Genomic DNA, 55,272 nt, shown 5'->3' with positions numbered 1-55,272 from the left:
AGCCGGTCGCGCAACTGCGGAGTGGTGCTCATGTCCAGGTCGCCGACGACTTCGATCACCGGGCCGACACGCCCCTGCCTGCTCGTCGCCGAGAACTCCACCACTCCCCCTCAACCGCGTACCTCGCTACCCGACACCGTGCCAGAAACCGGCCCCTGCCGCCTCCCGTGGGGCGTACGTCGGCTCAGCGGTCTTCCCGGGAAGTGGTGGACGACACCTCGGTGCCGGTCCGCCGCACCGGAGCGGGAATCCGCACCTCGGCGGCGGCCCGGCGGCGCTCGGCGAGGCGTACCGCCGGACGCATGGCCAGGCCCGCGACCACGAACAGCCCGCCGAGCACCAGCCAGCCCGGCGTGCCCCAGCCGAGAAGCAGCGAGGTCAGCAGCACCGGGCCGAGCATCCGGGCGAGCTGCGGCGCCATGCCGAAGAAGCCCTGGTACTGCCCCTGCCGGTCGGGCCGGGCCAGGGTGAAGCCGACCTCCCAGCCGCTGGCCGCCTGCACCATCTCGCCGAACACCTGCACCAGGGCCGCGGCGAGCAGCACCGCCGAGGCCACCCACGCGCCGCCGACCATCCCGGACACCGCGTACGCGCCACAGGCGACCAGCAGCACCCAGCCGGCGTGCCCGCTGGCCCGGGCCGCCGAGCCCGGATCGGTCACCCGGCGGGCCACCCGGACCTGCCACAGCACCACGCACAGCATGTTGACGGTGAGCACGATCGCGCCCATCGGCGCCGGGGCGTCGGTCCGCTCCGCGATCCACAGTGGCAACGCCAGGCTGAGCAGCGGCATGTTCAGGCACATCACCGCGTTCAGCAGCGTGATCAGCGCGTACGGGCGGTCGCGCAGCACGGCCAGCCGTCCCGGCTCGGGTCCGGCCGGGACCGGCGCCGCCGCCTCGGGCAGCCGGCGCACCAGCAGGGCGGCGGCCAGGAAGCTCGCCGCGTCCAGCGCGAAGGCCGACAGGTACGCCGGGCGGGTGTCCGCCCAGAGCACGAGCGCGCCCAGCCCGGCCCCGGCGGCCAGGCCGGCGTTCGCGACCGACTGCAACCGCGCGCGTACCGCCGTGCGCCGCGCGGGCTCGATCAGCCCGACCAGCAGCGCCTGCCGGCTGGCGGTGAGCCCGGCCTGGCAGGCGGCGTAGCAACAGGCGAGCAGCACGAACAGCGGGAAGGAGCGGATCACGAGGAAGCCGCCGAGCGCGGCGGCGGTGGCGACCGCGAAGACGCCCGTCATCCGCCGTGCGCCGTAGCGGTCGGCCGACTGGCCGGCGGGCACCCCGGCGAGGATGCCCGCCGACCAGCCCACGGTGAGGGCGATCCCGACCTGCGCCGGGGACAACCCGACCACCCGGATGAAGAACAGCGCCGAGCAGGCGTAGAACGCGCCGTCACCCACCGAGTTGGCGAGCTGCGCCAGGCTCAGCACCCGGACCCGTCGGCCGGTGTCGACATCGGTCATTGCCCGTCCCCCGTTCGCCGATCTCCTTCCTCCATCCAAGACCTGCGAATTGGCCGCGAGAAGCGCCGATTCCCGGCGATCCGATTGGGCCAATGTAGGGTCGGCGCCGTGGACGTACACGTCAGCCTGGCCGGGCCCGGCGACCGCGCCACCCGGATCCACAGGCAGTTGCTGGAGGCGATCCTGGACGGCCGGCTGCGGCCCGGCGAACGGCTGCCACCGACCCGCGAACTCGCCCGGCGGCTCGACGTCTCCCGCAACACGGTCGCGGTCGCCTACGAGCGGCTGACCGCCGAGGGCCTGCTCACCGCCCGGGTCGGCGCGGGGACGTTCGTCGCCGACGAGCCGGTCGCCCGCGCCCGGCCCCGTCCGGCGCCGGCCGGCGGGGTACGCCCCCGCGCGTTCTGGGCATCCGCCGCACCGGCACCCACCGCCACGCCCCGGCCCGGCCACGACTTCCGGGCCGGCACCCCGGACACCGGGTTGTTCCCGCTGGCCACCTGGCGTCGGCTGGTCACCGGTGAACTGCGCACCTCGACGATCCGGGGCGGGTACGCCGACCCGGCCGGGCACCCGGGCCTGCGTGCCGCCGTCGCCCGGTACGTGGGGCTGGCCCGCGCGGTACGGGCCGGGCCGGAGGACGTCGTCGTCACCCAGGGCGCGCAGCAGGCGCTGGACCTGATCGCCCGGGTCGTGCTCGAACCGGGCGACCGGGTGGCCGTCGAGGATCCCGGCTATCCCCCTGCCCGGCGGCTGTTCGCCGGCCACGGCGCGCGGATCGTGCCGGTGCCCGTCGACGACGAGGGCATCGACGTACGCGCGCTGCCCGGCGACGCACGGCTGGTCTACGTCACCCCGTCCCACCAGTTCCCGCTGGGCGTCCGGATGTCGCCGGCCCGCCGGGCGGCGCTGCTGGACTGGGCGGCGGCACGGGACGCGGTGGTCGTCGAGGACGACTACGACACCGAGTTCCGCTTCTCGGCGCGGCCGCTGGACCCGTTGCAGACGCTGGACCGGGCCGGGAAGGTGGTCTACGTCGGCACGTTCTCCAAGACCCTGCTGCCCATGCTGCGCCTCGGGTTCCTGGTCGCCCCGGCGTCGCTGCGCCCCGCGCTGCTGGCCGCCCGGCAGCTCACCGACTGGCACGGCGACCACACCACGCAGGCCGCGCTGGCCCGGTTCATCGACTCCGGCGAGCTGCCCCGGCACATCCGCAAGGCGACCCGGGTCTACGCCCAGCGGCGCGAGCTCATCGACGCGGCGCTGCGCTCCGACCTCGCCGACTGGCTCGACCCGGTGCCGTCCACGGCGGGCCTGCACTTGTGTGCGCGGCAGCGCCCGGAGGCCGGCGTCGACCTGCCGGCGGTCGTCGCGCGGGCGGCCGACGTCGGCGTCACGGTACGCGAGATCGCCGGCTACCACGCGGGCCCGCCCGGCCCGGCCGGCCTGGTGCTCGGCTACGGCGCCGTCGCCACCGCCGACGTACCGGAGGGGCTCCGGTTGCTCGCCCGCAGCTTCCGCGGCTGACCGCGCCACGAATTCACTCCGCCCGCCGAGCAACCCCGGGAGCCACACCTGGCGTGACTATCCCGTATCCGATCGGAGGTCCGAATGAGTGATCGCGACACGGCGTTCGCGGAGTACTTCTCCGCGCGGCACCACGCCATGCGCGCCACCGCGTATCTGCTCTGCGGTGACTGGCACCGCGCGGAGGATCTGGTCCAGACCGGGTTCACCAAGCTGTACCTGGTCTGGAACCGGGTCGCTCGGCACGAGGTGCTCGACTCCTACCTGCGCCAGATCATCGTCCGGTCCTTCCTCGACGAACGGCGGCGGGGCTGGTGGCGGCGGGAACGGGTGGGCACGCCCGACACCGATCCGCCGGTGCCGGCGAGTCCGCCGGAGGACCGGCTCGTGGTGCTCCAGGCGCTCGCCGCCGTACCGCCCCGGCAACGGGCCGTTCTGGTCCTGCGCTACTGGGAGGACCTGCCGGTCGACGAGGTGGCGGCGCTGCTGGGCTGCTCGCCGGGCACGGTGAAGAGCCAGTCCGCCCGAGGTCTGGACACGTTGCGCGGCCTCCTGTCACCCATGCACTCATCGAGCGAGAAGGGGCAACGATGAACGGAGACCATCTGCGCGAGGCGCTTCGCGACGAGATGCTCAGCGTCACCGCGCCACCGCACCTGAGCGCCGACGGCATGCTGCGCTCCGCCCGGCGGGCCCGCACCAGGCGCCGAGCCGTCCGGGCCTGCGCCGGGTCCGCGACTGCGGTGCTCGCGCTCGCGGGCGTCGCGGGTGTCGTGGCGCTCTCCACCCCGGACGGCGGCGACCGGCGCCCGCCGGCCGCGCTGCCCCAGGCCGCCCCGCCGCCGTCGGCGGACGGCAGCGCCGAGCCGATGCCCACCGGGCCCGACGGCCTGCCGCAGGAGGACCGCACCGCGCGGGTGGGCACCCGGTACGACCAGGCCGCACTGCTGCTCGACCGGCTCGTCACAGTGGTGCCCGACGGGTACACCGCCGAGAAGACCGTCTCCACCGAAACCGGAAAGGAGACGCTGGGGACGCACGAGGCGAACTTCAGCGGACGGGCAGACGGCGTCGAGTTGTGGAGCTACATGGCCTCGGTCGACGTGACGAAGAGGACGTGGAAGGGACGCCTGCTCACCGAGGTGCACACACCGGGGAACCTGCTGCCGACCGAACCGTGCGACCTGGCGCGTGAGTTCTGGGGCATGGGGGGCGAGTGCCAGCCGATGACCGTCGGCGAGGCGACTGTGGGTGTGGTGGTCCGGCCCGGCTCGGACGACCGGTTCGACCAGTGGGCCGCCTACCGGCATCCCGACGGCGTGGTCGTCTTCGTCGCGCAGGGCGCGTACGACCGGCAGGCGCCCGCGTCCCCGCTGCCGTTCACCGCGCGCCAACTGGCGGCGCTCGCCGTCGACGAACGGCTGCACCTTCGGTAGCCCCGCCGCGGGCGCGCCTGAACTACCCTCGCCGCCGTGGACACTGTGGAGATCGATGCGCCGGTCGTCGGCGTGACCGTCTACCCGGACCGCGCCCGGGTCACCCGCCGCGGCGGCGTCCGGCTGGCCGCCGGCGACCACCGGGTACGCGTCGCCCCGCTCCCGCTGGGCCTGCGGCGGGACTCGATCCGGGTGGGTGGCCGGGGCGCGGTGACGGTGCTCGGGGTGGACGTGAGCGCGTGGCGGCAGGCCCGTAGCACCGACGCCCAGGTCGTCGAGCTGGAACGGCGGCGCCGCGAGCTGGCCGACGAGCTGGCCGAGGCCGGTGACACCGACGCGGTCGAGGAACAGCGCGGCGAGTTCCTCACCCGGCTGGCCGAGCGCGCCGGTGGCACGTACGCCCGGGCGCTGGCCGCCGGTGACGCGGCCCCGGCCGACGTCGCGGCCTTCACCGACTCGGTGTCCGGTCAGCTCGCCGAGTCCCGGGCCCGGCGGCGCGGGCTGGCCCGGCGGCGCACCGAGCTGGCCGAGGAACTGGCCGCTGTCGACCGGGAGCTGGACGCGGCGCGCGGCAAGCGGGAGCCGGACCGGCTGGCCGCCGAGGTGTCCGTCTCGGTGGACGCCGACGACACCGAGGTGGAGCTGGAGCTGACGTACCTGGTGGACGACGCCCGCTGGACGCCCTCCTACGACCTGCGGCTGGTCGAGGACACCGTGACCGTCACCTGGTTCGGGCTGGTCAGCCAGGGCACCGGGGAGGACTGGCCGGAGTGCGAACTCCAGCTCTCCACCGCCCGTCCGGCGGCGGCGAGCGGCGTACCCGAGTTGTCGCCCTGGTATCTCGACCGGTTCCGGCCGGAGCCGCCGACGGCCGTGTCGGCCGCGTCGTTCGGCGGCATGGTGCCGCCCCCGGCGCCCGGCGCGGCGCCGGCGGGCCGTCCCCGGGCGGCGCGGGCCGCGGCACCGGCGGTGCGGGAGAGCGTCGCCGAGGTGGAGCAGGGCGTGACGGCGGCTACCTACCGCCCCGCCCGGCCGGTGGCGGTGCCCGCCGACGGCAGCGCGCACCGGGTCACCATCGCGGTGCTGGAGCTGCCGGCCCGGCTGGACCACGTGAGCGTGCCGGTGCGCGCCGCCGAGGCGCACCTGCGGGCCACGGTCCGCAACACGTCGGACCACACACTGCTGCCCGGCCCGGCGTCGGTCTTCCACGGGGCCGACTTCGTGGCGGCGACGCGGCTGAAGACCTGGGCGCCGGGCGAGGAGACGGAGCTGGCGCTCGGGATCGACGACCGGGTCCGGGTGGAGCGGAAGCTGTCCCGGCGCACCGAGAGCAAGGCCGCGCTCGGGTCGACACGGCGGCGGGAGGTGGAGTACCGGATCACTGTCGCGAACCACACGCCCCGCCCGGCCACCGTCGAGGTGCGGGACCAGCTGCCGGTGTCCCGGGACGAGTCCGTGGTGGTACGCGAGACCGCGCTCACGCCGCCCCCGGCCGAGCGTACGGAACTGGGCGAGCTGACCTGGCGGTTGTCGCTGGCGCCGGGTGAGAGCGGCGAGATCGCGTTGGGCATCCGGGTGGAGCTGGCGAAGGGCGTCGAGCTGACCGGCTGGCGGGAGTGACACGACGGGGCCGCTTCCGCGACGTGCGGAAGCGGCCCCGGCGGGTGCCTCAGACGCGGCGGCGGCCGTAGAGGCCGGCGAAGACGGCGACACCGATGGCGGCGAAGCCGACCTGGAGCGCCAGCTCGATCCAGTCGATGCCGGGGGTGTCGTCGACGCCGAACGCGCCGGCCACCAGCGTGCCGACGAACGCGGCGACCACACCGATGAGCAGGGTCAGCCAGATCGGGATGTTCTGCTTGCCCGGCACCACCAGGCGCCCGAGCGCACCGATGACGAGGCCGATGATGAGCGCGGTGAAGAAGCCCGTGATCTCCACGAGAGGCGTCCCTTCCCTCGGATGTGTTGACGCCTCGCTGGTTGCCCCGATCAACCACACGGCCAAACCCGGGAACCGCTTTCGTCACGGAACTGTCATGACCGTCCCTGATCAGTGATCCGAGGGCTGCCGGCGGCGCGGCGCGCCGGGCGGCTCCTCCCTGTCGATGCGCAGTTCCCGCTCCAGCTCCGCGATCACCATGCGCAGGTCGTCCAGACGCTGGCTGATCGCGATCCGGTCCAACTCGTCCGGTATCCCGTCCCCGTCGGAGTCGTAGTCGGACGCCAGCCCCTCGGTCATCTCCAGCCGCCGCGCCTCCTCCATCGAGTTGACGATGACGGCGATGAGGATGTTCAGCAGGAGGTTCACCGCGATCATCACGAAGCTGACGTAGTAGAGCAGCGTCCAGGGCGACACCTCCAGCCCTTGCTCCAGCAGGTCCGGCAGCGTCTCCAGGGACAGCAGCACGAACAGCGTGACGAGCGAACGGCCGATGTCGCCGTACTGCTCGGGATAGCGGTCGCCGAAGATCAGCCAGCCCGCCATGCCGTACACGTAGAGCGTGACGGCGGCGAGCGCGAGGAAACCCGCGACGCCGGGCAGGCTGCGCCACAGCGCCGCGACGATGGTCCGCAGGCCGGGCGAGAAGCGGACCAGGCGCAGCACCCGGGCGACCCGGATGAACCGCAGCACCGCGGAGTCGCCGTGCAGGCCCGGGATGAATATGGCGGCGGTGACCAGCAGGTCGAAGACGTTCCAGCCGTGCCGGAAGAAGTCCTGCGGGCGGCGGCCGTACGCGAGCACCCGGATGGTGATCTCCACGACGAAGACCGCCCGGAACATCCACTCCGTCCACCGCAGCACCGGCCCGGCGGCGCCGAGATCCTGGTACGTCTCGATGCCCAGCACGACCCCGTTGGCCATGATGAGCACCACGATGGCCACCTCGAACGGCCGGGACGCGACGATCCGGGCACAGTGGCCGGCCAGCCCGCGCTTGCCGGTGGCGGTCCGGCGCCCGCCGCGCGGTGCCGGAACCGTGTCCCCGATCAGCGTTCCCCTCCGGAGCGCCGGAACCGGACGACGCGCGCACGACAGGGGGTAGCCACCCGGACACTTTAGTGGATCACCGACGGCGAACTGCTGCGGCCGAGGCGCGCCCGGCCCGGCTCACAGCCAGCCGCGGCGCTTGAACAGCAGGTAGAGCGCGCCGCAGACGGCAAGCATCAGGGCCACCGCGAACAGGTAGCCGTACCGCCAGTCCAGCTCCGGCATGTGGCTGAAGTTCATCCCGTAGACGGTGCCGATCAGGGTGGGCGCGAACAGGATCGCCGCCCACGCGGAGACCCGTTTGATCTCCTCGTTCTGCTCGAAGCTCGCCGCGGTCAGGCTGCGCATCTCCTCGTTCTGTGCCTGCGACACCAGCGTGGCGTTGACGGTGAGGATGTTCTGGAGCAGGTGCCGGAACCCGTCCACCCGCTCCACCACCTGGGTCAGGTGGTCGGCCACGTCGCGCAGCCGGCGGCGCAGTTCCTCGTCCGTGCCGTACCTGTCGAAGCCGTGTGTGAGCGCGTCGACCACCTTCAGCAGCGGCCGGGCGGCCCGCTGGAACTGGATCACCTCGCGGCTCAGCTCGTAGATGCGGCGGCTGGCGTTCGGGTCGCCGCCGAACACCTCGGTCTCGATCTCGTCGATGTCGTTCTCCAGCCCGGCGACCACCGGCGCGTAGCCGTCCACCACCCGGTCGAGCACGGCGTAGAGCACGGCTTCCGGGCCGAGCGCGAGCACCTCGGGTTCGGCCTCCAGCCGCCGCCGCACCCCGGCCAGGTCAGGTGTGCCGCCGTGCCGGACCGTGATCACGAAACCGGGGCCGAGGAACAGGTGCAGTTCGGCGAACTCGACCGCGTCCCGCTCGTCCAGGTAGCGGGCGGCCCGCAGCACCACGAACAGGGTGTCGCCGTAGCGTTCCAGCTTGGGGCGCTGGTGGGCGTTGATCGCGTCCTCGACGGCCAGGTCGGGGAGCTGGAACTCGGCCGCGAGCGAGGCGACCTCCTCCCGGCCCGGCCGGCGCAGCCCGATCCAGGCCATCGCGTCGTCGAGCTGTTGCAGGCAGCGGTACGTGTCGGCGAGGCTCATCGGCGACGCCCGGCGTACGCCGCCGACGTAGACGCCGCTGTCGACCAGACCGTCGGGTCGCTCCGGCTCGGCCGCGCCGGCGTCGATGGCGTGCTCGTCCAGGCGGCGGCCGAACCCCTCCGAGGACCGGTTGTCCGCCATGCCCCTCCCCCGCTGCTCGGCCGGCTCGCCGAGTCCCCCGCCGAGGCTCGCGCAAACGTCAGGGGCGGTAGCGGTAACCCATCCCCGGTTCGGTGATCAGGTGGCGGGGCCGGGCCGGGTCGTCCTCCAGCTTGCGCCGCAACTGGGCCATGTACTGCCGCAGGTAGTTCGTCTCGTGGTGGTACTCCGGCCCCCACACGTCGTGCAGCAACTGGCGCTGGCTGACCAGCTTGCCCGGGTTGCGCAGCAGCTTCTCCAGCATGGCCCACTGGGTGGGGGTGAGCTTGACCTCGACGCCGTCGTCCCGGGTGACGGTCCGGTCGGCCAGGTCGACGGTGTTGCGGCCGATCCGCAGCGCGGGCACGGCGGGCGAGGCGGGGGCGAGGCGCCGGGTCACCGCCCGGATGCGGGCGAGCAGTTCGTCGACCCCGAACGGCTTGGTCACGTAGTCGTCGGCGCCCGCGTCGAGCGCCGCCACCTTGTCCTCGCTGCCGGCCCGGCCGGAGAGCACGATGATCGGCACGGCGGTCCAGCCGCGCAGCCCCCGGATGACCTCGGTGCCGTCCAGGTCGGGCAGGCCGAGGTCGAGCACCACCAGGTCCGGCGGGTGACCGGCGGCGGCCTTGAGCGCGGCGGCGCCGCTGTCGGCCACCTCGACGTCGTAGCCCCGGGCCCGCAGGTTGATCCGCAGCGCGCGCAGGATCTGCGGCTCGTCGTCGACGACCAGGATCCGGGTCATTCCCGCGGCCCTTCCGGCTGGGTGGCGGCCGGCAGCCGCAGCACCATGGTGAGACCGCCACCGGGCGTGGTCTCCGGGGTGATGCTGCCACCCATCGCCTCGGCCAGTCCCCGGGACAGCGCCAGGCCCAGGCCGACACCGGTCTGGTTGTCCCGGTCGCCGAGGCGCTGGAACGGCAGGAAGACGTGCTCCCACTGGTCCGCCGGGATGCCCGGCCCGGTGTCGATCACCCGCAGCTCGACCTGCCCGGCGTGCGCACTGCCGGTGATCGTCGGCGGGTGTCCGGGCGGGCTGTGCCGCAGCGCGTTCGCCACGATGTTGACCAGCACCCGCTCCAGCAGGCCCGGGTCGGCCAGCGCCGCCGGCAGGTCGGCCGGGATGTCGGTGGTCACCTCGGCCGCCGCCGGGCCCAGCTCGTCCAGCGCCAGGGGTACGGCGTCCTCCAGCCCGATCGCGGTGGCGCTCACGCCCAGCGCCCCGGCCTGCAACCGGCTCATGTCGAGCAGGTTCGCCACCAGCCGGCCCAGCCGGTCCAGCGACTCGTCGGCGGTGGCGAGCAGTTCCTCCCGGTCGTCCGCGTCGAACTCGACGTCGTGACTGCGCAGGCTGCTCACCGCCGCCTTGGCGGACGCCAGCGGCGTACGCAGGTCGTGGCTGACCGCCGCGAGCAGCGCGGTCCGCATCCGGTCGGCGGCGGCGAGCGGGCGGGCGGTGGCGGCCTCCTCGGCCAGCCGTTCCTGGCGCAGCGCGACGGCGGCCTGCGCGGCGAACGCCTCGACCACCCGCCGGTCGGCCGCCTCCAGCCGCCGGCCGGCGAGCACCACGCTGAGCCGGTCGTCGACCGGCACCACCGTCTCGCCCGCGCTCGGGCTGCCGGGCGGCCGCTCGCCGACGCTCGCCACCACCCGCCAGGCGTCCGCCTCCCGGGCGCGCGCCGGGCGGCCACCGGCCTCGTCGGTCAGCTCCAGCACGCTCACCGCGCGCAGTCCGAACGTCTCCCGCAGCCGGTCCAGCAGCGCGGGCAGCGGGCGTTCGCCGCGCAGCACGCTGCCCGCGACGGTGGCCAGGGTCTGCGCGTCGGCGGAGGCCCGGGCCGCCTCCCGGGTACGCCGGGCCGCCACGTCGACCACCCAGCTCACCGCGATGGCGACGCCGACGAACACGCCCAGGGCGAGCAGGTTGTCCGCCTCGGCGATGGTCAGCGTCCGGTACGGCGGGGTGAAGAACCAGTTGAGCAGCAGCGAGCCGCCGAGCGCGGCGACCAGCGCGGGCCACAGCCCGCCGACCAGCGCCACGCCCACCACACCGGCGAGGAACAGCAGGATGTCGTTGGTGAGGGTGAGGTCGGGCAGCGTCCGCAGCACGAGCGTGAGCAGCGGCATGCCGAGCACCGCGAGCGCGTACCCGATCAGCCGTCGCCGCCGGGACAGCGCGGCGGGCACGGCCGTGCCCCGGCGCCCGCGTCCCGCCTGCGGGTGGGTGACCAGGTGCACGTCGATCGGGCCGGACAGCGCGGTGGTGGTCACCCCGACGCCCCGGGCGAACACCTGCGCGAACCGGCCCCGGCGGCTCGCGCCGAGCACGAGCTGGGTGGCGTTGACGCCCCGGGCGAAGTCGAGCAGCGATGCCGGGATGTCGGTGCCGAGCACCTGGTGGTACGTGCCGCCGAGGCTCTCCACCAGCACCCGCTGCCGGGCGAGCTGGGCCGGGTCGGCGCCGGCCAGCCCGTCGCTGCGGGCCACGTGCACGGCGAGCAGGTCGGCGCCCTTGCTGCGGGCGGCGATCCGGGCGGCCCGGCGGATCAGCGTCTCGCCCTCCGGGCCGCCGGTGAGCGCGACGACTACTCGTTCCCGCGCCTCCCAGGTGTCGGAGATGCCCTGCTGGGCCCGGTACGCGTCGAGCTGCTCGTCGACCTTGTCGGCCAGCCAGAGCAGCGCCAGTTCGCGCAGCGCGGTGAGGTTGCCGACCCGGAAGTAGTTGCCCAGCGCGGCGTCGATCTTGTCGGGCCGGTAGATGTTGCCGTGCGCCATCCGGCGGCGCAGCGCCTCCGGCGTCATGTCCACCAGCTCGACCTGCTCGGCGGCCCGGACCACCTGGTCCGGCACGGTCTCCCGCTGGGTGGTGCCGGTGATCTGCGCGACCACGTCGTTGAGCGACTCCAGGTGCTGCACGTTGACGGTGGAGAGCACGCTGATCCCGGCGTCGAGCAGCACCTGCACGTCCTGCCAGCGCTTGTCGTGGCGGGAGCCGGGCACGTTGGTGTGGGCCAGCTCGTCGACCACGACCACCTCGGGCCGCCGGGCCAGCACCGCGTCCAGGTCCATCTCGGTGAACTCGACGCCCCGGTAGGTCATCGAGCGGCGCGGCACCACCTCCAGATCGCCGATCATCTCGGCGGTGTGCCGGCGGCCGTGCGTCTCGACCAGGCCGACCACCACGTCGGTGCCGCGCTCGGCCCGGCGCTGGGCCTCCTCCAGCATGGCGTACGTCTTGCCGACGCCCGGGGCGGCCCCGAGATAGATCCGCAGTTCACCCCTGCCCACAGCGTCCATCCTCCCTGACCGGCCGGGAACGGCCCCGGGTCTTCCCCGGGGCCGCTCCGGTCACTGTCGCGTCAGCGCGCCGGGAACGCCTCGTCCAGCGCGAGGTTGAGTTCCAGCACGTTCACACCGGGCTCACCCATGAAGCCCAGCGCCCGCCCGGTGGTGTGCTCGGCGACCAGCCGCCGTACCGCCGCCGGGTCCGCGGCGCGCTCCCGCGCCACCCGGGTCACCTGAATCTCCGCGTACGCCGGGGAGATGTGCGGGTCGAGGCCGCTGCCGCCGGCGGTGACCGCGTCGGCCGGTACGGCGGGGCGCGCCGGGGCGTCCCCGCGTACCGGGGTGACGATGCCGCCCTCGGCCACGTAGTCGTGGCCGGGCCGGGCCGCCTCCACCGGCACGCCCTGCCAGGTGGTGAGGAACGGCGTCGCGGGCGCGGCCTGGTTGACGCTCACCACGCGGGTGATCGGGCCGGTGAGGCCGTCGGCGCGGAACACGGCCAGCACCGCGCCCACCCCGTCCGGCGTGCAGTACGGGCGCCGCCCGTCCACGCCGTCCAGTTCGCCGACCGCCTTGCTGCGGGCGCAGACCTGGGTGAGCAGGCTCTGCGCCGAGGTCTCCTCGTCGCCGGTGAGCGTGTCCACCACGCTCTCCGGGCCGAGGTTGCTCGCCGCGGTGGCGGTCGGGTCGTAGCCGTCCCCGGCGGCCGACGGGCGGGACTGGAAGTAGCGCGGGACGGGGTTGCCGTCCGCGTCGGTGAACGACTGGCCGATCAGTGAGCTGCCGACGGTCCGGCCGCCGACGGTGAGCAGTGAGCCGTCGGCCCTGCCGTCGAGGCCGGGCAGCCGGCCCACGGCGACCAGGGCGAGCGGGTAGACCAGGCCGAGCAGCACGGTGAAGACGAGCACCGCGCGCAGAGCGGCCAGGTGCTGGGAGAGCCAACTGGGAAGGCGCATCACGAGATCCCCGGGACGAACTGGACGAGCAGGTCGATGAGCTTGATGCCGGCGAACGGCACCACGATGCCGCCGAGGCCGTAGAGCCACAGGTTGCGGCGCAGCAGCGTCGAGGCGCTGGCCGGGCGGTAGCGCACGCCGCGCAGGGCCAGCGGGATCAACGCCACGATGACTATCGCGTTGAAGACGACGGCGGAGAGGATCGCCGACTCGGGACTGGCCAGGCGCATGATGTTGAGCCGGTCCAGCGACGGGTAGATCCCGGCGAACATGGCCGGGATGATCGCGAAGTACTTCGCGATGTCGTTGGCGATGCTGAACGTCGTCAGCGCGCCCCGGGTGATCAGCAACTGCTTGCCGATCTCCACGATCTCGATCAGCTTGGTCGGGTCGGAGTCGAGGTCGACCATGTTGCCGGCCTCCTTGGCGGCCGACGTGCCGGTGTTCATGGCGACGCCGACGTCCGCCTGGGCCAGCGCGGGCGCGTCGTTCGTGCCGTCACCGGTCATGGCGACGAGCCGGCCGCCCTCCTGCTCCTTCCTGATCAGCGCGAGCTTGTCCTCCGGCGTGGCCTCGGCGAGGAAGTCGTCCACGCCCGCCTCGTCGGCGATCGCCTTCGCGGTACGCGGGTTGTCGCCGGTGATCATCACGGTCCGGATGCCCATCCGGCGCATCTCGTCGAAGCGCTCCCGCATCCCGGCCTTCACCACGTCCTTGAGGTGGATGACGCCGAGCGCCCGGGCCGGCTCCCCGGCCACGTGCTCGGCCACCACGAGCGGCGTGCCGCCGGTGCCGCTGATCGCGTCGACCAGTTCACCGACCTGTTCGGTCGGGTGGCCGCCGTTGTCGCGTACCCACTTCATCACCGCGGCGGCGGCGCCCTTGCGGACGTGCCTGATGTCGCCGTCGGCGTCCAGGTCGACGCCGCTCATCCGGGTCTGCGCGGTGAACGGCACGAACGTGGCGTGCGGGATGAGGCCGGGCTCGCGCTCGCGCAGCCCGAACTCGTTCTTCGCCAGCACCACCACCGACCGGCCCTCGGGGGTCTCGTCGGCCAGGCTGGACAGTTGCGCCGCGTCGGCGAGCGTGGCGGCGTCCACGCCGGTCACCGGCAGGAACTCGGCGGCCTGCCGGTTGCCGAGCGTGATCGTGCCGGTCTTGTCCAGCAGAAGCGTGTTGACGTCGCCCGCCGCCTCGACCGCCCGGCCACTCATCGCCAGCACGTTGCGCTGCACGAGCCGGTCCATGCCGGCGATGCCGATCGCGGACAGCAGCGCGCCGATGGTGGTCGGGATGAGACAGACCAGAAGCGACACGAGTACGACGCCGGTGACGCCGGAGTCGGTGATCGCCGCGGTGTCGGGCGCGGCGGCCTGGTAACCCTTGGCGAAGATCGCCATGGGCTGGAGCGTGACGACGGCGAGCAGGAAGATGATCGTCAGCGCGGCCAGCAGGATGTTCAGTGCGATCTCGTTCGGCGTCTTCTGCCGGTTGGCGCCCTCGACCAGCGCGATCATCCGGTCGATGAAGCTCTCGCCCGGCTTCTGGGTGATCCGCACGACGATCCGGTCGGAGAGGACCCGGGTGCCGCCGGTGACCGCGCTGCGGTCGCCGCCGGACTCCCGGATCACCGGGGCGGACTCGCCGGTGATCGCCGACTCGTCGACGCTGGCGATGCCCTCGACCACGTCGCCGTCACCGGGGATGACCTGCCCGGCCTCGACCAGGACGACGTCGCCCTGCCGCAGCTGCGGCGCGGGCACCGCCTCGTCCCGGTACGCGTTCGCGGCGGCACCCGGCGTCCAGCCGACCAGGCGGGTGGCGACGGTGTCCTGCTTGGCCCGACGCAGCGTGTCGGCCTGCGCCTTGCCGCGTCCCTCGGCGACCGCCTCGGCCAGGTTCGCGAAGATCACGGTGAGCCAGAGCCAGACGGTGATCGCGATCGCGAAGACGGACGGGTCGGCCACCGCGAGCACTGTGGTGAACAGCGCGCCGATCTCCACGATCAGCATCACCGGGTTGCGCCACAGCGTGCGCGGGTCGAGCTTGCGCAGCGCGTCCGGCAACGACCGGAGCAACTGGCGAGGGTCGAGCAGTCCGCCGCCGACCCGGCCGTCGCGGCGGCCCGGCGTGCCGGGGACCGGCGCGTCGGCGGTCTGGAGAGGTGCGGTCATGTCCTTGTCTCTCATGGTGGTCACAGCCCTTCGGCCAGCGGGCCGAGCGCGAGTGCGGGAAGGAAGGTGAGCGCGACGAGGACCACGGTGACGCCGACGACCATGCCGACGAACAGCGGCCGGTGGGTCGGCAGGGTGCCCTCGGAGGCGGGTGTGGGTTGCTGGCGGGCCAGCGAGCCGGCCAGGGCGAGCACGAAGATGATCGGCAGGAACCGGCCGAGCAGCATGCAGAGCCCGAGCGCGATGTTCCACCACGGCGTGTTCACCGTGATGCCGGCGAACGCGGAGCCGTTGTTGTTGCTCGCCGAGGTGAACGCGTAGAGCACTTCGGACAGACCGTGCGGCCCGACGTTCAGCGCTGTCGAGGCGTTGCCGGTGGCGAACGCGGCAGCGGTGCCGGCGAGCACCAGCGCCGGGGTGATCAGGAAGTACATCGAGGCGAACTTGATCTCGCGCGCGCCGATCTTCTTGCCCAGGTACTCCGGGGTGCGCCCGACCATCAGGCCGGCCACGAACACCGTGATCACCGCGAGGATCAGCAGCCCGTACAGGCCGGCGCCGACGCCGCCGGGGGCGACCTCGCCGAGCATCATGTTGCCCAGCGTCATCATGCCGCCCAACGCGGTGTACGAGTCGTGGAACGAGTTGACCGCGCCGGTGGAGGTGAGCGTGGTGGCCGCCGCGAACGTGGCCGAGTTCGACACGTCGAAGCGCACCTCCTTGCCCTCCAGCGCGGCGCCGACCGCCTGCGGCACGGTGCCGTCGCCGGTCAGCTCGAAGACGTTGGTGAGAGTGATGCTGGCGACCGCCAGGATCGCCATCACGGCGACGATCGCGTAGCCCTGCCGCTTCTGGCCCACCATCCGGCCGAAGACCCGCGGCAGGCTGAACGGGATCACCAGGATCAGGAAGATCTCCAGCCAGTTCGTCCACGCGGTCGGGTTCTCGAACGGGTGGGCACTGTTGGCGTTGTAGAAGCCGCCGCCGTTGGTGCCCAGCTCCTTGATGACCTCCTGGCTCGCCACCGGCCCGCCGGTGACGGTCTGGGTGCCGCCGGTCAGCGTGGTCACGTCGGTGCCGCCGGACAGGTTCTGCACCACGCCGCCGAGCATCAGCGCGAGCGCGCCGAGCACCGCGATCGGCAGCAGGATCCGCAGCGTGACCCGGGTCAGGTCGACCCAGAAGTTGCCCAGCTCGCCGGTGCGGCTGCGGGCGAAACCCCGGACCAGCGCCACCGCCACGGCGATGCCGACAGCGGCCGAGACGAAGTTCTGCACCGCCAGGCCGGCCATCTGCACCAGGTGGCCCATCGTCGACTCACCCGAGTACCACTGCCAGTTCGTGTTGGTCACGAACGACACGGCGGTGTTCCAGGCACCGTGCGGCACCACCGGGTCGAAGCCCAGCGAGAGCCAGAGGTGGTTCTGCAGGCGCTGGAACGCGTACAGGAACAACAGGGAGACGGCCGAGAAGGCCAGCACCGAGCGGGCGTACACGCCCCAGGTCTGCTCGGCGGCCGGATTGACCCCGACCAGGCGGTAGATCCCCCGCTCGAGGAGGGACGACCGGGTTCCGGCGACCACGCGGTACATGTGGTCGCCGAACGGCCGGTGCACGGCGACCAGCGCCGCCACCAGCGACAGGACGAAGAGCACGCCGGCTGTGGTCATGCTCATCAGAAGCGCTCCGGGAACAGCAGGGCGACGACCAGGAACACGCCCAGGCCGATCGCCAGCACCAGGCCGACGGCGTTGACGGCGCTCACAGCTTCTCCACGCCCCTCACCACGAGGGCGAGAGCCGCGAACAGCCCCACCGTCAGCAACACGAACAGCACGTCAGACACGGCTGATCTCTCCTAGCGGAAGATGTCCTCGCGACCGCCTCCCGGCCGCGCCGGGCAATCACAACGCCGGATCCGCCGGACGGACAGGGTTCTTGACGCGACCATCACGCGGGGCCGCGGTTTCTTGACGCGCTTTTCACGCCGCCTCCGTGGCCGGTGATCCGGGTCACCGCACGGGCCTCGGCGCCGATCGACCGGAGATGCCGGTAGCCGGTGCCGAGCACCGCGGCGAACCCGATCGGCACGGCCCGGGACCAGGCATCACCCGCCCCGATCAGCTCGCCGTACCGGTGCGCCAGAAAACCGACGAAGACCGCCGCACCCAACGCGGCCACCGCCGCGACCGCGCGCAGATCGGCCACCACAGCGGCGTACGCCCCGACGACGCCCGCCATCACCAGGACCCGCCCGGGCCGCTCGTCCGGCCCGAAAACCCCGGCCGCCACCAGCGCCGCGCCCACCACCACGACGGCACCGGCGGCCACCCGGAATCCGGTGCACCCGTCCGCCCGATCTCGTACCACTTCCGCCTCCCGCGTCAGTACGTGCTTTGCGGGCCATACCAGCCGGGCCGGGTGCGGACGGTCGACGGCTTTGACACATCCGGTACGGGCCACCCGCCGCTTTTCACGCCGCCTTCACGCACCCACCCGGCGCGGGGACCGTGACGGGCCGGTCCGCCGCCTACGCTGGCCCGGTGACCACCGAACTGACCCTGCTGTCGGACGTGGTCTGCCGGGGTGTGCCGGTCGGCGGCGCCCGGCTGCGCGGCCTGCTGGCGCTGCTGGCCGACCGGCTCGGCTCCGGCTGCGGCACCGGCGCGCTGGTGGACGCGCTCTGGCCGGACGATCCGCCCCGGCATCCGGTGAAGGCGTTGCAGATCCTGGTCTCCCGGGCCCGCGCCGAGCTGGGCGCCGACCTGATCGTCCGGACCGCCACCGGCTACCGGCTGGCGCTCACCGACGCGCAGGTGGACGCGGCGGCGGTGCTGCGGCACGCCTCGGCGGCGGCCCGGCACGCCCGCGCGGGTGAGCACGCGGCCGCCCTCGCCGAGGCGGAGGCGGGACTGGCGTACTGGGCCGGTCCCCCGGCGACGACCTGGGCGGGGGCGATCCGCTCACCGCGAGCCACTGCGCCGGACCGGCGTCCGGCCGGAAGCCGACCAGCAACGCCACGGCGACCACCACCACCAGCCCGAGCAACGTCTGCGTCACCGCGCCCACCACGTGGCCGGTGAGCACCGCCGCGCGGGCGATGGACATGGTGCGGAACCGGGCCACGATGCCCTCGGTCATGTCCATGGCCACGGCGATCGCGGTGCCCTGTGCTGCGCCGGCCATGGCGAGCAACAGGATGCCGGGGGTCACGTAGTCGGCGTACGCGGACCGGCCCCCGGCCACACCGCCGAGCCCGTTGCCGAGCGTGCCGCCGAAGACGTAGACGAACAGCAGCAGGAAGATCACCGGCAGGGCGATCACCATGACTGTCAACGACGGGTAGCGCACCGCGTGCTTCAGGTTGCGGCGCAGCATGGTCGCCGAATCCGCGACGGTGTGGGCGAGCGTGCTCATGCGGTCACCTTCTCCTCGGTGGGGTGGCCGGTGAGGGCCAGGAAGACGTCGTCCAGATCGGGGGTGTGCAGGCTCAGCGACTCGACCGCGACACCGGCCTCGTCGAGCCGGTCGAGCAGCGCCCGTACCCCGTTGACGCTCCCGTCGCCCGGCACTCGCAGGGTGAGGTCGTCGTCGTGCCGGGTGGCCGCCGGGAACAGCCCGGCCGCCGCGGCCAGGTGCGCCGCGTCGGTGAAGTGCAGGCGTACGTGGCCGCCGGGCACCAGCCGCTTCAGCTCGGCCGGGCTGCCCTCGGCGACCAGGCGACCGCCGTCGAGCAGCGCGACCCGGTCGGCCAGGTGGTCAGCCTCCTCCAGGTACTGGGTGGTGAGGAAGACGGTGGCGCCCTCGACCACCAGTTCCCGGACGATCTGCCACATGGCCCGGCGGCTGCGCGGGTCCAGGCCGGCCGTCGGCTCGTCCAGGAAGATCAGCCGGGGGCGGCCGACGAGCGTCATCGCCAGGTCCAGCCGGCGCTTCATCCCGCCCGAGTACGCCGCCACCGGCTTGCCCGCCGCATCGGTCAGGTCGAAGCGGGCCAGCAGGTCGTCCACCACCCGCCGTCCCTCGACCCGGCCGAGGTGCCGCAGGTCGGTCATCAGCCGCAGGTTCTCCGCGCCGGTGAGCAGCGCGTCGACGGCGGAGAACTGGCCCGTCACACCGATCGCGGCGCGTACCCGGTCCGGTTCGGCGGTCAGCTCGTGGCCGGCGACCCGGACGGTGCCGGCGTCGGGGCGGATCAGCGTGGAGAGGATCTGCACGGTGGTGGTCTTGCCGGCGCCGTTCGGGCCGAGCAGCGCGAAGACAGTGGCCTCGGGTACGCGCAGGTCGACACCGTCGAGCACCACCTGTCTCCGGTACGCCTTGCGCAGCCCGGACGCCTCGATCATCGCGCCGGGGGAGGTAGTCGTCGTCATGCCCGCAACCGTGGCGGCCGGCGGGATCAGCGCGGTTTCACGACGGTTTCACGCCCCGTGACGACGTGGGCGGGTCAGCGGGCGGCGGCCTTCGAGACGAGCGCCTCGGCCACCTCGCGCAGCTTGCGGTTGGAGTCCTGGGAGAGCTTGGCGAGCAGCGTGAACGCCTCTTCGGCCGAGCAGCGCCGCTGCCCCATGATGATGCCCTTGGCCTGCTCGATCACGGCCCGGCTGCGCATCGCCTCCTGCATCTGCCGGGCCAGCGTCGCGGTGCTCTCGTAGAGGTGGGCGTTGGCGAGCGCCACCGCCGCGTACGCGGCGAACTCCTCCGCCAGCTCGATCGACGCCTTGTCGAACGCGTGTGTCGTGCCCCCGTAGACGTTGAGTGCCCCGGTGACCGCCTCCTGGATCGGCAGCCCGATCGACAGCGAACTCTGCATGCCCGCGGCGCGGGCCCGCGCCGCCCAGCCGGGCCAGCGCGGCTCGTCGGTCAGGTCGGGCAAGGAGATGCTCACCGCGCTGACCGAGGCGTCCAGGCAGGGGCCGTCGTCGTGCTCGTACTGCCACTCGTCGAGGCTGCGGGCCAGGTCGCTGGTGTAGGCGATGGCCCGGTTCGCGCCGGCCTGCACCAGGGAGACGGACACCTCGGCGCTGCCCGGCACCGCCCGGTTCGCCAGGTCGGCGACGCGAGCCAGGACGGCGTCGAGCGCCACCTCGTCGAGCCGGATCCGGCTCAGCTCCGCGAGGGCTTCGCCGGGGTCGATGCGGGGGGCTTCCATGCTCTCGTCCTGTCCTGACGGGGATCATCGGCAGCGCTCGTTGCGATGACGGTACCCGGGACCGGTGGGTCCGAACTCGTCCCACGCTGCGATGTCCACCCCGTCGGCGTATCTTCGGGTACGGGTCAAGACATGCGCCCTCCTGCTCCCGGCGAGCGCCGCCGGGAGCTCCTCGGACGTTGAGGTGGGGGTGCCGTGTCCGACGAACAGCCGATCATGTGGCTGAGCTGCCACGTGGGCACGGACGTGACCCAGATCTCGGTGGCCGGCGAGGTGGACCTCAGCAACGCCCACCTGCTCACGGAACTCGTGGAGTCCGCCGTCGCGGCACCCGCCCCGCTCGTGGTGATCGACCTGGCAGAGGTCAGCTTCTTCGGCGCGTACGGCACGAATGCGCTGGTGCTGGCGCAGCGGGTGCTCACCGGACACGGCCGGCGGCTGGTCCTGCACCGGCCCTCCCAGGTGGTCCGGCGCGTCCTCGGCGTCACCGGCACGCTCACCGCGTTCGAGGTCGTCGATCGGCCCGCGTTACCGGCCGCCGCCGACGGGTGGGCACGTCCCGTCCTACCGACCCGCTCCGGGTCGTAGAGTTGTCCTGATCGTCGACGTCCCGTCCGGGGCGTCACGAACGAGCGTCAAGAAGCGGCGCCGGTCCCGAACCATGCCGGTATCGGGGTGCCGGTCCGTCACCACGGGCCGATCCCCGCCGCTTCCCCCAAGGACGTCACCCGCTCATGCCGCAGGCCCACCCCGACCTCGCCGCTGCCCTGATCAGACTCGGTCGGATCAAGTACGACGAGGTCGACCTCGACGTGGTGCTGTCGACCATCGTCCAAGTCGCCAAGGACACCCTGCCCGGGACCGCCGAGGTGTCGGTCACCCTGGTCCAGGGCACGCAGGCGCACACCGCCGCGTACACCGGCGCGCTGGCGCTGACGCTCGACGAGTGGCAGTACGCCCACGGCCGCGGCCCGTGCCTGGACGCCGCCACCACCGGCACCGCCATGCTGGTGTCGGACATGGCGGCGGAGAGCCGCTGGCCGGAGTGGGCGGCCCGGGCGCACGGGGCGGGCGCCGCCAGTTCGCTCTCCATCGGCCTGCCCATCCAGGAGGCCGTGGTCGGCGCGCTGAACATCTACGGCGCGGCGCCGGGCGTCCTGGACCGGCAGGTCGAGCTGGCACAGACGCTGGCCGGGTACGCCGCGATCGCGCTCGCGAACGTCCACCTCTACGAGAGCACGGCCACGCTGGCGCAGCAGATGCAGGAGGCGATGCAGAGCCGGGCCGTGATCGAGCAGGCGAAGGGCATCATCATGGGACAGCGTCGCTGCACGGCCGACGAGGCGTTCGCCATTCTGGCCCGGGTGTCCCAGGACTCCAACCGCAAGCTGCGGGAGGTCGCCGAGTCACTCGTCGAACGCGCTGTGCACGGCCCTCGTGACTGAGCGTGCGGTCAGCGCGGCATCTCGCGCCAGCCGGAGCCGCTCGCACGCCACGCGCCGGCCAGGATCGTCGCCGAGCCGCGGCTCGGGCACTGCTGAATCTTCGACCGGCCGCTCGCCCCGCCGATCTGCGCCTGGACCTGCCACTGGCTTCCGTCGGTACGGATGTATACGTCGCGCCGTCCGCGAGGGTTGCTGACGCCGTTCCACCAGTGTTCCTCGACCACCATGCGGTGACCGTACCCCAGGACACCCGGACCGGCCCAGACCGGAATTCCGTTGCTCCGCGTCACCGGGCGGCGGCACCCTCCACGGATGACCTCACCGGACCTGCCGCGCCAGTTCACCATCCGCGAGGGCGAGCTGCGCGTCCTCAACCCGATCGACGACGTCAAGCTGGCCACACTGGGCCGGGCGATCCGATTGCGCCCCGGCGACGAGCTGCTGGATCTGTGCAGCGGCAAGGGGGAACTGCTCTGCACCTGGGCCCGGGACCACGGGATCACCGGCACCGGGGTCGACCTGAGCACCGTCTTCACCGCCGCCGCCCGGGAACGCGCCGCCGAACTGGGCGTGGCCGACCGGGTACGTTTCGTGCACGGCGACGCCGCGGCGTACACCCCGGAGCGGCCGGTCGACGTGGCCGCCTGCGTCGGCGCGACCTGGATCGGCGGCGGGGTGCCCGGGACGCTGGAGCTGCTCGACCGGGCGTTGCGGCCGGGAGGCATGGCGCTCGTCGGCGAGCCCTACTGGCGGCGGGACCCGCCGGACGACGAGGCGGTCACCGGCTCGCACGCCCGGTCCCGCGACGAGTTCACCGACCTGCCCGGCCTGGTCGCGTCGTTCGGCGACTGCGGCTGGGATCTGGTCGAGATGGTCCTCGCCGACCAGGACAGCTGGGACCGGTACGCCGCCGCGCACTGGCTGAACCTGCGCCGCTGGCTCGACGCCAACCCGGACGACGAACTGGCCCCGGAACTGCGGCGGGAGCTGACCGAGGATCCGCTGCGGTACGTCCGCTTCCAGCGCGAGTACCTGGGGTGGGGCGTCTTCGCGCTGCTGCGGCGCTGATCTGCTTAACGAACGGCTACGCAGGGTAAAGCCAGATCATGGGACAGTTGCGCACCTCGCCGCCGCCACCACAGGCCTCGGAGCTGGAGCGATGGGTGCTTGACAGTCCCGAGGATCTGCGCGGCCTGCGCGCGTCGCTGCGCGAGGCGCTGAACCGGCACGGGCTGGTGCAGGGTGAGGACCTGGACGAGGTGCCGCACCTGGTCGTGCTGGTCGCCACCGAACTGGCGAGCAACGCGTTGCGGCACGGCCGCCCGCCCACGATCATCACGTTGCTCGCCACCGACGACCGGTTCCTGCTCGACGTGGCCGACCACGACGTCAGTTCGGTGCCGGAGCTGACCGACATCAGCCCGACGGACTCGGGCGGGCGGGGCCTGTTCCTGGCCCAGTCGGTCTCGCTGGACGTGGGCTGGTACGCCACCGAGAAGACCAAGAACATCTGGGCCTCGTTCTCCCGGTGACGGCCCGGCCGGGCCACGCGTCGGCCCGGCCGCCGGGCCGGCTCAGCGGTCGCCGGCCGGGACCGGGTCGTCGTACTGACCGGGCGGCCCGGCCAGCGGTTCCCCGCCCACCAGCGGCCACGGGTTCGGCGTGCAGCCGTGCAGGCCGAGCGTCTGCTGCACCATCACCGGCGCCGGGCCACCGGCGCGGGGGCAGCGCTCGTGGCCGCGGCCCAGCCGGTGACCGACCTCGTGGTTGAGCAGGTACTGCCGGTACCGGGAGAGATCGCTGACGTGCGGCACCCCGTACACCCAGCGGGCCACGTTGATCACCACCCGGTCGCCGTTGCGGCAGGACGTGTAGCGGTCGCTCGGGTCGCCGCACAACCGCCCGCGCGTCACCGGCGTGGTGAGCAGCACCGTGAAGTCGGCCCGGTCGTCGCGGCCCACCCGTTGCAGCCGCCACCGGCCGTCGCCGGTCCAGCCGCGCCGGTCGGCGAGGGTGGCGGCCACGTCCCGGGCGAAGCGGTCCACGTCCACGTTGCGGATGCCGTCCTCGACCGCGACCCGGTAGCGCAGCAGCTCACCGGCGCTACCGGCGACCGCGCCGACCGTGTCGGCGGTCCGGAAGGTGCCGGCGCCCCGGGCCGGATAGCCGATGCCGGGGGCCACCCGGCCGGCCGCCGGGACCGGCGTCGGCGCGGCGCTCGGCGTGGGGCGGGCGCCCGGTGTGGGCGCGCTCGGTGCCGCCGCCGGCACGGTCCGCCGGACCTCGATGCGGTCCAGCAGGTCCGGATGCCGCGCGGCGTACCCGCCGGCGGCGAGCGCGGCACCGACCAGGACCACCGCCAGGAACCGCCCTGATCGCGACTTCCGCCGTCGCCGGTGCAGCCCCCGGTCATGCCCGCCCACGTCGATCTCCGTCCGTCGCCCCGCCCCGCTCCGGGCAGGAGTACGGACGCCGGGCCCGGACGGTTGAACGGGCGGCCGGGTACCGTCGGTGCCGGGGTGGACGACCTGCCGCCTGTCGGAGCCCAGGGAGAGCCACCCGTGTCACCAGCCGAGCAACTGCTCGACGCCGCCGTCGCGACCGCGCGCGGCACCGACGTACGCGCTGCCGAGCGAGCCCTCGACGGGCTCGTGGTCGCCGACGGCGCAGCAGTGGACGCGGCGCTGCTCGCCCGGCTGACCCGGGACGTGGGCCGGCTCTGGCCGCGTGGCTGGCAGCCCGCGGACCTGGACCGGCTCGCCACCCGGCGGCTCACCCCGCGCGGCGCCCGGCTGCTGCGCGACGCGATGGCCGCGCAGCGGCGCACCCTGCCCGCGCCGGTCCCGGCCTGGTTCGACGAACAGCTCACCGAGACCGGTGCCCGCTGGGACGACGACGCGGGCTGGCTGGACCGGCGGGCCGACGGCGACCGGATCACCACGCTGCGGGACGCGGTCGACGCGGTCGTCCTGGTGGCGGGGCTGCCGCCGGTCGCGGCGCTCCGCCCGCCACCCGGCTCGGCCGGCACCGCGCTTGCCGCCGCGACGCCGAGCGGTTCCCGGATGCTCGACCGGGTACGCGCGCTGCTGGCCAAGGCCGAGTCGACCGGCTACCCGGCCGAGGCGGAGGCGTTCACCGCGAAGGCGCAGGAGCTGATGGCCCGGCACAGCATCGACGCGGCGCTGCTCGACGCCGGGGCCGAGCGGTCCGGCGGCCCGGGCGGCGTGCGGATCGGCGTCGACGCCCCGTACGCGGCGGCGAAGGCGCTGCTGATCCAGGAGGTGGCGGCGGCGAACCGGTGCGAGTCGGTGTGGTCCGACGACCTGGGCTTCGCCACGGTGCTCGGCTTCCCGGCCGACCTGGCGGCGGTCGAGCTGTTGCACACCTCGCTGCTCGTGCAGGCCACCGCCGCGATGCTGCGCGGCCGGGGTGAGCGCGGCCGGGCCGGTGGGCGGCGCACGAAGGGCTACGACGAGTCGTTCCTCAACGCTTTCGCGCTGCGCATCGGCGACCGGCTGCGGGAGGCGAGCGCGGCGGCGGCCGAGGAACTCGACGACGACCGCCTGCTGCCGGTGCTCGCGGCCCGCTCGGACGCCGTCCGGGAACGCGTCGACCAGCTCTTCCCGGGCACCACCCGGCACCGGCTCCAGGTGCGCGACGAGCAGGGCTGGGTCTCCGGCACCAGCGCGGCCGACCGGGCCTCGCTCGACCCGGGCCGACCGGCGCGCCGTCCGCTTCGCGGGGGTCGCTGAACTTCCCGGGGGATGATGTCGGATCGGGCGGACCGGCTCCGACCCGTCTGCGAGGCGCCACCGCCGGTGGCCCGCATCCGAGGAGTGCACCGTGAAGTACATGCTGCTGATCTGGAACCGGCCCGGCTTCGTGGAGGAGCTGACCGAGGCGGAGCGCACCGCGATCTTCGGTGAGGTCGACGAGATCATGAAGGAGCTGACCGAGTCCGGCGAGCTGGTCGGCGGCGAGGCGCTGGCCCACCCCTCGCAGACCCGTACGGCCCGCCCGGCGGCCGGCGGCGTCGAGATCACCGACGGGCCGTTCATGGAGAGCAAGGAGCAGTTCGCCGGCTACCTGACCGTCGACTGCGAGACCCCGGAACGGGCCGCCGAGATCGCCGCGCGCTGGCCGGACGTCCGGCACGGTTTCGGCGTGCTGGAGGTGCGCGCGGTGATGGAGCAGGCCGGGACGGAGATGTGACAGCACCTGTGGTCGAGGACCTGCTGCGCACGCTCGCGCCGCAGGTCCTCGGCGTGCTGGTCCGCCGTCACGGCCAGTTCTACGCCTGCGAGGACGCCGTCCAGGAGGCGCTGCTCGCCGCCGCCGTGCAGTGGCCGGAGCAGGGCCTGCCGGACCATCCCCGCTCCTGGCTGGTCACCGTCGCCACGCGCCGGCTCACCGACGAGTGGCGCAGCGAGCACGCCCGCCGGGAACGCGAGGTGGCGGTGGCGGTCCGGCAGCCCGCGTACGCGGCGGTCGCCCCGCCCGCCGACGAGGAGCCGCCCGGCGCCGACGACACGCTGAAGCTGCTGTTCCTCTGCTGTCATCCGGCGTTGCCGGTGAGCGGGCAGGTGGCGCTCACGCTGCGTGCCGTGGGCGGGTTGAGTACGGCCGAGATCGCCCGCGCGTACCTGGTGCCGGAGGCGACGATGAGCCAGCGGATCCGCAGGGCGAAGCAGCGGATCGAGGCGGCCGGCGCGCGTTTCACGCTGCCCTCGCCGGCCGACCGGGACGAGCGGCTGGGCGCGGTGCTGCGCGTGCTCTACCTGATCTTCAACGAGGGCTACACCGCGTCCAGCGGCGAGGCGCTGCACCGGGCCGAGCTGACCGGGGAGGCGATCCGGCTGACCCGGGAGCTGCGCCGGTTGCTGCCGGACGACGGCGAGGTGGCCGGGCTGCTGGCGCTGATGCTGCTCACCGACGCGCACCGGGCCGCCCGTACCGGGCCGGACGGCGAGCTGGTGCCGCTGGCCGAGCAGGACCGCGGGCGGTGGGACCGGGACGCGACCGCCGAGGGGGCGGCGCTGGTGACCGAGGCGCTCACCTGGTCGGCGCCGGGGCCGTACCAGGTGCAGGCGGCGATCGCCGCGGTGCACGCGGAGGCGCCCACCGCCGAGGACACCGACTGGCGGCAGATCGTCGCGCTCTACCGGGTGCTCGCGCGGGTCGCGCCGAACCCGATGGTCACGCTCAACCAGGCCGTCGCGGTGGCCATGGTGGACGGCCCGCGTGCCGGGCTGGCGCTGCTGGCCACGCTCGACGGCGACGACCGGACCGCGGGCCACCACCGGCTCGCAGCCGTCCGCGCGCACCTGCTCGACCTGGCCGGCGACCGTACGGCGGCCCGGGCCGCGTACCTGGCCGCCGCGCGGGCCACCACGAGCCTGCCGGAACGGCGTTACCTGGAGGTACGCGCCGCGCGCCTGGCCGGTGACCGGCCGCGCTGACCCGCGCCTGGACAGCACTCCGGGCCGGCCCGTGGGCCGACCCGGTGGTGTGTGTGCGTCGCGTACTCAGCTCTTGAAGGCGTCCTTGATCTTCTCGCCGGCCTGCTTGAGCTTGGCGCCCGCCTGGTCGTTGCGGCCCTCGGCCTCGAGGCGCTCGTTGTCGGTCGCCCGGCCGACGCCCTCCTTGACCTTGCCCGCGGTGTCCTGGGAAGCGTTGTCGATCTTGTCGTCCAGACCCATGATGACCTCCACTGATGCGGTTGCCTGACGACAACTGGTTACCCCGTCGGCCGTCGGCTCAACCCCCTCACCCGATCGGGCGGAAGCGCCGCAGCCGCAGGCTGTTGCCCACCACGAAGACCGACGAGAACGCCATGGCCGCCCCGGCGAGCATCGGGTTGAGCAGCCCGGCCGCCGCCAGCGGCAGCGCCGCGACGTTGTAGGCGAACGCCCAGAACAGGTTGCCCTTGATGATCGCCAGCGTCCGGCGGGAGAGCCGGATGGCGTCCGCCGCGACCATCAGGTCGCCCCGGACCAGCGTCAGGTCGGCGGCCTCGATGGCCGCGTCGGTGCCGGTGCCCATGGCCAGCCCGAGGTCGGCCCGGGCCAGCGCGGCGGCGTCGTTCACCCCGTCGCCGACCATGGCGACCACCCGGCCCTCGCGCTGGAGCCGCTCGACCACGTCGACCTTGTCGGCGGGCAGCACCTCCGCGATCACCTCGTCGATGCCGACCTCGGCCGCCACCGCCTTCGCCACAGTGGTGTTGTCGCCGGTGAGCAGCACCGGCTTCAGGCCCAGCTCACGCAGCCGGGCGACCGCCGCCCGGCTGGTCGGCTTCACCGCGTCGGCCACCGCGAGCACACCGCGGGCCCGCCCGTCCCAGCCGGCCAGGATCGCCGTCCGCCCGGCGGCCTCCGCGCCGGTCGCGGCCCGCACGACCTCCTCGGGTACGTCGAGACCCCGCTCCCGCAGCAGCCGGGCCCGGCCGACCACCACGGTCCGGCCGTCGACGGTGCCGGTCACGCCCAGCCCTTCGGCGTTGGCGAACTCGCCGACCGGCGGCAGTGCCCCGGCCTCGGCCGCAGCCTCGGCGACGGCGCGCGCGATCGGGTGCTCGGAGGCGGCCTCCAGCGCGCCGGCCACCCGGAGCAGCTCGGCGGCGTCCTCTCCGTCGGCCGGCAGCACCTCGGCCAGCGCCATCCGGCCGGTGGTGACGGTGCCGGTCTTGTCCAGCACCACTGTGTCGACCCGGCGGGTGGACTCCAGCACCTCCGGCCCCTTGATCAGCACACCGAGCTGCGCGCCGCGCCCGGTGCCGACGAGCAGCGCGGTCGGCGTGGCCAGGCCGAGCGCGCACGGGCAGGCGATGATCAGTACGGCCACCGCGGCGGTGAACGCGGCGGTCGGCCCGGAGCCGGTGCCGAGCCACCAGCCGAGCGTGCCGGCGGCCAGCGCGATCACGATCGGCACGAACACGCCGGAGATCCGGTCGGCGAGCCGCTGCACCGCCGCCTTGCCGGTCTGCGCCTGCTCCACCAGCCGCGCCATCTGGGCGAGCTGCGTGTCGCCGCCGATCCGGGTGGCCCGGACCACCAGCCGGCCGCCGGCGTTCACAGTCGCGCCGACCACGGCGTCGCCGGGCCCCACCTCGACCGGCACGGACTCGCCGGTGAGCATGCTGGCGTCGACCGCCGACGTGCCCTCCTCGACCACGCCGTCGGTGGCGACCTTCTCGCCGGGCCGGACCACGAACCGGTCACCGACCGCGAGCCGGCCGACCGGGATCCGGGTCTCCTGCCCGTCGCGCAGCACCGCCACGTCCTTGGCGCCGAGTTCGAGCAGGGCGCGCAGCGCCGACCCGGCGGTGCGCTTGGAGCGGGCCTCGAAATACCGCCCGGCCAGGATGAACACGGTCACCCCGGCGGCGGCCTCCAGGTAGATGTTGCCGGCTCCGTCGCCGCGGGTAATGGCGAAGCTGAACGCGTGCGTCATCCCGGGCATGCCGGCGGTGCCGAGGAACAGGGCCCAGAGCGACCAGCCGAACGCGGCCAGCGTGCCGAGCGAGACGAGCGTGTCCATGGTCGCGGCGCCGTGCCGCAGGTTGACCAGCGCGGCGCGGTGGAACGGCAGCCCGCCCCAGACCACCACCGGGGCGGCCAGGGTGAGCGAGGCCCATTGCCAGTAGTCGAACTGCCAGGCCGGAACCATGGCGAGCACGATCACCGGCAGGGTGAGCACGGCGGAGACCCAGAGCCGCGTACGCGCCGTGCGCAGCTCGTCCACCGGCTCCCCGGCCGTGGCGGCGTCCGCCTGCTCGGGCGGCGGCGGCACCACTGCGGTGTAGCCGGTCTTCTCGACGGTGGCGATCAGGTCGGCCGGCGCGATGTCGTCGGCGTACCGGACGGTGGCCTTCTCGGTGGCGTAGTTCACGGTCGCCTCGACGCCGTCCATCCGGTTGAGCTTCTTCTCGATCCGGGCGGCGCAGGACGCGCAGGTCATCCCGCCGATCGCCAGTTCGATCAGGTTCGGCGCGGTGGGCAGCGCCTTTCCCGTGGCAGTCATCGCGGCACCTCCGGCGCTCAACTGTGCCCGTGCCCCGGGGTGCCGTGTCCGGCGTCCGGGGTCGGTGCGGTGGTGGATGCCGGCGCGGCGGGCGCGGGCGCGGTCCGGTCGCCGGCCAGGACGGTGAACTCGGCGGTGTGCACCGCGTCGCCGTGCCGGAAGTCCAGGTAGAGACGGTACGCCCCGGCGGAGGGCACCTCGGCCGCGAACGTGATCGCCGGACCGGCGGGGGTGCGCCCGTCGCCGGGCATCCCCTCCGGGTGCACGTGCAGGTACGCCAGGTCGCCCTGCCGCAGCGCCACCAGGTGCCCGTACGCGCCGAGGTAGGGCTGAAGGTCGGTGACCGGCCGCCCGTCGCGGCTGACGGAGAGCGTGAGCCGGCTGGTGCGGCCCGGCTCCGGCGTTCCGGCCAGGGTGACGGTGTAGCCGTCGACTGTGGTGCTGGTCACCGGCGCCGGCAGCGGCCTGGCGGTCAGCTCGCCGGGGACCGTGACGTCCAGGCCGAGGGTCAGCGGCTCGCCGCCCTCGGGGGTGAAGTCGGCGAAGGCCCGCCAGACGCCGGGGCCTCCGAGCGGCGAGGCGACCCGCCAGGTGCCGTCGCCGGTCATCTCCGGGTGGACGTGCCGGAACCCGGACAGGTCCCGGCGGGCGACGATCAGGTGCATGCGCTTGTCGTGGGCCACCTCGAAGCGGGTGACCGGCGCGCCGTCCGGGCCGGTGATCCGGAAGGCGAACTGCCCGGCCGGGGCGGTGGCGGGCTGGAACGTGTAGCCGCGTTCGGAGACGAGCAGCCCGCCGGGCAGGTGCGCGGAGGCGCCGCTCTCGTCACCGTGGCCGGTGTCGCCGGCCCCGTGGTCGCTGTCGCTGTCGTCGTGGCGGGTCTCGGCGGCCGGGGCGACGGGATCGGCCAGGTTGCCGATCCCGTACGCCGCGCCGAACACCGCCACGAGGCCGAGGGCGAAGCCGCTGAGCTTCGTCGCCGTGTTCATGGTGTCTCCTCGGTTTCTACGGGTCGTCGGACCCGTCACGCACCGACGAGGTCGTAGCCGGCCTCGTCGACCGCCGCGCGGACCGCGTCCGCGTCCAGCGGGTTCTGACTGGTGACGGTGACCCGGCCGCTGGCCAGGTCGACCTGGACGTCGGTGACGCCCGGCAGTGCGCTCAGCTCGGTGCTCACCGAGTTGACGCAGTGCCCGCAGGTCATGCCGCTCACCTGGTAGGTGGTCTCCATCTCGCCCTCCGATCTGATACCCCCCAGGGGTACGTTCGGAACGTTAGCATACCCCCGAGGGGTACGCTATCCTCGGTTTCATGACCGCGCCGTCCAGCCCGACCCGGGGCTACACCGCCAGCAAGGACCAACTCCTCGCCCGGCTCCGCCGGATCGAGGGCCAGGTCCGTGGCATCGAGAAGATGGTCGAGGACGACCGATACTGCATCGACGTGCTGACCCAGATCTCGGCCATCCAGGCGGCGCTGGACAAGGTCGGCCTGGGCCTGCTCGACGGCCACGCCCGGCACTGCATGCACGAGGGCGCCGCCGAGGGCCGGGCCGACGAGATGGCGACCGAGATGATGGCCGCCGTCGGCCGCCTGATGAAGCGCGGCTGAGCGGGACCTCCGGCCCTCGTAGCGGGGCACATCGACCCGCGCCGACGCGGTCGTGCCGGTCGTACCGTCGAAGTGGCGGGCAGGCCGGCCCGGCGGACCCGCGGCGACGGACGGAGGGCGGCCCGATGATGTGGCAGAGCCCGATGATGGGCTGGATGTGGATCTGGTCCCTGCTGGTGCTCGCGGTGCTGGCGGGGCTCGTCTGGGCGGCCGTGCGGTGGACCGGCCCGCAGTACCTGGGCCCGACGACGGCCAGGCGCATCCTGGACGAGCGGTACGCCCGCGGCGAGATCGACGAGGACGAGTACCGGCGACGCCGGGCCGGCCTGGGCTGATCCGCGCGGAGCGCGTCACGGTCACGGTGCCCGGAAGCGCCCGGCCGGGTTGCCTACCATGGCCGGGCGACGACCCGGACGTGGTCGACACGTCCACGCCGGCCGGGTGACCAGACCGGTCCGGCGGACCAGGCGTCGCCGCGACCGTTGGGAGAGACGCCATGGGTGCCGACCACACCCACCCCGCACCCGCCGCGCCGCCGGGCGTACGACGGCTGCTCGTCGCCGTGGTGGTGCCGCTGTTCGTGATCACCGTGATCGCGGCGCTGGTGCTCTGGCCCCGGCAGGACCGGGAGCCGGTCGGCGGCGCGGACGTCCCCCGCTACCACGGCACCGTGACCCGGGTGGTCACCGAACCCTGCCCGCCGACCCCGGAGTCCCCGGACGGCGCAGGTGGCCCCTGCGGCACGGTGACGGCGACCGTCGAGCAGGGCCCGGACGCGGGCCGGCAGGTCGAGACACCGATCCCGGCCGGGCCGGGCGCACCCCGGGTCGCGGTCGGCGACGAGGTCGTCCTGGTCGAGCTGACCGACCCGGCCGACCCGGCGGTGAAGTCCTACAACATCGCCGAACACCAGCGCGGCACGCCACTGATCTGGCTGATGGTGCTCTTCGCCGCCGCGATCGTGGCGTTCGGCCGCTGGCGCGGTCTCGCCGCGCTCGGCGGCCTGGTGGCCAGCTTCGCCATCCTGCTCGGCTTCGTGCTGCCGGGCATCGGCGCCGGTCAGCCTCCGCTGCTGGTGGCGATCGTGGGCGCCGCGTTGATCATGTTCGTGGTGCTCTACCTGACCCACGGCGTCACCGCGCAGACGTCGGTGGCGGTGCTCGGCACGCTCGGCAGCCTGGTGGTCACCGGCGTGCTCGGCCTGCTCGCCACGTCCGCCACCCACCTGACCGGATTCGGCAGCGAGGACGCCACCACGCTGTCCATGTTCCAGGGCGACGTGGACCTGCACGGCCTGCTGCTGGCCGGCATCATCATCGGCTCGCTGGGCGTGCTGGACGACGTCACGGTCACCCAGGCGGCCACCGTCACCGAACTGGCGCACGCCAACCCCGGCCTGTCCCGGCGGCAGCTCTACCGGGCCGCGACCCGGGTCGGCCGGGCGCACATCGCGTCCACCGTCAACACCATCGTGCTGGCGTACGCGGGCGCCTCGCTGCCGCTGCTGCTCCTGCTGGTCGCCGACTCCCGCCCGGTGAGCGAGATCCTCACGAGCGAGTTCCTCGCCCAGGAGATCGTCCGCAGCGCGGTGGCCACGCTCGGCCTGATCGCCGCCGTACCGCTGACGACCGGACTGGCCGCGGTCGTGACCACCGCCGGACGGCGCTCGCGCGGCGCGGAGCCGGCGCCACCCGCGGCCCGGCCGCCGGCCGGACGGGACGACGCGCTGGAGGCGCTCGGCGGCGGGAAGAGCACGGAGGCCGCATGGTGACACTCCGCAGCGTGACCATCGATCTCAAACGCGACGCTGGTCACGGTGCGCCACGGCGAAATCTCGCTATTGGTCGGCTTCCGGACGTAGATCCTCAGGAGTGCTGTCAGGTAACCTCGCTGCCGGTCACCGCCGAAGGCGCGCACCGGCGCCAGCGGTGCCGCCGCCCAATCGCCCGCGGGCGAGCCGGGGAACCAGGTACATGGGGTGAATCCGCGACAGCGGTAGGGGCCACTTCCGTCCCGAACCCGTCAGCTAACCCGGTCGGCGGCCGACGGAAGGGAACACTGTGACGGCACCCCTGCGCCGCTGGCTGACACCCGTGGTGGCCGTGCTGACCTCGCTGGCAGTGCTGGCCGGGCCGGCCCCGGCGACCGCGGCCCCCACCGCGGCGGCACCCGGCACCCCCTCGGGGCACGAGGAGGACGGCGAACCGCCGCTCATCACCGAGGCGATCGACGCCGCCAACCGGAACTTCCTCCAGGCCAAGGCGAAGCTCGCCAAGTCGCAGGACCGCCAGCGGCGGCTGGCGGCCGAGGTGAAGACGGCACAGGCCGAACTCGACGCGCTCAGCCCGCAGGTCAACCAGCTCGCCGCCCAGTCCTACCGGACCGGCCGGATGGGCGCCATGGCGATGCTGCTGGAGAGCAACTCACCCGACTCGTTCGTCCGCCGGGTCAACGCCCTGGACGAGCTGAACCTCCTCAACGCGCAGCGCCTGGCCGCCATCAACGCGGTCAAGACCCGCGCCGAGCAGGCCAAGATCGCGCTCGACGCCGAGGTGCGCGAGCAGGAGAAGCAGAAGAACGCGATGGAGCGCGAGAAGGTGCAGGCCGAGCGCGCGCTGAAGCTCGTCGGCGGTCTCGGCTTCACCGGCGGCCTGGTCTCCGCCACCTCACCGGTCGCCAAGATCGCCCCCGGCCGCACGGCCGACGGCGGCTGGAAGGCCGAGTCGTGCAGCGAGGACGACCCCACCACGTCGGGCTGCGTCACCCCGCGCACGCTGCACGCGTACAAGGAGGTCCGGCGCGCGGGCTTCAAGCGCTTCGTGGGCTGCTACCGGCCCGGCGGGCCGTGGGAGCACCCCAAGGGCAAGGCGTGCGACTGGTCGCTCCAGAACAGCGGCTTCGCGCCCTGGCACAACAACGACACCCGCCGGTACGGCAACGAGGTCGCCGCGTTCCTCATCCGCAACGCCGACCGGCTGGGCATCTACTACGTCATCTGGAACCGGCAGATCTGGTTCCCGGCCACCGGCTGGAGTTCGTACAGCGGACCGTCGAACCACACCGACCACGTCCACATGTCGCTGCTCTGACCCGGACACGGTAAAAGGGGCCGCCCTCGGGCGGCCCCTTTTCGTCTTCCCGGCGGCTCAGCCGGCCAGCGCCGGGTCGGCGGGCGCCGCCGGAGCGGGCAGCGGGGCCGGGGACTGCGCCACGGTCCGCACCTCGCCGCCGGCGAGCCGGTACGACATGCCCACCACCGTGCACCGCCCGGCCGCCACCCGCTCGGCCAGCACGGCGGAGCGGGCCAGCAGCGTCTCGACGGTCTGCGCGATGTGCACGTCGATGATGCCGTCGAGGTCGTTGACGCCCTGGCGGGAGGCGCGCAGCAGGCTGGGCGATACCGCGTCCACCACCGCGCCCAGGTGCCCGACCAGGGCGGCCCCGGTCCGGAACCCCTCCCGGGCGGCCTGGACCGCGCCGCACGAGTCGTGCCCGAGCACCACCACGAGCGGCGTGCCGAGCACGGTGACCGCGTACTCGACGCTGCCGAGCACCTCCGGCCCGGCGGTGTGCCCGGCCGTACGCACCACGAAGAGGTCACCGAGACCGCGGTCGAAGATGATCTCGGCGGCGAGCCGTGAGTCGGAGCAGCCGACGATCACCGCGAAGGGATGCTGGCCGTCGGCGACAGCCGCGCGGTGCCCGGCGTCCTGATTCGGATGCTGCGGGGCACCGGTGACGAACCGGTGGTTACCGGCACGCAGTTCGGTCAGTGCCTGCTCCGGGGTGCTCGGCGTCATGTCCCTCACCTCGTCTACCTGGGGAACTACCGGGCCGAACGGCCTCGCGACCCACGGTCACACGCACCTCGGGGCCCGTCAAGATTCGTGATACGCATTTCATACTTTCCCGTTGCCACCCGCCCTCGGCCCGCGCCGATTCGGCCGGTGGCGGCGGTGGCCATAGCATGACCACCATGGCGACCACACCAGTTGAGGACGGGAGCCGCCGTAACTGGACCTTCCTCACCAACCACGGCCACGTGCTGCTCGCGATCGCGCGCAACCCCACCGCCCGGCTGCGCGACGTGGCCGACGAGGTGGGCGTGACCGAACGGGCGGCCCAGGCCATCGTCGCCGACCTGGAGGCCGGGGGTTACCTGCGGCGCACGCGGGTGGGACGGCGCAACGAGTACACGATCAACCCGAAGGGCCGCTTCCGGCACCCGGCCGAGGCCGACCAGCAGGTCGGCGCCCTGCTGGCCCTCTTCGCCGCCGAGCCGGCCGGGGACGCCACCGCCGACAGGTGACCCGGACCGGCACCACGAGTGCCCGCGCGGGCGGGCACGGCGGGTAATCTCACCGCGTGCGCGACAGCTTGCGGCCGGGCGCGACCACGGGACGCGTCCGGGCCGGACACCGGATCAGGTCCGTCCTCTCCGGAGCGACGGTCACCGCCCTGCTCGGCGGCGCGCTGGCGGTGCCCGCGCCCGCGCAGGCCGCCCCGAAGTGCGGCCCGGCCGGCGGCCCCGCACCCACCGAGGTGCCGTGGGCGCTGAGCCGCCTCGACCCGGCCGCCGCGTGGCGGATCGGCAAGGGCGCGGGAACCACCGTGGCGGTGATCGACTCCGGGGTCTCGCCGGCCCACCCCCTGCTGCGCGGGCGGGTGCTGCCGGGTGAGGACTTCAACCAGCTCGTCCGCCTGAAGGGGCAGTGCGACCTGGTCGGCCACGGCACCATGGTCGCCGGCATCATCGCCGGCCGGGAGGGCACCGGCTCGCCGTACACCGGCATCGCGCCGGAGGCGAAGATCCTGCCGCTGCGGGTCCTGGCCGAGAACAAGGAGAACTTCGACCCGGACGTGCCGGCCGAGATCGGCAAGGCGATCCGCTGGGCCGTCGACCACGACGCCGACGTGATCAACCTGTCCCTGGTCACGCTGGACGACCCGGCGCTGAAGTCCGCGGTGCAGTACGCGCTCGCCAAGGACGTGGTGGTCGTCGCCTCCGCCGGCAACCGGCAGGAGAACCGGGAGGACCGGCCGGCCTATCCGGCGGCGTACGACGGTGTCGTGGCCGTCGCCGGAATCGACGAGCAGGGCGGGCACGTCGGCAGCTCGGTCAGCGGGGACTATGTGGACATCGCCGGGCCCGGCCTGAACATCGTCGGGCCCGCGCCGCAGGGCTCGGGATACCGGGCCGAGCCGCAGGGCGGGACGAGCTTCGCCACCGCGTACGTCTCCGGGGTGGCCGCGCTGGTGCGGGCCGCACACCCGGACATCAGCGCCGACGAGGTCGCCTACCGGCTGACCCGTACCGCCGACAACCCGCCCGACGGGCACAACGCCGAGGTCGGCTTCGGGATGGTCAACCCGTACCGGGCGGTCACCAGCCTGCTGGGCACCCGGAGCGATCCGCCGCTGGGCGCGATGCCGCCACCGGCGCCGCCCACCGATCCGCTGGCCTGGCAGCGCACCGTCGCGATCTGGGTGGCCGTCGTCGGCGCGCTGCTGGCCGGCGTCCTGCTGACGCTGCGCCCCATCGTGGTACGCGGACGCCGGCGCGGGTGGCGGCCCGGCCGGCGCGACGTCCCGCAGGACGCCTGACAAACACGACGGCTCCGCCCGGCGCGAGCCGGAGCGGAGCCGCTGTGGACCGGTCGGGGGTCAGTTGCCCCAGACCTTGGAGTTGCTCATCTCCGTGGTCATGTAGTTCTCGCGCGCGATGCCCACGGCGCCGCCGATCTCGTTCAGGACCTTGTTGATGTCCCGCACGGCGGCGTCCCACTGGGCCTGGTGCTGCTGGTAGGCGGCCCGGTCCTGGCCCTCCCACTCGAGCTTGGTCAGCATCGCCCGCAGCGTGTCCAGCTTCTCGTCGATGGTCCGCGAGATGGCCTGCATCTGCTGGTTGCTGCTCTCCAGAACAGCGTAATCAACCTTGATGCTCATCGATTCCTCCTCTGCCTGTCTTCGCGGATCACGGGTTGAGAGCAGCGTGGAACTTGTCCAGCATCTGCTGCTGCTCTTCGTCGTTGACCTGGTGCGTGGTGCCCGACTTGTCGAGCAGATCCGCGATGTTGTCCATCGCGGTCAGCAGCTTCGTGGTGTCCTCGTTCCAGCGAGTCATCAGGCTCTGGAAGCCCGTGGACGCCTGGCCCTTCCAGGCCATCGCCAGGTCGTCGACCACGTTCCACAGCTTCTTGAGCTCGCCGTCGACATCGCTGCGCGTGGACCGCACGTCACTCGCGGCGGTGTGCAGAGTCGCTGCACTGACCTCGAACGCCATGCTTCACACCCTTCCGTCATCTTGTGGCGGCGGTTCCGCCGCGCCCTCCCCCGCGGCAAGGCGTACACACCCCACCGACGGACACTTCATCCGAACCGTAGCGGACGATGTCCAACCCGCGCAGCCCTGCTGGCCCATCGTCGTATTCCGACATCCCACTGTCGACAGACGCGTTCTCGCACCCTCAGTACGGGTTGGACGGTCAAGCCCGAGGTCAGGACCGTTCGCGTGACGACTTGACGATCATCGACACGCCGAAGGCCAGCACCGCGACCAGCAGCACCACCACGGCCCACAGCATCGGCTTCTCGAACGCGCGCTGGAACGACAGCACCAGAAGCGCCGCGCAGGTGCTCAGCGACACCACCTCGGCGGCCCGCCGCAGCCGCACCGAGCGGGTCAGCGCGGCGAACAGCATCAGGACCACGAAGACCGGGATGGTCAGCAGGACGTACAGCAGCAGCGAGAAGAGCAGGGTGTCCATGCGTCGCTCCCGTCACCCGTAGAACTTGGCGTCCCGCACCCAGTCGATCTTGATGTCCTTGATGTCCGGGTCCGAGCCGGTCGGCGCCCAGCCCGGGCGGGAGTCAGCGGTGAAGGTGAACCGGTTGTCCGTGTGGAAGGCGGCCAGCAGCGCGTGCAGCAGCGCGCTGATCTCGCCGAAGACCAGGACCAGCACGGCGGCGGTGGCGGTCAGGCCGACGATGCCGATGGCCTGCGCCAGTGCGGTGGTGGCGGGGAAGAACTGGAGCGCGATCGACGCGATCACCGCGACCAGGATCGGCATGAGCGCCTGGGCCAGCCCGGAGATCGCGTCGTTGTACGCGTCCCGGGCGGCGGTGAGCGTGTCCCGGTTGGCGGCGAACGCCTCGGCCAGCGAGTTGATCTCCGCCCCGAGCTTGCGGAGGAACAGGTCGAACGCGTCGCGGTCGTCGAAGTCCCACTCCGCCGCGTCCGGCGGAACCGCGGCCATGGCCGCGCCGAACTGGTCCGCGCCGAGCAGGCGGGCCGCCTCGTCCCACTTCTTGATCGACTCGTTGACCTGCTGGTTGTCGAACGACTCCAGGTAGAGGATCGTGCCGATCAGCGCCGCCGAGGCGACGATCCAGACCACGTTGCCCTTGGCGATGGCCGCCGCCGACCGGACCGGAGCCGTGGTCTCGGCGACCGTCACGGTGCCGGTCACCGTCCCCGAGGCGTTGGCGATGAGGATCTCCGGAGGCATCAGGTGTCCTTCCCGTGGCGGACCCGGCCGGTCACTTGACCACCCAGGGCTGATCCGACCTCTCCCAGTTCTTCGCACTCTGTTCGAGCTGCGCGGCGGCCTTGCGCAGATGCTCCACGCCGGTGCGGACGTTGTCCAGGTGCCCGTCCACAGCCGCGTTGTGCCGCTCCACCGCGCCGGTGCCGAACCAGCTCAGCGCGCCGCCGGGCAGCTTGACCTCGCCCAGCAACGTCTCGACGTTGCGGAGGTATTGAATCGGGCCGTCCGGGGCGTCGAGCATCCTGCCCGCCTTCCGGATCGCGTCGACGTCGACGGTGTTCGGCATCGCCGGCCTTCCTCTCGTTCAGCGCCGCAGGTTGCGGGTCGGGTCGGACACGTCCACCCCGAACTGACGGAACCAGTCCTCCGGGGTCAGCGTGCCGTCCTGCGCCCGGCGGACCATCTCGGAGTCGCCGAGCATCTCGCTCAGCATCTCGCGCTGGCGCTCCTCGAAGGCCGCGTAGGCGGCGTCGATCGCCGCCTGCATCGCCTCGGCCAGGGAGAAGCTGTCCAGCCGCATCGCCCGCGCGTCGAGCCCGATGTCGCCGACCTTCATGTCGCCGTCCACCGTCACCCGCACCAGCCCGTCCGGGCTCTCCCCGGTGACCCGCAGTTCGGCGCGCTGCCGCTGGAGATCGGCCAGCCGGCGCTGCTGTTCCTGCGCCTGCCGCAGCAGGCCCTCCATGGCCGCACCGAAACCCGACGGGCTGTTCACGGACGCGCCCCTCTCCACTCGCGACGATCGATCGCGCCGACGCTACCGGACCGGGCGTCCGGCGTCCGTCCCGTCAGGCCGGTTCCGTCCACGCGGTCTGGATCAGCTGCTGGCCGTCGCGGCGGCGGACGAGCGTGCCCCGGCCCGGCGGCTGCGGGGTCGGCCGCAGGTTGCCGAAGACGGCACCCTCCTCCCGGCTGCCGGACATCAGCAGGCCCGGCGAGTCCAGCTCACGCAGGCGTTGCAGCACCGGCTCGTACAGCGCCCGGGCCACACCGCCGACCCGGCGCGTGATGATCAGGTGCAGGCCGATGTCCCGCGCCTGCGGCAGCAGCTCGTGCAGCGCGCTCAGCGGGTTGCTGCCACCGGAGGCGACCAGGTCGTAGTCGTCCACCAGGACGTACAGGTCCGGGCCCTTCCACCAGCTCCGGTCGCGAAGCTGCGCGGTGGTCACGTCCGGGCCGGGCAGCCGGTTCTGCAACGCGCTGCGGATCGAGCCGAGCCCCTGGCTGAACACCTGGTTCGACGGCGCGTAGTCGAGCAGGTGGTCACCCTCGACCGCGCCCAGCAGACCGCGCCGGTAGTCGGCGATGACCAGCCGCGCCTGGGCCGGGGTGTACCGCTCGGCGATCCCCCGGGCGATCAGCCGCAGCAGGTTGGTCTTGCCGCACTCGGCGTCGCCGAACACGGTCAGGTGCGGCTCGCCGGCCAGGTCCAGGTAGACCGGGGCGAGCGCCGACTCGTTCACGCCGATCGGGATGCCCGGCGCCGACCGGTCGATGACCTTCGCCAGCTCGGTGACCGTCAGCTTGCGCGGCAGCAGCCGGACCTTCGGCGCCGGCTGCCCCGGCCAGTTCGCCGCGACGTGACCCGCGAGCGCCACCGACGCCTCGGTCAGGTCCTCGATGTCGCGCTTGCCGTCGATACGCGAGATCGCGGTCAGGAAGTGCAACTTGTCCCGGGTCAGGCCGCGGCCGGGCGCGCCCACCGGCACGTTCTGCGCCGCCCGCCGGTCGATCTCCGACTCCGACGGGTCACCGAGCCGCAGCTCCAGCTTGGTGCCGAGCAGATCCCGCATGTTGATCCGGATCTCCGCCCACCGCACCGCCGTGATCACCACGTGGACGCCGAAGCCGAGACCCCGGTTCGCCAGGTTCGTGATCGTCTGCTCCAGCTCCTCGTACTCCTGGCGCAGCGTGTTCCAGCCGTCCACCACGAGGAAGACGTCACCGAACGGGTCGTCGGCGAACTCACCGGCCGCCCGGCGGCGCCGGTAGCTCGCCACCGAGTCGATGCCGTGCTGGGTGAACCGGTTCTCCCGCTCGTCGATCACGGCGACCACCTCGGCCACCGTCCGCCGGACCGCCTCCACGTCCCGCCGGCCCGCGACACCCGAGGTGTGCGGCAGCCCGTCCAGGCTGCGCAGCGCGCCGCCGCCGAAGTCGAGGCAGAAGAACTGCACCTCGCGCGGCGTGTGGGTGAGCGCCAGCGAGGCCAGCATCGAGCGCAGCATGGTGCTCTTGCCGCTCAGCGACGCCCCGACGATCACCACGTTGCCGCCGGCCCCGGCCAGGTCGACCATCATCGGGTCGCGGCGCTGCTCGTACGGCCGGTCCACGATGCCGACCGGCACGGCGAGCCGGCCGCGGCCCGGCCAGTCGGCGGTGGTCAGGCCGAACGTCGGGTGCACGCTCAGCTTGGGCAGCAGCTCGGCCAGCCCGGACGGCTCGGCCAGCGGCGGCAGCCAGACCTGGTGCGCCGGCTTGCCCCGGCCCTTGAGCTGGTCGATCAGCACGTCCAGCATCGCCACGGCCTTGCCGTCGCCGCTCTGCTCCGGCTCCGGGGCCGCCTCGGCGGGGCTCGGCTGGGCCGGCACCGGCACGTAGTCGATGCCGTACGGGACGATCCGGCGCTGCACCTGCGCCCGGGTGGAGCGCTGCACCTGCCCCGGGGCCCGGTACGGGCCGGACACGTACGCGGCGCGGAACCGCAGCATGGTCGCGGTGTCGGTCTTCAGGTAGCCGTGACCCGGCGCGCTGGGCAGCTCGTACGCGTCCGGCACGCCGAGCACGATCCGGCTCTCCACCGCCGAGAACGTGCGCAGACCGATCCGGTACGACAGGTGCGTGTCCAGGCCGCGCAGCTTGCCCTCCTCCAGCCGCTGCGAGGCGAGCAGCAGGTGCACGCCGAGCGACCGGCCGAGACGGCCGATCATCACGAACAGGTCGATGAAGTCCGGCTTGGCGGCCAGCAGCTCGGAGAACTCGTCACAGATGATCAGCAGGCTGGGCATCGGCTCCAGCGGCTCACCGGCGGCCCGCGCCTTCTCGTAGTCGTACCGGGAGACGTAGTTGCCCGCCGCCCGCAGCACCTCCTGCCGGCGGTTCATCTCACCGGCCAGCGCGTCGCGCATGCGGTCGACCAGCGGCAGCTCGTCGGAGAGGTTGGTGATCACCGCGCTGGTGTGCGGCAACGCGTCCAGCGAGGCGAAGGTGGCGCCGCCCTTGAAGTCGACGAGGACGAAGTTCAGCTCCTCCGACGAGTGCGTCACCGCGAGCGCCGCGACCACCGTACGCAGCAGCTCGCTCTTGCCGGAACCGGTCGCGCCGATCACCAGGCCGTGCGGGCCCATGCCCTCGTGCGCGGACTCCTTGAAGTCCAGCTCCACCACGTTGCCGTCCGGTCCCAGGCCGAGCGGGATGCGCAGCCGGTCGCGGTGGCTGCGCGGACGCCAGGTCTGCCGGGTGTCCACTGTGGCGGCGTCGCCGACGCCGAGCAGGTCGGGCAGCTCCATGCTGCGGGCCAGCGGCTCCTCGGTGCTGGCGCCCTGCTGCTGGGAGAGCCGGAACGGGGCGATCTGCCGGGCCAGCCCCTCGGCCGCGCTCAGGGACAGCCGGTCCGGCCGGCCGAGCCGCGAGGTGGCGGTGCCGCGGACCAGGTCGAGCCCGGTGCCGTCCCCGGCGTCCAGGCAGAGCAGCCAGCGCCCGGCGTCGCGCGGGACCGCGCCGGACAGGTCGAACACGGTCGTGCCGAGCAGGCCCGGCCCGGTCAGCGCGCACGTCGCCGAGACCTCGCCGCCGTCCAGCACCACCACCACGTGCGGCGCGGTGGTCAGCGGCTTCGCCTCCGGCGCGAACCGGGGCCGACCGCCCAGATCCTGGGCCAGCGCGGTCTCCGCCTCGTCCAGCGCGGCGAACACCATCCGGCGCGCGCCCGCCGCGTCCGTACGCCCCGGGTGCTGGGCGTGCGGCAGCCACTTCACCCAGTCCCAGGCCGCCTGCCGGTCCGGCGCGGCCACCACGACCACCAGGAGGTCCTCCGGGGCGTGGAACGTGACGAGCTGGCCCAGCGCGGCCCGGGTCAGGTCCAGTACCGGCTCCCGGTCGCCGCGCAACGCGATCCGGCTGAACGCGCGCAGCGACAGCGCGGTCGGCAGGTCCGGCACGCTGGAGTGGGCCCGGACGAACCGGCGCAGCGCGATCGCGCTCATCGGTTCCAGGTCCTCCACCGGCTTGGTCTCCGGCGGCACGATCTCCACCGCCAGCCGCTGCGGGCCGAGCGCGATCCGCACCTCGCCGAAGTCGTCCTCGGTGATCCGCCGCTCCCAGAGCCGGCGGGAGGCGGCGATCGACCAGAGCGCGTCCGGCTCCGGGTGCCGCCACGTCATCGCGGCGCGCTGCTGCTCGGCCGCCCGCCGGGTGCGCTTGCGCATCTGCGCGAGATAGCGCATGTAGTCGCGCCGCTGCGCGTTCAGCTCGGCCTTGTCGTTGCCGCCGTTGCCGAGCGTGCCGATCGCCATGCCCAACATGGACACACCGAACAGGCCACCCGCGACGTACGTCATCATGCCGCCGCCACGCCCGGCGTAGAGGAACGCCATCGCGCCGACGCCGCAGAGCATCGGCAGGATCATCAGCACCTGGCCCATGCCCTTGGCCTGCGGCTCCGGCAGCTCGGGCGGGGATTCCAGCAGCACCTCGCCGCGCGGCAGCGCGGGCCCCGGTTGACGCGGAAGTCGGCGGAACACCACCGTACTCACGGCTCTCCCCTCCCCAGAAGTGGCCCTGATCGTGGTCTGCCACCGCCGGTGAGCGTCGGGTGGGCAACCTGTGCGACCGCCATCGTAGGTAATCTCCCGGTGGCGTCGTGGACCCGTGGGGGGCGACGCCGACGGCCCAGCGGATCGTATGCGAGCACGAGGAGGCCACTGTGGCGACGAAGACGGCGACCGGTGGGCTGAGCCGGATCACCATCGTGGCGCCGCGTACCAGGATGGATCTGGCGCTGCCGTCCGACGTGCCGCTCGCCGACCTGCTTCCCACGCTGCTGCGGTACGCGGGCGAGGACCTGGCCGACGAGGGCGTACGGCACGGCGGCTGGGCCCTGTCCCGGCTCGGCGGTCAGCCGCTCGACGGCGGCCGGACCGCCGCGCAGCTCGGCGTACGCGACGGCGAGGTGCTCTACTTCAACCCGCGCGCCGCGACCGCCCCCGAGATCGTCTTCGACGACGTGGTGGACGCGGTCGCCACCTCCACCACCCAGCGGGCGGGCGCCTGGCAGGTCGGCACCACGCGGACGTTCGCGGTCCTGCTGGCCGCCTCGGCGCTCGCCGCGGGCGCGGTGGCGACGCTGCTCACCGGCCCGCCGCAGCTACCCGGCGCGGCCGCCGCGTTCGTGGTCGCGGTGGCGCTGCTGGTCGGCGCCGCGGTGCTGTCCCGCGCCGCCGGCGACAGCCGCACCGGCGCGGTGCTGGCCCTGGTCGGGATCGGTTACGCGGGCGTCGGCGGCCTGCTGGTGCTGGCCGGGGACCGGACGCTCGGCGAGCTGGCCAGTCCGCACGTCCTGCTCGCCGGCACCGCCGTGGTGGTCTTCGGCGCGGTCGCCGCGCTCGCCGTCGGCGACCGCCTGCCGCTGTTCCTCGGCGCGGTGGGCGTGGGTGCGGCGGTCGGCCTCGGCGCGGTGCTCAGCCTGGCCTTCGACATCGGCGCGGCGGCCTCGGCGGCGGTGGTCGCGACGGTCGCGTTCGGCGCGCTGCCCGCGCTGCCGATGCTCGCCTACCGCCTGGCCCGGCTGCCGGTGCCGTCCATCCCCACCGGCCCGGACGACCTCAAGACCGACACCGAGTCGGTGGACGGGCCGTCGGTGCTGCGCAACAGCGAGCGCGCCGACGCGTTCCTCACCGGTCTGCTCTGGACCGTCTCGCTGCTGGTGCTCGGCGGCGAGGTGGTGCTGGCCGGGAACGGCCGGCTCCCGGCGGTCCTGCTCTGCCTGGTGCTGGCGCTGCTGTCGCTGCTGCGGGCACGCCCGTTCCTCAGCCGCGCCCAGCGCACGCCGGTGCTGCTGTCCGGCACCGTCGGCCTGGGGCTGGTCGCCGCCGCCACGTTCGCCGCCGGCTCGCTGGCGACACGCCTCGGGTTGATCCTGGGCGGCCTGGCCGTGCTGGCCGTGATCAGCCTGGTCTACGGCCTGACCGTGGCCGGCAAGCGGATCTCCCCGGTCTGGGGCCGGACCCTGGACATCGTCGAGATCCTGCTGATCATCGCGCTGGTGCCGCTGGCCGTCTGGGTGTGCGGCGCGTACGGCTGGATCGTCAACCTTCGACCGTGACGGTCCCCATCGCGGTGCCGACCGGCGCGGTGGCGTAGACGCCGGGGCCGTGCTGGCCGTCCAGCGGGCGGGCCGGCACGCCCGCGCGCCGGGCCATCTCCCGGACCGCCTTCACCAGCGCCTCGGCGTGCCCGTCCATGGCTGCCACCCGCAGCAGCGGCGGCACCTGCCGGCCGCCCGGGAGGACCACCGCGGCGACCGTGTGCGAGGGCGCCGAGGTGGCGGTGACGGCGTCCACCAGCGCGCCGAGCGAGCCGTTGGGGCGTACCCGCAGGGCCAGGCAGCGCTGCGTCCAGCCGCCTCCGCGCAGGCTGGTCCACGTCTCCACCGGGGACTCCGGCGCCAGGTCGAGCCCGGCTCCGGACACCACCGCCGCGTGCAGCTCGTTCCGGTCGAGCACCCGGTGACCGAGGCCGGCGGCGTTGAGCGCCTTGCCGAGCCGGCCCACCCCGGCCGCCACCGTGCGGTGCACGCCGCGCAGGCCGCCGCCACGGCTCACCGCCTCGGCCCGCGCGTCGGACACCGACAGGCGCAGCGCCACCCACACGGTCCGGTACGCCGACGGCGGCGCGCCGGGCGCCGGGTACCAGACCAGGGTGTGCGAGACGACCTGGGTCTGGGTGACCGGGCCGGAGAAGTCGGCGAGCACCGCGAGCGCGCGGTCCACCACGGCCGCCTCGATCGAGCCGGCGGGCGCGCCGGGACGGCCGGTCAGCGCCAGCGCGGCGAACCAGCCCCGGTCGTCCTGCCCGATGCCGAGCCGGGTGCCGCGCTCGGTCAGCTCCACCACCGTCAGCTCCGGGGCGAGCGCGGCCAGCCTCGGGTCACCACCGGGCGCCGCGCTCCGGGCCCGGTCGCGGCGCCGGCGCAGCCGGCGGCGGAGCATCAGATCCTCGTACCACCAGCGGCCGCCGCGGCGCGCGAACGCCGCGACCACCGCCAGCAGCGCCAGGACGGCGACCACCCCGAGCAGCCACGCCGGGCCGGCGGTGGCGAACCAGACCGCGAGCGCGGCGCACTCCACCACCACGAGCTGCCCGACCACGACCGGGCCGAGCCGTCCCCGGCGGCGCTTGTCGGCGGGGGTGACCGGCCGGTCCGGCGGTACGGCGGGAACGGTGGCGGTACGACCGGGTGGCGCCTGGAGCTGCGTCATCGGTGTGCGTCCCTTCTGGACATCCTGGGCATCCGCCGGGCGGGTGCGGTCGTTCGGGCGGCGGACGGGGTCCGGCGCACCCCCGACGGCCCCTTATCGTAGGGAAGCCCGCGGCGCCGTTCGGTCCTGTCGCCGTGGACCCACCCCCGCCGGAGGTTAGTCATGCGGACCCGCCGCGATCAGGTGCAGGCGTACCGGTTCGTCACCCGCCGCATCGTCTCGGCGCTGCTCTCCGGTGATCCGGAGACCAACGACCTGCCGATGCGCCGCCTCGGCATGGCGGTGTTCGGCAGCGTCATCGCGGCGGCCGTGGTGCTCGGCGGCGTGGGCGCGTACGGGCAGCTCACCAGCAATTCCGCGCCGCTGGAGCCGAACACGCTGGTGATCGAGCGGGAGACCGGCGCGACGTACTACTTCGGCGAGGACAAGGTGCTGCGCCCGACGCTCAACTACGCCTCGGCGCGGCTGATCGTCAACGACGCCGCGGCGCAGCCGCGCACCATGTCCCAGGCGTCGATCAAGGACCGTCCACGCGGGCGGCTGGTCGGCATCGTGGGCGCCCCGGACGACCTGCCGGACCGCAAGTCGCTGGTCGGGCTCCCCTGGTCGGTGTGCGACGTGCCGGATCCGAACGACCCGCAGCGCTCCACCACGCACCTGGTGATCGACCGCGCGCTGCCCGGCGGCACGGCGCTCACCGACCGGGCCGTGGTGGTGCGGACCAGCGACGCCCGCTACCTGCTCACCGGCGGTTCCCGGCTGCGGGTCGCCGGTGACGAGCAGGCGCTGGTGGCGTTGAAGATGGCCGGCGCGACGAACCTGACCGTCGGGCAGCAACTGCTGAACGCGGTGCCGGTCGGGCCGGTGCTGCGCAAGCCGACGATCGCCGGGGACGGCAGCGCCAGCGGGCTGACGGTGGCCGACCGGCCGGCCCGGATCGGCCAGGTCTACCAGGCCGCCGGCCAGTACTACGTGCTCACCCGGCAGGGGCTGGCGACCGTCCGCGAGGTGACCGCGCTGCTGCTGCTCGGCGGCGGCGGCGAGGTGACGCAGATCACACCGGACGAGGCGGGCCGGCTCCTCACCGACCAGCGCCTGGACGCGGACGGCCTGCCGGCCCGGCTGCCGACGCTGCACGAGGTCCGTCCGGGACGGACGGTGCTCTGCGCCACCTACCGGCCCGGCCCGGCCGGTCAGCCGCCGGCCACCACGCTGGAGGTCTTCGACTCTCCGCCGGCCGAGCTGACCTCGGCCACCGCGATGCCGGCCCGGCAGGGCGCCCGGGACGCGGTACGCACCGCCGAGAGCGTGCTTCTGCCCGGCGGCAAGGGGGTGCTGGTGCAGGCCACCGCCGGGGAGAGCGGCAAGGCGGCGGCCGGCTCGACGGTCTACCTGATCACCGCCCAGGGCATCCGCTATCCGCTCGGCACCGCCGGGGGCGACGCGAAGAGCGCGCTCGGGTACGGCGACGTGACGCCGCTCGCCGTACCCGCTTCGCTGCTGGCGCTGGTGCCGACCGGTCCGACGCTGTCCCGCGAGGACGCGATGACCTACTTCGATGCGTCGACGCCACCGGGGGCCACCGCGACGCCCTCGGCCGGCGGCGCGGCGGCGCAGGTCCAGGGCGGTTGACCGGCCCCGGGCAGATCCGAAGTGGAGGATCTCCGTCACGGGTCGCCCGGGTTGGCCCGCTTCGACTAACCTGAGTACGGCGAAGGGTTATCGACGATGACTACGGGGATGCAGCCATGACGGGGCGCACGACAGTAGACGTACTGTCCTTGGAGGACTTTCACCAGCGGCTCGAGCGGCGCCTGAACGAGGCGGAGTCGGTGTTGCGCAAGCTCAACACCCAGATGCAGTGCCGCCCGCCGGCGCTCGGCACGTTCACCGACGCGACCGACAACGCACGTCGCTACTCCGAGACCCACCAGAGCTACGTCAACCACGTCGACCGGCTGCGCCGGGCGATCCTGGCCGCCCGCGAGGCGACCCACAAGATCATGACGAACTACAAGACCGCCGAGGCCCGCAACGCCGCCGCCGCGGCCGACATCGCCGCCGCCCTCTCCGGGCTGAACGAGGCGATGAAGCAGCCGAAGGAGGACCCGCGTGTCTGAGTACACCCGGCGCTACGAGCACGTCAGTCACGAAGAGCTCTACCAGGGCGTCAACGCCGGCGACCCGAAGCAGATCGAGGCGCTCAGCGCCCAGTGGACCTCCCTGAAGGGCACGCTCGACGATCTCGGCCGCGACCTGACCGCCGACCTGGAGGCGCTGGCGAAGACCTGGACCGGCGACGCCGCGCGCGAGTTCCACCGCCGGCTGGACATGGTCGTCCGCTACTCCGGCAACCTCGCCGAGGGCATGACGGGTATCCGACAGGGCCTCGACATGATGTCCAGCGAGCTGCGGGCCGCCCAGTCCAAGGCGGAGAGCCCGGAGAAGACCGACGACAACGACAAGCTGCTGTCCAGCGCCGGCAAGGGCTTCCTGATCGGTGGCGCCCCCGGCGCGGTGATCGGCGGGATCGTCGGCCACCAGCAGGACAAGGCCGAGCAGGAGAAGGCGCACCAGCGGATGGTGCAGGTCGTGGCGAAGCTCGCCGAGGGCTACGACTTCTCGGCGTACGGCCGGATCGTCGTACCGGACCCGCCGGAGACCGAGCTGCCCGGCCACACCGGCAACGGTGACCCGACGCTGCAGAACGGGCCGTCGGTGAAGACGCCGTCGTCCGGCCCGAGCCTGGGCAGCTTCGGCCCGGGCGCGAGCGCCACCGCCACCACGTCGGGCGTGCACCACACGGCCCCGACCGGCGGCACGCCGGGCGAGGGCACGCCGGGTGCGGGCACCCCTGGTGGCCAGCCCGGCGCCGGTGCTCCGGGTTCGGTGCCGGTCGGCGGCACCGTCGACCCGGGCGGCACCTCGCTCGCCGGCGCCGCTCCGCTGACCAGCACCGTCGGCGGTCCGACGATCGGCGGCGGCCCGGGCTTCGGTCCCGGCGGCGCCGGCCCGACGACGATGACCGCAGGTGGAGGCGGTGGCGCCCTCTACGGCGCCCCCGGCGTCCTGAGCACCGGTTCACTCGCGGGCACCGGCGCCAACTCGGCGTCGGCGGCTCGCCTCGGCGGCATGCCCGGCGCGGACAACCGCTCCGCCGCCGGCACGGGCCGGCTCACCTCCGGTCGCGGCCTCGTGGTCGACGCCGGGAGCAAGTCCGCCGAGCGCACCGGCGGCGCCACCGGGCGGCCCGCGATGGCCGGCCGCGGCGGCGTGCTGGGCGGGCGCGGCGGCCACGGCGACGACGAGTCCGACGGCCGGCTGACCTGGCTCACCGAGGACGAGATGGTCTGGGGCGACGGTGACGCCGCCCCGCCGCCGGTGCTCGGCGGCAACTGACCCCGGCATCCACGCGACGGCGCGGCACCCCGGCAGGGGCGCCGCGCCGTCGCGCGTCGGGCCCCGCGTGGGCCTCCGTCCACACCGACCCGTGGGGTGGCTCACGTAAACCGCAAGATCCTTGAGCTGCGAGATCCTCCGCCGACCGATAGGTTGAAACGGTGCTGCCCGTAGCGTTCGCCCCGTCCACCTGGACGGCGACGCTGCGCCGAATCGCCCGCACGGCCGTGGCCGGCCTGGTGCTGATCGTCGGCCTCCAGGGCATCGCCGCCGCACCCGCCCACGCCGACGCGGCCTCGCACACCACCATCGCCGCGCACGCCACCATCGCCTCGCACGCCGTCGCCACCGAGCACGTCACGGCGATCGAGCACGTCGGGGCGATCAAGCACGTCACCGCCGTCGGGCACGCCGCGACGCGGCAGGCGGTCACGACCGGCGCCGCACGTTCCGCCGAACTCACGGCGACCGACGCCCCGACCGCCGCGCTGCGGACCACCGGTCCCGGCACCGGCCCGGCCGTCACCGAAGCGCCTTCCGCCGACTCCGCCGGGCCCGTTCCCGGCGTCGAGGTGGTCGCCGCCGCCGACCCCGGCCGGGCGGACATCGCCCGTCGCGGTCCGCCGCGCGCCTGACCGGGCGCCTTTCCGGTACGCCCCGGCGCGGTCCCACGGGCCGCACGCCTCGCGCCCTGCGCGCGTCCCGCCGCGTCTGAAGTCACGACGCGCACCCGCCCGGATGTCCGGGCCACAACCGTTGATCGTCCTTCGTTCCACCACGAGGTGCTGGTGATGCAGACCGTCTTCTCCACCGTCCTGCCCGACATGCCCGCGGCCGCCGTGATCTGGCTGGTCCTGCTCGCCGTGGCCGCGACAGTGGTCGCCGCGCTGATCGTCCGCCCGTCCCGGTTCCGTTCCGAACTGGTCGACCGGATCAGTGACGCCGCCCGGCCGAGCAGCATCGAACGCGCCGAGCGGGCCCGCGTACGGGACCAGGAGCGAATCCGCTACGCCGACGAGGTGGCCGTGGCGGCCTCCCGTGCGACGGCGACCGCCGAGCGGAGCCGCGCCGAGTGGCTGACCGCCCAGGAGGAGGCCGAGGCCGCCTGGCAGGCGTACCAGGCAGCCGAGGAGGACGTCCGGCGCCTGAGCGCCGCCGCGGCGCTGCCGCTGCCCCGGACCGCCAAGACCCCGGCCGAGTACGCCGACCGGGAGCGCTGGCTGCACCGGGCCGCGATGGACGCCCAGTGGCGCGACGAGATCACGGTGCGGCAGCTCAGCGACATCCTCGGCGGCAACGGCTGGGATCCGAGCCGGCACCCGGTGGAGCAGGAACTGCTGCTGCGCCGGCTGGTCCGGGACAACATGGCGGCACGGCACCGCGCCGCCACGCAGCGGGAGCAGGCCGCCTGGCAGGCAGCCGAGCGGGCCGCGGCGGCGGCGCAGAGCCTGCGCGACGAGGCGTTCGCGGCACTGCACCCGGTCGCCGAGCCGCAGACCGCGCTCTCCATCGTGGGCTTCGCCGGCCCGGAGACCACCCGGGAACTGCCGGCCGGGACGGGCACCGACGTCACCCGCGAGCTGCCGCCGGTGGCGCGCGGCCGGGCTGCCGTGGCGACCTGAGGACGCCGGCAGCGGCCTGGCGGGACGTCGCCCCGGCCGCGACCCGGCCACGGGCGGACGCTCCTCGCGGCGGGGACGACCGCCGGGCGTGGCGGGCCGGGCTCGACTAGCGTGGTGGCGTGTCCCGTGAAACCTGGGTGCTGGTCGTCCTCGCCGCCGTCCTCGCGGCGGCCATGCTGGCCGGGGCGGTGCTGCTCGCCATCCGGGTGGTCCGCACCCGCCGCATGCTCGGCGCGCTCGGCGCCGGCGGCAAGGTCGCGTTCTACGGCGCGCTGATCTACACGATCCTGCCGGTGGACCTGCTGCCCGACCCGATCTACCTGGACGACATGGGCGTGCTGGCCGGCGCGCTGTTCTACCTGGGCCGGCTGGTCGCCAAGCACCGCGCCGAGCAGCGTGCTGCCCAGTCAGCCCCGGCGGTGCCGCTGGCCGCAGCCCCGCCGCGCCCGTCCGACCGTCCCTGACGAGGAGACAGCATGGCTGGGCATCACCGGCTGGACCCGCACGACGAGCGGGTGGCCCGCTTCTTCGCGGACCGGCACCTCGCCACGCTCACCACACCGCGCGCCGACGGCACCCCGCACGTCGTACCCGTGGGAGTGACCTTCGACCCGGCGGCCCGGCTGGCCCGGGTGATCACCTCAGCCGGGTCGGCCAAGGCCCGGCACGTCGCGGCGGCCGGACCGGACGGCGTCCCGGTCGCGGTGTGCCAGGTCGACGGCCGGTGGTGGCTGACGGTGGAGGGCCGGGCGGTGCTGCGCCGCGACCCGGAGTCGGTGGCCGAGGCGGAGCGCCGGTACGCCGAGCGGTATCGCACGCCGCGTCCGAATCCGGAGCGCGTGGTCATCGAGATCGCGGTGACCGGGCTCCTGGGAAGTCTCCCCGGCTGAGGCTTCTGTCCGGTTCCGCGGTGGCCCCGGTCACGCCCGGAAATGGGCTGCCGCGGCAGGGCGGTTGAACTCTCCGTACGCCGAGCGCCACTCCTGGTGCCGCGTCTCCCGCACGGAGCCGTCGACCCCCGAATGGAGCCTCGACCATGAACCCGATCATCCGTAAGTGTGTGCTGTCCGTCGCCGGTCTGGCCGCCGCCGGTGGTGCCGTCGCCGGTCCGGCCGCCGCCGCCCACGCCGCCCCGGTCAAGGGCAAGGGCGACCGCACCGCCGACTACGAGTACCAGGCGCAGCCGAACTTCTTCTACTGCGGTCCCGCCTCGACCCGGATCGCGCTGTCGGCCGAGGGCAAGGACGTGAGCCAGGACGAGCTGGCCGCCAAGCTCGGCACCACCGAGAACGGCACCGACTCGGCCATCGACATCACCCGGGTGCTCAACGAGTACACCGGGGGCAAGTACCGGACCACCGAGATCCGCGACGACGTTGCCACCCGGGAGCAGGTCGAGCGCCTGCGCGCGGACATCCGTACCGCTGTGGACGACGACCGGCCGGTGGTGGCGAACATCCTGGGCGGCGCCCGGGACATCGACGGGGTGGAGCACAGCTACCCCGGCCACTACGTGACTGTCGTGCGGTACGAGGGCGACGGCGACCGGGTGCTGATCGCCGACCCGGCCCGGCCGGACGAGCCGACGTACTGGATGGACGTGACCGAGCTGGCCAACTGGATCGCCGGCCGCGGTTACAGCTCCTGACCCGCGACGCCTGACCGACGGGCCGGTCTCCGCTGTGGAGGCCGGCCCGACGCCGCGGCGGCCACGCTCCCCTCGGGGGCGTGGCCGCCGTCGTGTTCCGGCCTCTGAGCGGGTGTACGTCAGCGACCGGTGTCGCCTTCGCCGGTGCGCTGCTGCGCCGCGTCGACACCCTTGTCGATCTGGTTGTCGTACTTGCCGCCGGTGCGCTTGTCGGCCGCGTCGCCCGCCTTCTCGATGCCCTGGTCGACCTGCTTGTCGTGCTTGTCCGCGAAGTCCTTGGCCTTGTCCATGAAGTCGCTCATGTCGGATCTCCCTTCGATACGTTGAATGCCTTCCCCAAGGCCGGGGGCACAAACACCGGGTGGGCGGTTGCGGCCCTGGTGTCGGATCGACCCGCGTCGGGTACCAACGGCCACGATCGAGGAGGGCGACGTGGACGACGACGCTGGAATACCCGGGCGGGCACCGGCCACCGGAGGGCGGCAGACCTGGGCCGGACTGCCCTGGCCGGTACGGACGGCGGTCACCTGGAGCGCCTGCCTGCTGGTGGTGACGGCGGGGCTGTGGCTGCTGGGGCAGATCGCCGTCCTGCTCGCGCCGCTGGCGGTGGCGCTGGCCGGCACGCTCTTCCTCGCCGCGCTGCTCGACCCGGTGCTGGTGCGCCTGCGCCGGCTGCGGGTGCCGGCCGGGCTCGCCGCGCTGCTGAGCATCCTGCTGCTGCTCGGCATCCTGGGCGGCGCCGGCGTCCTGGTCTGGAACCTCACCGCGAGCCAGTTCGGCGAGCTGAGCCAGCAGCTCGACGAGGGGTTGCAGCGCACCCGCGACTTCGTCACGTCCAGCCTGCCGGTCACCGACCAGCAGCTCGACCGGCTCGTGGAGCAGATCCGGCAGGGCCTGAGCAGCGGTGCGCCCGACCCGGTCGCCGGGGCGCGCAAGGTCGCCGAGGTCGCGGGCGCGATGCTGCTCGCCCTGGTGCTGCTGTTCTTCCTGCTCAAGGACGGCCGCTCGATGTGGCACTGGGTGCTGCGCCGGCTGACCGGCCCGCGCCGGGAGCTGACCGCCGAGGCGGGACGGGCGGGCTGGCGGACGCTCGGCGCGTACAGCCGGGGCACGATGATCATCGCGGCCATCGACGCCATCGGCATCGGGCTGGCCCTGGTCGTCCTGCGTGTCCCGCTGGCCCTGCCGCTCGCCCTGATCACGTTCCTCGGCGGGTTCGTGCCGATCATCGGCGCCACGGTGGCCGGTGCGGTGGCGGTGCTCGTCGCGCTGGCCGCGAACGGTCCCACCACCGCCCTGCTGACCCTGGCCGCCGTGATCGCCGTCCAGCAGATCGAGGGCAACCTGCTGGAGCCGCTCGTCATGCGGCGGCAGGTGCAGCTGCACCCGGCGGTCATCCTGGTGGTGGTCACGGCCGGCACGCTGGTCGCCGGGGTAGCCGGCGCGTTCGTGTCGGTGCCGATCGCGGCGGTGCTGTGGCGGGTGCTGGACACCGTGCAGCGGCACCGCGCCGCCGAACGGAGCGGCACCGGAGTTCCCGCACCGACCGCCGAGCCGGGCCGCGCCGCCGAGGCAGCGGGCTGACGACCGGCGCGGTCCGACTGCCGGCGCGGTCCGACAGCGCGTGGCGCGGGCTGGCGGCCGCACGAGGTGAGGGCCGCCCGGCCGCCGCGGCCGTTCCATGCGGGCCGGCGCGAGTGCCGGTCAGGCGGGATGCGGCTGGCGCAGGTGCGTGGTGAACCACGTACCTGCCTGGTCGGCTACCTGCTCCAGCGTCCCGGGCTCCTCGAACAGGTGCGTGGCGCCGGGCACGACGCGCAGCTCCGCGACCTCGCCCAGCGCGTCCCGGGCCTGCTCGTTGAGCACGATCACCTGCTCGTCCAGGCCGCCGACGAGCAGGAGCGTCGGTGCGCGTACCGCGGCCAGTGAGCTGCCGGCAAGGTCGGGCCGGCCGCCGCGGGATACCACAGCGCCCACCCGGTCCGGCCGGGCCGCGGCGGCGACGAGTGCGGCGGCGGCGCCGGTGCTGGCGCCGAACAGCCCGATCGGGAGCCGCCCCAGCTCCGGGTCGGCACCCATCCAGTCGACGATCCCGGCCAGGCGCTCGGCCAGCATGCCGATGTCGAAGCGCAGCTCGGCGGTGATCTCGTCCCGGGCCTCCTCGTCGGCCGTGAGCAGGTCGACGAGCATCGTGGCGAGCCCGCGTTCGTTGAGCGCGCGCCCGACGGCCGTGTTGCGCGGACTGTGCCGCGAGCTGCCGCTCCCGTGCGCGAACAGCACCACCCCCCGCGCCCCGGCC

59 protein-coding genes and 1 riboswitch (1 of these 60 only partly in view) are annotated in these 55,272 nt (G+C 73.7%); of the genes, 27 read left to right on the top strand and 32 right to left on the bottom strand.

The features are described 5' to 3' along the window. A protein-coding gene (locus EAD96_RS13090) for an STAS domain-containing protein (RefSeq protein WP_233585702.1) crosses the window boundary here: on the bottom strand, positions 1–101 show its start. The gene continues 250 nt to the left of window position 1, outside the view; only the first 101 of its 351 coding nucleotides appear in the window; its start codon is at positions 99–101; its stop codon lies off the left edge, out of view. Positions 102–184: 83 nt separating this feature from the next. Further along, the gene (locus EAD96_RS13085) at positions 185–1,462 is read right to left on the bottom strand and encodes an MFS transporter (RefSeq protein ID WP_121684438.1); all 1,278 of its coding nucleotides are present in this window, start codon (positions 1,460–1,462) and stop codon (positions 185–187) included. 108 nt (positions 1,463–1,570) lie between these two features. On the opposite strand from EAD96_RS13085, the gene EAD96_RS13080 reads away from it, so the two are divergent. The 4 genes from EAD96_RS13080 (at position 1,571) to EAD96_RS13065 (ending at position 6,045) form a co-directional block, all read left to right on the top strand. Further along, positions 1,571–2,989, top strand: a complete 1,419-nt coding sequence (locus EAD96_RS13080; protein WP_121684437.1) for a PLP-dependent aminotransferase family protein — start codon at positions 1,571–1,573, stop codon at positions 2,987–2,989. A gap of 84 nt (positions 2,990–3,073) precedes the next feature. After that, the gene (locus tag EAD96_RS13075; RefSeq protein ID WP_121684436.1) at positions 3,074–3,583 is read left to right on the top strand and encodes a SigE family RNA polymerase sigma factor; all 510 of its coding nucleotides are present in this window, start codon (positions 3,074–3,076) and stop codon (positions 3,581–3,583) included. Beyond that, complete coding sequence (locus EAD96_RS13070) at positions 3,580–4,425, top strand: hypothetical protein (RefSeq protein ID WP_121684435.1); 846 nt, start codon at positions 3,580–3,582, stop codon at positions 4,423–4,425. Before EAD96_RS13075 ends, EAD96_RS13070 begins: the two co-directional genes overlap by 4 nt. A 36-nt stretch (positions 4,426–4,461) precedes the next feature. Continuing rightward, the gene (locus tag EAD96_RS13065) at positions 4,462–6,045 is read left to right on the top strand and encodes a DUF4139 domain-containing protein (RefSeq protein WP_121684434.1); all 1,584 of its coding nucleotides are present in this window, start codon (positions 4,462–4,464) and stop codon (positions 6,043–6,045) included. 49 nt (positions 6,046–6,094) lie between these two features. Here EAD96_RS13065 and EAD96_RS13060 read toward each other — a convergent pair whose 3' ends face one another. The 13 genes from EAD96_RS13060 to EAD96_RS13000 all read right to left on the bottom strand — a co-directional run bounded on the left by EAD96_RS13060 (position 6,095) and on the right by EAD96_RS13000 (position 20,201). Further along, entirely contained in the window at positions 6,095–6,364 is a 270-nt protein-coding gene (locus EAD96_RS13060; RefSeq protein WP_073825816.1) for a GlsB/YeaQ/YmgE family stress response membrane protein, read from the bottom strand. 111 nt (positions 6,365–6,475) lie between these two features. Then, entirely contained in the window at positions 6,476–7,354 is an 879-nt protein-coding gene (locus EAD96_RS13055) for an ion transporter (RefSeq protein WP_255498983.1), read from the bottom strand. Between the two features lie 180 nt (positions 7,355–7,534). Continuing rightward, positions 7,535–8,641, bottom strand: coding sequence for a magnesium and cobalt transport protein CorA (locus EAD96_RS13050; RefSeq protein WP_121684433.1), 1,107 nt, complete (start codon positions 8,639–8,641; stop codon positions 7,535–7,537). A gap of 58 nt (positions 8,642–8,699) precedes the next feature. After that, the gene (locus EAD96_RS13045; RefSeq protein ID WP_091414872.1) at positions 8,700–9,380 is read right to left on the bottom strand and encodes a response regulator; all 681 of its coding nucleotides are present in this window, start codon (positions 9,378–9,380) and stop codon (positions 8,700–8,702) included. After that, positions 9,377–11,923, bottom strand: a complete 2,547-nt coding sequence (locus EAD96_RS13040) for a DUF4118 domain-containing protein (RefSeq protein ID WP_120571938.1) — start codon at positions 11,921–11,923, stop codon at positions 9,377–9,379. Before EAD96_RS13040 ends, EAD96_RS13045 begins: the two co-directional genes overlap by 4 nt. A 71-nt stretch (positions 11,924–11,994) precedes the next feature. Next, entirely contained in the window at positions 11,995–12,876 is an 882-nt protein-coding gene (locus EAD96_RS13035) for a potassium-transporting ATPase subunit C (RefSeq protein ID WP_121684432.1), read from the bottom strand. Further along, positions 12,876–15,050 (bottom strand): potassium-transporting ATPase subunit KdpB, encoded by a 2,175-nt coding sequence (gene kdpB, locus EAD96_RS13030; RefSeq protein WP_121684431.1) that lies wholly within the window; start codon positions 15,048–15,050, stop codon positions 12,876–12,878. The genes EAD96_RS13035 and kdpB overlap by 1 nt, the downstream gene beginning before the upstream one ends. 20 nt (positions 15,051–15,070) lie before the next feature. Further along, complete coding sequence (gene kdpA / locus EAD96_RS13025; RefSeq protein WP_121684430.1) at positions 15,071–16,726, bottom strand: potassium-transporting ATPase subunit KdpA; 1,656 nt, start codon at positions 16,724–16,726, stop codon at positions 15,071–15,073. Next, on the bottom strand, positions 16,726–16,815 hold the full coding sequence (gene kdpF, locus EAD96_RS13020) for a K(+)-transporting ATPase subunit F (RefSeq protein WP_036343797.1): 90 nt from the start codon (positions 16,813–16,815) through the stop codon (positions 16,726–16,728). The genes kdpA and kdpF overlap by 1 nt, the downstream gene beginning before the upstream one ends. A 184-nt stretch (positions 16,816–16,999) precedes the next feature. Beyond that, positions 17,000–17,380 carry a hypothetical protein gene (locus EAD96_RS13015; RefSeq protein WP_233585698.1) on the bottom strand — a complete coding sequence of 127 codons (381 nt, stop codon included), beginning with the start codon at positions 17,378–17,380 and terminating at the stop codon, positions 17,000–17,002. A 471-nt stretch (positions 17,381–17,851) separates the two neighbouring features. Then, complete coding sequence (locus EAD96_RS13010) at positions 17,852–18,466, bottom strand: ABC transporter permease (RefSeq protein ID WP_121684429.1); 615 nt, start codon at positions 18,464–18,466, stop codon at positions 17,852–17,854. Next, complete coding sequence (locus EAD96_RS13005; RefSeq protein WP_121684428.1) at positions 18,463–19,422, bottom strand: ATP-binding cassette domain-containing protein; 960 nt, start codon at positions 19,420–19,422, stop codon at positions 18,463–18,465. The genes EAD96_RS13010 and EAD96_RS13005 overlap by 4 nt, the downstream gene beginning before the upstream one ends. A gap of 74 nt (positions 19,423–19,496) precedes the next feature. Then, positions 19,497–20,201, bottom strand: coding sequence for a GAF and ANTAR domain-containing protein (locus EAD96_RS13000; RefSeq protein ID WP_121684427.1), 705 nt, complete (start codon positions 20,199–20,201; stop codon positions 19,497–19,499). A 195-nt stretch (positions 20,202–20,396) separates the two neighbouring features. On the opposite strand from EAD96_RS13000, the gene EAD96_RS12995 reads away from it, so the two are divergent. Together EAD96_RS12995 and EAD96_RS12990 are read left to right on the top strand one after the other, a co-directional pair. Next, complete coding sequence (locus tag EAD96_RS12995; RefSeq protein ID WP_233585696.1) at positions 20,397–20,789, top strand: STAS domain-containing protein; 393 nt, start codon at positions 20,397–20,399, stop codon at positions 20,787–20,789. Positions 20,790–20,935: 146 nt separating this feature from the next. Further along, positions 20,936–21,646 (top strand): GAF and ANTAR domain-containing protein, encoded by a 711-nt coding sequence (locus EAD96_RS12990; RefSeq protein WP_121684426.1) that lies wholly within the window; start codon positions 20,936–20,938, stop codon positions 21,644–21,646. A gap of 8 nt (positions 21,647–21,654) precedes the next feature. Here EAD96_RS12990 and EAD96_RS12985 read toward each other — a convergent pair whose 3' ends face one another. Then, a complete protein-coding gene (locus tag EAD96_RS12985) occupies positions 21,655–21,873 on the bottom strand; it encodes a hypothetical protein (RefSeq protein ID WP_120574013.1) in 219 nt (72 codons plus the stop codon). 85 nt (positions 21,874–21,958) lie between these two features. Here EAD96_RS12985 and EAD96_RS12980 point away from each other — a divergent pair, with 85 nt between their 5' ends. After that, positions 21,959–22,714, top strand: coding sequence for a cyclopropane-fatty-acyl-phospholipid synthase family protein (locus EAD96_RS12980; protein ID WP_120571944.1), 756 nt, complete (start codon positions 21,959–21,961; stop codon positions 22,712–22,714). A 38-nt stretch (positions 22,715–22,752) separates the two neighbouring features. Beyond that, on the top strand, positions 22,753–23,178 hold the full coding sequence (locus EAD96_RS12975; protein WP_120571945.1) for an ATP-binding protein: 426 nt from the start codon (positions 22,753–22,755) through the stop codon (positions 23,176–23,178). A 42-nt stretch (positions 23,179–23,220) separates the two neighbouring features. Here EAD96_RS12975 and EAD96_RS12970 read toward each other — a convergent pair whose 3' ends face one another. Beyond that, positions 23,221–24,069 carry a DUF3152 domain-containing protein gene (locus tag EAD96_RS12970; RefSeq protein ID WP_199733155.1) on the bottom strand — a complete coding sequence of 283 codons (849 nt, stop codon included), beginning with the start codon at positions 24,067–24,069 and terminating at the stop codon, positions 23,221–23,223. Between the two features lie 138 nt (positions 24,070–24,207). Between EAD96_RS12970 and EAD96_RS12965 the strand changes: the two genes are divergently transcribed. From EAD96_RS12965 to EAD96_RS12955, 3 genes are all read left to right on the top strand, one after another. Further along, positions 24,208–25,398 carry a DUF2786 domain-containing protein gene (locus EAD96_RS12965; RefSeq protein WP_121684424.1) on the top strand — a complete coding sequence of 397 codons (1,191 nt, stop codon included), beginning with the start codon at positions 24,208–24,210 and terminating at the stop codon, positions 25,396–25,398. A 100-nt stretch (positions 25,399–25,498) separates the two neighbouring features. After that, complete coding sequence (locus tag EAD96_RS12960) at positions 25,499–25,858, top strand: YciI family protein (RefSeq protein WP_233585707.1); 360 nt, start codon at positions 25,499–25,501, stop codon at positions 25,856–25,858. Beyond that, positions 25,855–27,105, top strand: a complete 1,251-nt coding sequence (locus EAD96_RS12955) for an RNA polymerase sigma factor (protein WP_121684423.1) — start codon at positions 25,855–25,857, stop codon at positions 27,103–27,105. The genes EAD96_RS12960 and EAD96_RS12955 overlap by 4 nt, the downstream gene beginning before the upstream one ends. Before the next feature lie 66 nt (positions 27,106–27,171). Here EAD96_RS12955 and EAD96_RS12950 read toward each other — a convergent pair whose 3' ends face one another. From EAD96_RS12950 to EAD96_RS12935, 4 genes are all read right to left on the bottom strand, one after another. After that, the gene (locus EAD96_RS12950) at positions 27,172–27,345 is read right to left on the bottom strand and encodes a CsbD family protein (protein WP_013283784.1); all 174 of its coding nucleotides are present in this window, start codon (positions 27,343–27,345) and stop codon (positions 27,172–27,174) included. Positions 27,346–27,412: 67 nt separating this feature from the next. After that, positions 27,413–29,668 (bottom strand): cation-translocating P-type ATPase, encoded by a 2,256-nt coding sequence (locus tag EAD96_RS12945; protein WP_120571950.1) that lies wholly within the window; start codon positions 29,666–29,668, stop codon positions 27,413–27,415. A 17-nt stretch (positions 29,669–29,685) separates the two neighbouring features. Further along, positions 29,686–30,657: a hypothetical protein gene (locus EAD96_RS12940; protein WP_121684422.1), complete on the bottom strand. Its 972-nt coding sequence runs from the start codon at positions 30,655–30,657 to the stop codon at positions 29,686–29,688. A gap of 35 nt (positions 30,658–30,692) precedes the next feature. Beyond that, on the bottom strand, positions 30,693–30,899 hold the full coding sequence (locus EAD96_RS12935; RefSeq protein WP_120571952.1) for a heavy-metal-associated domain-containing protein: 207 nt from the start codon (positions 30,897–30,899) through the stop codon (positions 30,693–30,695). An 80-nt stretch (positions 30,900–30,979) separates the two neighbouring features. On the opposite strand from EAD96_RS12935, the gene EAD96_RS12930 reads away from it, so the two are divergent. The 4 genes from EAD96_RS12930 (at position 30,980) to EAD96_RS12915 (ending at position 34,368) form a co-directional block, all read left to right on the top strand. Next, positions 30,980–31,279: a metal-sensitive transcriptional regulator gene (locus tag EAD96_RS12930; protein WP_013283780.1), complete on the top strand. Its 300-nt coding sequence runs from the start codon at positions 30,980–30,982 to the stop codon at positions 31,277–31,279. A 125-nt stretch (positions 31,280–31,404) separates the two neighbouring features. Beyond that, positions 31,405–31,614, top strand: a complete 210-nt coding sequence (locus tag EAD96_RS12925) for an SHOCT domain-containing protein (protein WP_121684421.1) — start codon at positions 31,405–31,407, stop codon at positions 31,612–31,614. A gap of 161 nt (positions 31,615–31,775) precedes the next feature. Then, positions 31,776–33,050 (top strand): YibE/F family protein, encoded by a 1,275-nt coding sequence (locus tag EAD96_RS12920; protein WP_121684420.1) that lies wholly within the window; start codon positions 31,776–31,778, stop codon positions 33,048–33,050. A 154-nt stretch (positions 33,051–33,204) separates the two neighbouring features. Continuing rightward, positions 33,205–33,336, top strand: a riboswitch (cyclic di-AMP (ydaO/yuaA leader). Between the two features lie 3 nt (positions 33,337–33,339). Next, on the top strand, positions 33,340–34,368 hold the full coding sequence (locus EAD96_RS12915) for a hypothetical protein (protein ID WP_121684419.1): 1,029 nt from the start codon (positions 33,340–33,342) through the stop codon (positions 34,366–34,368). Positions 34,369–34,425: 57 nt separating this feature from the next. Here the strand turns inward: EAD96_RS12915 and EAD96_RS12910 are convergent, their stop codons facing one another. After that, positions 34,426–35,079, bottom strand: a complete 654-nt coding sequence (locus tag EAD96_RS12910; RefSeq protein WP_121684418.1) for a carbonic anhydrase — start codon at positions 35,077–35,079, stop codon at positions 34,426–34,428. 167 nt (positions 35,080–35,246) lie between these two features. Between EAD96_RS12910 and EAD96_RS12905 the strand changes: the two genes are divergently transcribed. Next, positions 35,247–35,588 carry a helix-turn-helix domain-containing protein gene (locus EAD96_RS12905; RefSeq protein ID WP_120571957.1) on the top strand — a complete coding sequence of 114 codons (342 nt, stop codon included), beginning with the start codon at positions 35,247–35,249 and terminating at the stop codon, positions 35,586–35,588. Positions 35,589–35,644: 56 nt separating this feature from the next. Then, entirely contained in the window at positions 35,645–36,883 is a 1,239-nt protein-coding gene (mycP, locus tag EAD96_RS12900; protein ID WP_233585693.1) for a type VII secretion-associated serine protease mycosin, read from the top strand. 60 nt (positions 36,884–36,943) lie between these two features. Here mycP and EAD96_RS12895 read toward each other — a convergent pair whose 3' ends face one another. The 7 genes from EAD96_RS12895 to eccCa all read right to left on the bottom strand — a co-directional run bounded on the left by EAD96_RS12895 (position 36,944) and on the right by eccCa (position 43,580). After that, complete coding sequence (locus tag EAD96_RS12895) at positions 36,944–37,225, bottom strand: WXG100 family type VII secretion target (protein WP_013283773.1); 282 nt, start codon at positions 37,223–37,225, stop codon at positions 36,944–36,946. A 28-nt stretch (positions 37,226–37,253) separates the two neighbouring features. Continuing rightward, on the bottom strand, positions 37,254–37,562 hold the full coding sequence (locus tag EAD96_RS12890) for a WXG100 family type VII secretion target (RefSeq protein ID WP_013283772.1): 309 nt from the start codon (positions 37,560–37,562) through the stop codon (positions 37,254–37,256). 214 nt (positions 37,563–37,776) lie between these two features. Continuing rightward, positions 37,777–38,046, bottom strand: a complete 270-nt coding sequence (locus tag EAD96_RS12885; RefSeq protein ID WP_121684417.1) for a hypothetical protein — start codon at positions 38,044–38,046, stop codon at positions 37,777–37,779. Positions 38,047–38,058: 12 nt separating this feature from the next. Next, entirely contained in the window at positions 38,059–38,787 is a 729-nt protein-coding gene (locus EAD96_RS12880) for a hypothetical protein (protein WP_121684416.1), read from the bottom strand. A 31-nt stretch (positions 38,788–38,818) separates the two neighbouring features. Beyond that, positions 38,819–39,112 carry a hypothetical protein gene (locus EAD96_RS12875; RefSeq protein WP_120571960.1) on the bottom strand — a complete coding sequence of 98 codons (294 nt, stop codon included), beginning with the start codon at positions 39,110–39,112 and terminating at the stop codon, positions 38,819–38,821. 18 nt (positions 39,113–39,130) lie between these two features. Next, entirely contained in the window at positions 39,131–39,541 is a 411-nt protein-coding gene (locus EAD96_RS12870) for a YbaB/EbfC family nucleoid-associated protein (RefSeq protein WP_121684415.1), read from the bottom strand. A gap of 73 nt (positions 39,542–39,614) precedes the next feature. Then, a complete protein-coding gene (gene eccCa / locus EAD96_RS12865) occupies positions 39,615–43,580 on the bottom strand; it encodes a type VII secretion protein EccCa (protein WP_121684414.1) in 3,966 nt (1,321 codons plus the stop codon). A gap of 170 nt (positions 43,581–43,750) precedes the next feature. Between eccCa and eccD the strand changes: the two genes are divergently transcribed. Continuing rightward, on the top strand, positions 43,751–45,148 hold the full coding sequence (gene eccD, locus EAD96_RS12860) for a type VII secretion integral membrane protein EccD (protein ID WP_120571963.1): 1,398 nt from the start codon (positions 43,751–43,753) through the stop codon (positions 45,146–45,148). Here the strand turns inward: eccD and EAD96_RS12855 are convergent. Then, complete coding sequence (locus EAD96_RS12855) at positions 45,132–46,304, bottom strand: type VII secretion protein EccE (protein ID WP_121684413.1); 1,173 nt, start codon at positions 46,302–46,304, stop codon at positions 45,132–45,134. The two genes, eccD and EAD96_RS12855, sit on opposite strands and share 17 nt — an antisense overlap. 162 nt (positions 46,305–46,466) lie before the next feature. On the opposite strand from EAD96_RS12855, the gene eccB reads away from it, so the two are divergent. From eccB to EAD96_RS12815, 8 genes are all read left to right on the top strand, one after another. Beyond that, positions 46,467–47,936: a type VII secretion protein EccB gene (gene eccB, locus EAD96_RS12850; protein ID WP_121684412.1), complete on the top strand. Its 1,470-nt coding sequence runs from the start codon at positions 46,467–46,469 to the stop codon at positions 47,934–47,936. Between the two features lie 149 nt (positions 47,937–48,085). Continuing rightward, positions 48,086–48,424 carry a hypothetical protein gene (locus tag EAD96_RS12845; RefSeq protein ID WP_233585692.1) on the top strand — a complete coding sequence of 113 codons (339 nt, stop codon included), beginning with the start codon at positions 48,086–48,088 and terminating at the stop codon, positions 48,422–48,424. After that, positions 48,417–49,703, top strand: coding sequence for a WXG100 family type VII secretion target (locus tag EAD96_RS12840; RefSeq protein WP_121684411.1), 1,287 nt, complete (start codon positions 48,417–48,419; stop codon positions 49,701–49,703). The genes EAD96_RS12845 and EAD96_RS12840 overlap by 8 nt, the downstream gene beginning before the upstream one ends. 161 nt (positions 49,704–49,864) lie before the next feature. Continuing rightward, positions 49,865–50,338 (top strand): hypothetical protein, encoded by a 474-nt coding sequence (locus EAD96_RS12835; protein WP_121684410.1) that lies wholly within the window; start codon positions 49,865–49,867, stop codon positions 50,336–50,338. Positions 50,339–50,494: 156 nt separating this feature from the next. Continuing rightward, complete coding sequence (locus tag EAD96_RS12830; protein ID WP_121684456.1) at positions 50,495–51,325, top strand: hypothetical protein; 831 nt, start codon at positions 50,495–50,497, stop codon at positions 51,323–51,325. A 119-nt stretch (positions 51,326–51,444) separates the two neighbouring features. After that, complete coding sequence (locus EAD96_RS12825) at positions 51,445–51,789, top strand: YkvA family protein (RefSeq protein WP_121684409.1); 345 nt, start codon at positions 51,445–51,447, stop codon at positions 51,787–51,789. Between the two features lie 12 nt (positions 51,790–51,801). Continuing rightward, positions 51,802–52,215, top strand: coding sequence for a pyridoxamine 5'-phosphate oxidase family protein (locus EAD96_RS12820; RefSeq protein ID WP_120571970.1), 414 nt, complete (start codon positions 51,802–51,804; stop codon positions 52,213–52,215). 146 nt (positions 52,216–52,361) lie between these two features. Further along, positions 52,362–52,973: a C39 family peptidase gene (locus EAD96_RS12815; protein ID WP_120571971.1), complete on the top strand. Its 612-nt coding sequence runs from the start codon at positions 52,362–52,364 to the stop codon at positions 52,971–52,973. Between the two features lie 119 nt (positions 52,974–53,092). On the opposite strand, the gene EAD96_RS12810 is transcribed toward EAD96_RS12815, so the two are convergent. Beyond that, complete coding sequence (locus EAD96_RS12810; protein WP_073825939.1) at positions 53,093–53,275, bottom strand: antitoxin; 183 nt, start codon at positions 53,273–53,275, stop codon at positions 53,093–53,095. A gap of 130 nt (positions 53,276–53,405) precedes the next feature. Between EAD96_RS12810 and EAD96_RS12805 the strand changes: the two genes are divergently transcribed. Next, the gene (locus tag EAD96_RS12805; RefSeq protein ID WP_121684408.1) at positions 53,406–54,557 is read left to right on the top strand and encodes an AI-2E family transporter; all 1,152 of its coding nucleotides are present in this window, start codon (positions 53,406–53,408) and stop codon (positions 54,555–54,557) included. 120 nt (positions 54,558–54,677) lie between these two features. On the opposite strand, the gene EAD96_RS12800 is transcribed toward EAD96_RS12805, so the two are convergent. Further along, positions 54,678–55,256, bottom strand: coding sequence for a dienelactone hydrolase family protein (locus EAD96_RS12800; RefSeq protein ID WP_233585705.1), 579 nt, complete (start codon positions 55,254–55,256; stop codon positions 54,678–54,680). Between the last annotated feature and the right edge of the window lie 16 nt (positions 55,257–55,272).

This window comes from Micromonospora sp. BL1 (assembly GCF_003667485.1).
Classification (GTDB): Bacteria; Actinomycetota; Actinomycetes; order Mycobacteriales; family Micromonosporaceae; genus Micromonospora; species Micromonospora tulbaghiae.
The sequence above is the reverse complement of the archived record's forward strand: the minus strand, read 5'-3'. Positions and strand labels throughout refer to the sequence as shown.

Excerpts from the sequence above, each read along its gene's own strand:
- EAD96_RS13085 (WP_121684438.1), bottom strand. The coding sequence starts at position 1,462 with ATGACCGATGTCGACACCGGCCGACGGGTCCGGGTGCTGAGCCTGGCG.
- EAD96_RS13075 (WP_121684436.1), top strand. The coding sequence starts at position 3,074 with ATGAGTGATCGCGACACGGCGTTCGCGGAGTACTTCTCCGCGCGGCAC.
- EAD96_RS13070 (WP_121684435.1), top strand. The coding sequence starts at position 3,580 with ATGAACGGAGACCATCTGCGCGAGGCGCTTCGCGACGAGATGCTCAGC.
- EAD96_RS13050 (WP_121684433.1), bottom strand. The coding sequence starts at position 8,641 with ATGGCGGACAACCGGTCCTCGGAGGGGTTCGGCCGCCGCCTGGACGAG.
- EAD96_RS13045 (WP_091414872.1), bottom strand. The coding sequence starts at position 9,380 with ATGACCCGGATCCTGGTCGTCGACGACGAGCCGCAGATCCTGCGCGCG.
- EAD96_RS13035 (WP_121684432.1), bottom strand. The coding sequence starts at position 12,876 with ATGCGCCTTCCCAGTTGGCTCTCCCAGCACCTGGCCGCTCTGCGCGCG.
- kdpB (WP_121684431.1), bottom strand. The coding sequence starts at position 15,050 with ATGACCGCACCTCTCCAGACCGCCGACGCGCCGGTCCCCGGCACGCCG.
- kdpA (WP_121684430.1), bottom strand. The coding sequence starts at position 16,726 with ATGAGCATGACCACAGCCGGCGTGCTCTTCGTCCTGTCGCTGGTGGCG.
- EAD96_RS13010 (WP_121684429.1), bottom strand. The coding sequence starts at position 18,466 with ATGAGCACGCTCGCCCACACCGTCGCGGATTCGGCGACCATGCTGCGC.
- EAD96_RS13005 (WP_121684428.1), bottom strand. The coding sequence starts at position 19,422 with ATGACGACGACTACCTCCCCCGGCGCGATGATCGAGGCGTCCGGGCTG.
- EAD96_RS13000 (WP_121684427.1), bottom strand. The coding sequence starts at position 20,201 with ATGGAAGCCCCCCGCATCGACCCCGGCGAAGCCCTCGCGGAGCTGAGC.
- EAD96_RS12990 (WP_121684426.1), top strand. The coding sequence starts at position 20,936 with ATGCCGCAGGCCCACCCCGACCTCGCCGCTGCCCTGATCAGACTCGGT.
- EAD96_RS12985 (WP_120574013.1), bottom strand. The coding sequence starts at position 21,873 with ATGGTGGTCGAGGAACACTGGTGGAACGGCGTCAGCAACCCTCGCGGA.
- EAD96_RS12980 (WP_120571944.1), top strand. The coding sequence starts at position 21,959 with ATGACCTCACCGGACCTGCCGCGCCAGTTCACCATCCGCGAGGGCGAG.
- EAD96_RS12975 (WP_120571945.1), top strand. The coding sequence starts at position 22,753 with ATGGGACAGTTGCGCACCTCGCCGCCGCCACCACAGGCCTCGGAGCTG.
- EAD96_RS12960 (WP_233585707.1), top strand. The coding sequence starts at position 25,499 with ATGCTGCTGATCTGGAACCGGCCCGGCTTCGTGGAGGAGCTGACCGAG.
- EAD96_RS12950 (WP_013283784.1), bottom strand. The coding sequence starts at position 27,345 with ATGGGTCTGGACGACAAGATCGACAACGCTTCCCAGGACACCGCGGGC.
- EAD96_RS12945 (WP_120571950.1), bottom strand. The coding sequence starts at position 29,668 with ATGACTGCCACGGGAAAGGCGCTGCCCACCGCGCCGAACCTGATCGAA.
- EAD96_RS12940 (WP_121684422.1), bottom strand. The coding sequence starts at position 30,657 with ATGAACACGGCGACGAAGCTCAGCGGCTTCGCCCTCGGCCTCGTGGCG.
- EAD96_RS12935 (WP_120571952.1), bottom strand. The coding sequence starts at position 30,899 with ATGGAGACCACCTACCAGGTGAGCGGCATGACCTGCGGGCACTGCGTC.
- EAD96_RS12930 (WP_013283780.1), top strand. The coding sequence starts at position 30,980 with ATGACCGCGCCGTCCAGCCCGACCCGGGGCTACACCGCCAGCAAGGAC.
- EAD96_RS12925 (WP_121684421.1), top strand. The coding sequence starts at position 31,405 with ATGATGTGGCAGAGCCCGATGATGGGCTGGATGTGGATCTGGTCCCTG.
- EAD96_RS12920 (WP_121684420.1), top strand. The coding sequence starts at position 31,776 with ATGGGTGCCGACCACACCCACCCCGCACCCGCCGCGCCGCCGGGCGTA.
- EAD96_RS12910 (WP_121684418.1), bottom strand. The coding sequence starts at position 35,079 with ATGACGCCGAGCACCCCGGAGCAGGCACTGACCGAACTGCGTGCCGGT.
- EAD96_RS12905 (WP_120571957.1), top strand. The coding sequence starts at position 35,247 with ATGACCACCATGGCGACCACACCAGTTGAGGACGGGAGCCGCCGTAAC.
- EAD96_RS12895 (WP_013283773.1), bottom strand. The coding sequence starts at position 37,225 with ATGAGCATCAAGGTTGATTACGCTGTTCTGGAGAGCAGCAACCAGCAG.
- EAD96_RS12890 (WP_013283772.1), bottom strand. The coding sequence starts at position 37,562 with ATGGCGTTCGAGGTCAGTGCAGCGACTCTGCACACCGCCGCGAGTGAC.
- EAD96_RS12885 (WP_121684417.1), bottom strand. The coding sequence starts at position 38,046 with ATGGACACCCTGCTCTTCTCGCTGCTGCTGTACGTCCTGCTGACCATC.
- EAD96_RS12880 (WP_121684416.1), bottom strand. The coding sequence starts at position 38,787 with ATGCCTCCGGAGATCCTCATCGCCAACGCCTCGGGGACGGTGACCGGC.
- EAD96_RS12875 (WP_120571960.1), bottom strand. The coding sequence starts at position 39,112 with ATGCCGAACACCGTCGACGTCGACGCGATCCGGAAGGCGGGCAGGATG.
- EAD96_RS12855 (WP_121684413.1), bottom strand. The coding sequence starts at position 46,304 with ATGACGCAGCTCCAGGCGCCACCCGGTCGTACCGCCACCGTTCCCGCC.
- eccB (WP_121684412.1), top strand. The coding sequence starts at position 46,467 with ATGCGGACCCGCCGCGATCAGGTGCAGGCGTACCGGTTCGTCACCCGC.
- EAD96_RS12830 (WP_121684456.1), top strand. The coding sequence starts at position 50,495 with ATGCAGACCGTCTTCTCCACCGTCCTGCCCGACATGCCCGCGGCCGCC.
- EAD96_RS12820 (WP_120571970.1), top strand. The coding sequence starts at position 51,802 with ATGGCTGGGCATCACCGGCTGGACCCGCACGACGAGCGGGTGGCCCGC.
- EAD96_RS12815 (WP_120571971.1), top strand. The coding sequence starts at position 52,362 with ATGAACCCGATCATCCGTAAGTGTGTGCTGTCCGTCGCCGGTCTGGCC.
- EAD96_RS12810 (WP_073825939.1), bottom strand. The coding sequence starts at position 53,275 with ATGAGCGACTTCATGGACAAGGCCAAGGACTTCGCGGACAAGCACGAC.